The sequence below is a fragment of the Pseudomonas sp. 1 genome (genome assembly GCF_056626735.1).
Genome location: NZ_JBWXMQ010000029.1, coordinates 1 through 44,838 on the forward strand (window position 1 = coordinate 1; position 44,838 = coordinate 44,838).

Here is a 44,838-nt window from a genome sequence, read left to right on the forward strand (position 1 = left end):
CTGAACCTGGGCCTGAACCGCGTGCTGGAAGGCTTCGACCTCTCGGCCGAAAAAATCCCCGACCTCGATGAACTGTTCCAGCGCCTGCCCAAAGCACTGCGCCTGCGCCTGTTCGACGCGGCAAAAACCAGCGGCGTGACCTTCACCGTCGCCAGCCCGGCTGAGCAGTCCGCGCTGCAAACGGCGATCAAGGAAGTACTGCGCGAACGCGAATACCTCAAGACCCTCAACCGCGAACGCAACCAGATCACCCACAACAAGAATCGCCAGGGGCACAAGACTCCACGGGCGATGGAGTTGCAGGAAGAAATTGTGCGGGTGCGGGCTCAATTGACGCAGATCGAAGGGCGATTGGCGGCAGCGTTAAGCCCGATTGAAGAACTGCCGGATCGCTCGGCCCGGTTGTACGGCGCGACGCCTGCAAGGGCAGGGGTGACGGTGGTGTTTCCGCCGGCGCAGCAGCAGGAACTGCGCGGGTTGTTGGGGAATATTCGGATGGGGTTGGGTGGGGTGTCGGCGGGGAGTCTGGTGAAGACGGAAGGGATGGGGTTGGTGGTGGTTTTGGTGCAGGTGGTGAATTTGGTGGGGGCAGCAAAGGAGCTGAAACAGCAGTCCAAGAACGAAAGGAGTTGGGGGCCGGTTTTGAATGCCTTGATGGCCACTGGTGCTGCTGGGTTCACGGCGGCACAAAGTCTGGCTGATACGGCATTGAAAGCTCGGGGCACGGCGCTTGTTGCTGGGCTTCAGCATCATGCCTTGCAGCACGTGCATGTGCAGATGGGGAAATTACATATTGGGTTGGGAGGTTTTACATACTTTCTAGGATTTTTAGCTTCGTTCTCCAACCTAAAGAATCAGCTTAAAAGTTGGCAGCAGGCAATTCGTAGTGGAAATGTTGCAGCCGAGAGAAGCGCGGCTTTAGCCACAATCGGTGCAACTGGTATGACAGCGGTTAACTCTTACGGGTTGGGTCATACAGTTCACGCTGGGTACAACGTGCTGGCTGCGGAAAACACTGCGGCACGAAGAGCTGCTTGGGCGGCAGCCGGCACACGCCTTTCTACCGTGTTTTTCCGCTTCAACTTGGCGGGCGCGTTATTCACAGTTTTGGAATTCAGCGGCACTTGGCTGTTCAACCGCTACAACCTTAGCGCCCACGACAAGTGGCTAAAGATCACGCCTTGGAGCCGGGACACGGAAATGCGCGGTGATCACACACTGGATGACTATCAAAGCTATCTGGCCTTTCTGATCCACGCGCCTTATGCGCAACTTGGCCCAAATCCATACGACTCCTGGCTGAAAAAACTGTTGTTCAAAGCCAAACCCAGCGATATCCATCTGGTGCTGCCAAGACTGACGTTGAGTGATCTCTTGCCTCCTTGGGGAGGCAAACCGAAATATCGATTAGGTATTGGCGCGCACCGTATTTCCATTCCCTTGCATAGCCGAGGAGCGCCGCGAGAACGCAAGGACGTGATCAGCGATCAGATTTTAAGTAGCCTGCGCATCGTCAACTCAACGCCCGAGGGACTGGTGCTTTGTCTTCACTACCCGGTGGATCCTGATTCGGAGTTCACTCCCGCGAAAGAAACGTTGGAACTGGCAGTTTGCATTCAAAAAATGGGTGACAAAGGCGAGTGGACGTCGCGGACTCGCGTCATACATCTAGACCCAAAGGGTGAAGGGCATTTCGCTGTTGTCACGGCTCAACTAGTCAAGGGGAACCCGCCCATGCTACTGGTTGAAACACAATTTCTGGAGCAGGCCGATCATGCTGAATTATCTCGATAAGTTAGATATGCCGCCGCCTGAAAAGCCCAGAAGAGCAGGCGATATCGAGCCCTTCCCGAGCGGAAAAATTACCTCTCTCGCTCCACTGCCATTACCAACACTAATGCCACCTTACGGTCCGCATATTGGTGAGCTGAATGATGGGTACATGGACTTTGGATTAGGAACTCCTCAAGTTTTCATGTGGCAAGTGACTGTTGGATTGCCGTTCAGTGGGATGTTCTTGGTCGCATTCTTATTTCCGCTTATTGGCGGTTTCATGTTCCTTTTATTTGGCATGGGCTGGGATGATATTTCTCACGCAATCAAGGGTATTTTCGATGAATCTTTTGGACTCGCTTTGTTAGGCGGCTTTTGGGCTCTTTCCATTTGTATTGGAGTCTGGCACCACAACCACAAAAAACGCGCCTCAATCATCCCAACCCGCTTCAACCGCCAACGCCGCGAAGTCTGCTTCATGCCTGAAGGCGAAACCGAACCTGTCTTCGTCCCCTGGGAATCCCTCTCCGCCTGGATCATCGAAGCCCAGGGCGCTACCCAATACGGCATCCACCGCCAATACGGCATGGGCATCGGCTTCTACGAAGGCGAAACCCTCACCAGCCTCGAATTCCAATGCGCCGGCCTGCCGCTTGCCATCAGCCATTGGGAAGCCATTCGCGGCTACATGGAATACGAAATCCACGACCTCAAATCGATCCAGGACCTGCAAGACCTGCAAGGCCCCGACGACCCGTCTCACGAAGGCCTGCACACCTTCCGCAACGCCCGAGCGCGCATGCATCAGCAGATCCGCGACGGTTCACGTTCTCGGCTGTCGGGTTTCTTCTGGTACCTCTATCACGTCATGACCTTGTGGACGATTCCCAACCGCCTCGTCGAATGGGAAGTGCGCCGCCTCGAAAGGATCGGCAAACAGGCACTGCCCGAGGCCATGCGCCAATGGTCGGAGCCGCTGCCGGAGGATCAATGGGCCAAACCGAGTGAAGAGTTGCTGCGGCTGAGCGAGCAGGTACGTCAACTGCAAAAGCGCCAGCCGCATCGGCCGATCACCGAGATCTTTGCCGAGGTGCAGCGGTAGCCTCGGAGGCAGTGAGAAACAGTTTGGCGAGACGTGCTTCCCACCCTCTCTGCTAGTATTCGCCCCACTGTTTTCCGGAGACTCCCCATGACAGAACCCATCCGTCTGACCCAATACAGCCACGGCGCCGGCTGTGGCTGCAAGATTTCGCCCAAGGTGCTGGAGGTGATTCTGGCCGGCAGCGGGGCGCAGAACCTTGATCCGAAACTGTGGGTCGGCAACGCGTCGCGCGATGATGCGGCGGTGTATGAAATCGATGCCGAGCGCGGGGTGGTTTCGACCACGGATTTCTTCATGCCGATCGTCGATGACCCGTTCGATTTCGGCCGCATCGCTGCCACCAATGCGATCAGTGACATCTACGCCATGGGCGGCGATCCGCTGATGGCGATTGCGATCCTCGGCTGGCCGGTCAACGTGCTGGCGCCGGAAGTCGCGCGAGACGTGATTCGCGGCGGACGCGCGGTGTGCGATGCGGCGGGGATTGCGCTGGCCGGCGGGCATTCGATCGATGCGCCGGAGCCGATTTTCGGGCTGGCCGTCACAGGGCTGGTGGAAAAACGCTTCATGAAACGCAACGACACCGCCACCGCCGGTTGCCTGCTGTACCTGACCAAGCCATTGGGCATCGGCATCCTCACGACCGCCGAAAAGAAAGGCAAGCTGCGCCCCGACGACATCGGCGTGGCCCGGGACTGGATGTGTACGCTGAACAAGCCCGGCAGCCGTTTCGGCAAACTGGCCGGGGTCACCGCCATGACTGACGTCACCGGGTTCGGGCTGCTCGGGCATCTGGTGGAGATGGCCGACGGCAGTCACCTGACAGCGCGGGTTTTTTATGATCGGGTGCCGCGTCTTTCGAGCATCGAGTACTACCTCGAACAGGGCTGCGTGCCCGGCGGCACTCTGCGCAATTTCGACAGTTATTCGAGCCGGGTCGGACGGGTGCAGGAATTGCACAAACGGGTGCTGTGCGATCCGCAGACCAGCGGCGGTCTGCTGGTGGCCGTCACCCCCGAAGGCAATGCAGAATTTCTCGCCGTCGCTGCCGAACTCGGCCTCGCGCTTGAGCCGATCGGTGAATTGATCGGGCGACAGAGCCACGCGGTCGAGGTGAATTGATGGCCGCCGACTTCACCGACTACCGCGACATCTTCCTCAACGACCGGCCACTGATGGATGCCCGTGCGCCGGTCGAGTTTCACAAGGGCGCGTTCCCCGGTGCGGTCAATCTGCCGCTGATGAACGACATCGAGCGGCAGAGAATCGGCACTTGCTACAAGCATCACGGTCAGCAAGCCGCCATCGAGCTGGGCCATCAATTGGTGTCCGGGTCGGTCAAGGCCGAACGTATTCAGGCATGGGCGGATTTTTCCCGGGCGCATCCCGAGGGTTATCTGTATTGCTTTCGTGGCGGCCTGCGTTCGCAGATCGTGCAGCGTTGGCTCAAGGACGAGGCCGGCATTGACTACCCGCGAGTCGGTGGTGGTTACAAGGCGATGCGCGGCTTTCTGATCGACACCCTTGAACAGGCAACGGCCCAGTGTGATTTCGTGTTGCTGGGCGGCATGACCGGCACGGGCAAGACCGAAGTGCTGGTGCAACTGCGCAACGGCATCGATCTTGAAGGGCATGCCAATCATCGTGGCTCCAGCTTTGGCAAACGCGCCACCGGCCAGCCGTCAAACATCGATTTCGAGAACCGGCTGGCCATCGACTTTCTGAAAAAACGTGCCGCCGGCAATGATCAGTTTGTACTTGAGGATGAAAGCCGGGTGGTCGGCAGCTGCGCGTTGCCGTTGCCGCTGTATCAGGGCATGCAGCAATACCCGATGGTCTGGCTGGAGGACAGTTTTGAAAACCGTGTCGAGCGGATCCTGCGTGACTATGTGGTGGATTTGTCCGCCGAGTTCAGCGCTGTGCATGGGGACGAAGGCTTTGCGCTGTTTTCCGAGCGATTGCTGGCCAGCCTGGACAATGTGCAGAAGCGCCTGGGCGGCGAGCGGCATCGGCGGATGTTGCTCCTGATGGAAGAAGCGCTGGCAGAGCAGGGCCGCAGTGGTGCGGTGGATTTGCATCGGGGCTGGATCGAGGGGTTGCTGCGCGAGTATTACGATCCGATGTATGTATTTCAGCGCGAGAAGAAAGGTGGACGTATCGAGTTTGTGGGGGAGCGCGGAGCGGTCGTCGAATATCTGAGTCAGCGGATGAGCCGGAACCCCTGAAGGGCTCCGACCCGGCTGCCCACTGCTCACGTCGGACAGCTTTCCTGGCCGTTATCCAGCCCCTGTTTGTAGCTGTGGCTCTGCAGGCTGGCCTTGCCGTTGTGCCAGGTCAGCGTCAGCACATACAGCGAGTCGTAATCGCTGGATTCCCAGTCATCGGTGATTTTCTGTTTTCCGCCTACCGCGTTGCCGGCAACCTTGTTGATCAATTCAGGAAGGTAGCCGTGTGACCACGCGGTATAGATGGTCGAGTTGTGGTACTTGTCGTTGGTCAACTCGCGGGCGAGGTCACTGGTATCGTTGGCCGAAAATTCGATGTTCACCGGCAGGCCGAGTTTGATCGCGGCGGGGCTGATGGTCATCAGCGGGCGGATGTAGCTGTAGGAGTTGTCCAGTTCGCCTTCCTCGACATTGCGCGTCGGGTTGGCGGCGAACACATAGTCGGCCTTGCCGAATTTTTCCGGCAGCAGGGTCGACAGGTCGATGGCCCGGTTCAGGCCCTGGCAGTTGAGCTGGCCGAGACCACCGGCGGGTTTCTCCGCGTGGCGCAGGAACACCAGGGTCTGGGTGCCGTCCACCGTTTGCGCGCGGCTTTCGCTGGATTCCAGCGACAGGAACAGCGCGCTGACCGCCAGCAGAGTGGGCAGGGCCACATAGGCGCGGTGTTTGAAGCGTTTGGCGAATTTCATCAAGTTCGTCATGGGATATAGGGTTCTTCAGTCTGTTCGGTTAAGGCTGACAAACCTCTGCACCGGGCTCGCACGCCGGAAGTTTTCCCTGTCATCAATGGCTTGCTTGGAGCCCTCTGAGGCCTGTTTGGTTCGATCCGGCTGCGTGCGCCGCACTTTACCTTTCGGCCCCTGCGATTGAAGGGAAGGTTAATCACAGGATGTTGCGGATTTAAGTAAGCGGGCGGGCGAGGGTGTAAAGAACCCGAGCCATAGGGCTGATCGTGGATTATGCTCAGGCCTTTCATTTTGTGACTGGATGCTACACATGACCGATCTGTCCGCGTTCCCGATCACCCAGAAATGGCCGGCGCAGTACCCTGACTGGATTCAGCTCTATTCGTTGCCGACACCTAACGGCGTCAAGGTTTCGATCATGCTCGAAGAGATCGGCCTGCCCTACGAGCCGCACCGCGTGGGCTTCGACACCCATGACCAGATGTCCCCGGAATTCCTGTCGCTGAACCCGAACAATAAGATCCCGGCGATCCTCGACCCCCACGGCCCCGAGGACAAACCGCTGCCGTTGTTCGAGTCCGGCGCGATCCTGATCTATCTCGCCGACAAGAGCGGCCAGTTGCTCGCCCAGGAAGGCGCGCTGCGCTACGAAACCATTCAGTGGCTGATGTTCCAGATGGGCGGCATCGGCCCGATGTTCGGCCAGCTCGGTTTCTTCAACAAATTTGCCGGCAAGGACTACGAAGACAAACGTCCCCGTGACCGTTACGTCGAAGAAAGCCGGCGCCTGCTCAGCGTACTGAACACCCGTCTGGAAGGGCGCGACTGGATCATGGGCGAGCGCTACACCATCGCCGACATCGCCACGTTTCCGTGGGTGCGCAACCTGATCGGTTTCTACGAGGCGGGCGATCTGGTCGGCATCAATAACTTCCCGAACGTCACCCGGGTGCTGGAGCGCTTCCTGGCGCGGCCGGCCGTCGTGCGCGGCCTGACCATCCCTTCCTGATTTCAGGGTTGTACATCTGATCCTGTGGGAGCTGGCAAGCCAGCTCCCACAGGTCATTGGGTTGTTCTGATGATTATTGCGTCCTGGGTAATGCACTGTTGATTGATCCAGGTTTGTACCTCGATCCTCGCAAGGCATAAGCTTCGCCCCCTACGACTTTCGTCTCATCCGCTGTTTTCAGGAAAGGCCCCATGTCCAGTCAGTTCCCCGAAGCACGTCCACGCCGTCTGCGCCGCAATGCGAGCCTGCGCAGCCTGTTCCAGGAAACCGAGTTTTCCCTCAACGATCTGGTGCTGCCGATCTTCGTCGAAGAAGAGATCGACGACTTCGTGCCGATCAAGAGCATGCCCGGCGTGATGCGCATTCCGGAGCGCAAACTGGCCGGTGAAATCGAGCGTTACGCCCGGGCCGGGATCAAGTCGGTGATGACCTTCGGCGTGTCCCACCATCTGGACGCCAACGGCAGCGACACCTGGCGCGAAAACGGGCTGGTGTCGCGCATGTCGCGGATCGCCAAGGACGCCGTGCCGGAGATGATCGTGATGTCCGACACCTGCTTTTGCGAATACACCGACCACGGCCATTGCGGCGTGATGCACAACCATGAAGTCGACAACGACCAGACCCTGATCAACCTCGGCAAACAAGCGGTGGCGGCGGCGCGTGCCGGTGCCGACGTGATCGCGCCGTCGGCGGCGATGGACGGCCAGGTGCGGGCGATTCGCCGGGCGCTGGACGATGCCGGCTTCACGCAGATTCCGATCATGGCCTACTCGACCAAATTCGCCTCGGCGCTCTACGGCCCGTTCCGCGAGGCTGGCGGCAGCGCGCTGAAGGGCGATCGCAAAAGCTATCAGATGAACCCGATGAACCGCCGCGAGGCCCTGCGCGAATCGTTGCTCGACGAGCAGGAAGGCGCCGACGCACTGATGGTCAAACCGGCCGGCGCGTACCTGGACATCATCCGCGACATCCGTGAAGCCTCGAACCTGCCGTTGGCGGCGTATCAGGTCAGCGGCGAGTACGCGATGATCAAGTTCGGCGCCCAGGCCGGGGCCATCGACGAAGACCGCGTGGTGCGCGAAAGCCTCGGCGCGATCAAGCGCGCGGGTGCGGACCTGATCTTCACCTACTTTGCGATGGACCTGGCATTGGCCGGGATTTAAGCAACACCACAAAACCCAATGTGGGAGCGAGCTTGCTCGCGATATCGGCGTATCAGACAACCCTGCATTGACTGACAGACCGCTATCGCGAGCAAGCTCGCTCCCACAGTGGTTTGTGGTGTTCTGAATCAGGTAAAAAACGGACGGATCCCGTGATCACGGAAGTACCGCTCGATCACCTTCGGATCCGCGCTGTTGTCGGCAATCGCCACATAGGTATCCGGGCGCAACAGGTAAAAGCCATTGCGCCCCAGTCCTGCCGTTTCAAACGCCGGACGCCAGTCGAACACGTGCAGCGGCAAGTGATGTTCATTGCACCAGGCGATCATCTCGTCGCTGGTGTCGCCGTACACATGCACCTGCCAGCACGGCTGGCGCAACGGCTCGTAATTATCCCCCTCGCCATCATGGGCCCACGGCAAGCGGTCGCCGCCGTGGACGTGCCCGGCCACGCCTTCGCTCAGCGCCATGCCCCGATAGTTGACGGTGATTTGCGACACCGTGCGAAACAGGAATTCGCGGCTGGACTCGAATGAGGCCATTTTCGGAATCAGGAACGGCGCCAGCCGTGTGCGCAGCAGGTCGGCCATGCGCCCTTCGGCGGTGACGAAGCTGAAGACCTTGTCGGTGGTCGACACCAGCCGTCGGGCGAAGGCGATGCGTTCGGTCTCGTAGCTGTCGAGCAGTTGGGGTGTGGCAGCGCCGCCGAGCACTGCCGCGAGTTTCCATGCCAGATTGATCGCATCGCCGATGCCGGTGTTCATGCCCTGACCGCCGGCGGGGCTGTGTACGTGGGCCGCGTCGCCAAGCAGAAACGCCCGGCCCTGGCGAAAGTGATCCGCCACGCGGTGATGCACGCGGTAGGTGGAGAACCAGTTGACGTCCTCGATGTGCACGTTCAGGTGCTCGATGGCGCGATTGCTGACATCAGAAAACTCCAGGGTTTCGGCGCGATCAGCACGTTCGTCGCGCACGGTGCCGATCAGCCGCGCACGGCCTTCGCCGGCCAGCGGGAACACCGCCAGAAAATCCGCTTCGTCCAGATCCAGATGTAACTCGCCGTTGAGCGCCGGGCCGCTGGCCCGCACATCGGCGACATAGAAAATCTGCTGATAAGTGCCACCGGGAAAACCGGTGTCGAGGGTTTTGCGCACGACCGAGCGGGCGCCGTCACAGCCGGCGAGATAGCAGGCCTGACAGATTTCCTGCTCGCCATCCGGCAGGCGCAAATGCGCGGTGAGGCCGTCGCCGTTTTCCGTGAAGCTCTCCAGCGTCGTGTTGCGCTCGATGGTTACGTCGTAGTCTTCGAGGCGGTCGATCAACAGCCGTTCGTGTTCGTCCTGCGGGTACATTTCCAGAAAGGCATAGGGTGTCAGGCCTTCGCCGATCCGGTTCAGCGGCAGTTGCGCCACGGGTTTGCCCTTGACCCAGAAATTCGCCGCGGCCACCCGATGGCCGTTGCGCACCACTGTGTCGGCCAGATCCAGTTGCCGGTACAGCTCAAGGGTGCGCGCCTGCACCGCCAGCGCCCGCGACGTGGTGCCTGGCGCGGAGGCCTTGTCGATGATGCGCACGCGCACGCCCAGTTTGCTCAGCCACAAGGCCAGCACCAGTCCGGTGGGGCCTGCGCCGATGATCAGAACATCACTGCGGTTCATGGTCTGTCCTCCTCGCGTGTCCTGACCTGCGGCATGCCGCTACGTGTGCAGCAGCAAGTATGGATCAGTCGGCGAGGGCGGCCAGTCGGCCTGCCAAACGGGACGATGGAACAGCGCCGCCGGCCCGCAGTCCTATCCTGCACCCTGCGATTGAGCGTAGGGTTAACCCGGCTCAACGGACTGGATGAAGCGTTATGCACACCCCTCGATTATTCGTCAGCCTCGCCGCGCTGCTGGTGCTGGCCGGTTGCGCCGGTCAACGCAGCATCGAACCGGCGCCGCGCCCGCCCGCCGAGGTCAAGGCGCAGATCGTGCGCCTGCTGCCGGCAAAAACCGTCGACCGCCAGGGCTGGGCCACCGACATCTACGCCGCGTTCGCCGCCCAGGGCATCAGCCCGACCACGCAAAACCTGTGTTCGGTGCTGGCCGTTGCCGAGCAGGAATCGACCTTTCAGGTCGATCCGCCGGTGCCCGGCCTGGGCAAGATCGCACGTGACGAAATCGACCGCCGCGCCGCCAAGGTGCATATCCCGAGCCTGTTGGTCAGTGGTGCCTTGCAGGTGCGCTCGCCCAACGGCAAAACCTACAGCGAACGCCTGAGCGCCGCCCGCAGTGAAAAGGAATTGAGCGCGATTTTCGATGACTTCATCGGCTCGGTGCCGATGGGCCGTACGCTGTTCAGCGGTTTCAACCCGGTGCACACCGGCGGGCCGATGCAGGTCAGCATTGAATTCGCCGAGCAGCACGCCAAGGACTATCCGTACCCGGTGGACGGGACGATTCGTCACGAGGTGTTCACCCGTCGTGGCGGGATGTATTTCGGTATCGCGCATTTGCTGGGGTATCCGGTGAGTTACCGCGAGCCGCTGTACCGCTTTGCCGACTTCAACGCCGGCTGGTACGCCAGTCGCAACGCGGCGTTTCAAAACGCGGTCAGCCGCGCTTCGGGCATTGCGCTGGCGCTGGATGGCGACCTGATCCGCCCGGGCGCGATCATGCCGGGCAGCACGGAACTGGCGGTGCGCACCCTCGGCAAATCGCTGGGCATGCGTAATCCGGTGATCCGCGATCAACTGGAGAAGGGCGATAGCCTGGCCTTCGAGGAAACCAGACTGTATCAGCAGGTGTTCGAGCTGGCGGAGCGTGCGGAAGGCAAGACATTGCCTCGTGCGGTGCTGCCGGGCATCGTGCTGCAAAGCCCGAAGATCACCCGCAAACTGACCACGGCGTGGTTTGCCAAACGGGTCGACGAGCGCTATCGGCGCTGCATGACCAAGGGCTGAGGACGATCAAAAAGGTATAAAAAAACCCGGCTGACGGGAGCCGGGTTTTTTCTGGGTTGTTGCGGTCAAGCCATTCATTCAGGCGACGCGACGTTCAATCAGACGATCCGAACCACCTTCAGCGACGCGGCGTTCGATCAGACGATCCGAACCACCTTCAGCGACGCGGCGTTCGATCAGACGATCCGAGCCACCTTCAGCGACGCGGCGTTCGATCAGACGATACGAGCCACCTTCAGCGACGCGACGTTCAATCAGACGATCCGAGCCACCTTCAGCGACGCGACGTTCAATCAGACGATCCGAGCCACCTTCAGCGACGCGGCGTTCGATCAGACGATCCGAGCCACCTTCGGCAACGCGGCGTTCGATCAGACGATCGGAACCGCCTTCGGCGATCATGGTGTGGGCCGGTTTGGCGGCAAATGCGTTGAAGGCCAGAACCGAAAGGGCAATGCTGAGGATGACTTGGCGTTTCATGATGGTGTGCTCCGGGGGTGTTGTTTGTTTGGTATGGAGCGGATGTTACGCCCGGGATTTTTTAAGAGAACTTCATTGACGTGATGGTGAACATCGACGCCGATGATGGTTCGTCACAACACCTTCACGGCACGGCCAATCGCCTGGATCGGCCCGGTGGGTTTGCCGATCGGCGAGCCGTTGGCGCCTTCAAGCGTCAGCTCGAACAACTGGTTCGGTTGCAGCGGCGGCAGCTTGTCCAGCGGGATCGACAGCGCCTGCCCCGGCTTGACCAGCCCCAGCGACACCGGCCCCTGCCAGCCGTCGGCCTTGGTCCAGAACTCCAGGGCCTTGTCGGCCGGCACCTCGACCACGCCCAGTGGAATCAACTGAATCTCCCGTGGACTGCTGGCCTGGATCACCCAGCCCGGTGCCTTGTCCTGCGGGGCGACCAGCACCACCAGAAAGCTCGGTTTCGGCGTGGTCTGGGTCAACAGGATCGACCCCAGCAGCAAGCTTGCGGCCAGCCCCGCAGCGCTCAAGCCGCGCCACAGTGACAGGCGGTTCCACCAGGAAATCTCTGGTGCCGGTTTATGGGTGAGTTGCCCGACAGTGCGTTCAATGCGTTGCCACAGTTGCGACGAGGGCTGATGCGCCGGGACGAGGTCGGTCAGTTCCAGCAGACGCCGCTCCCAGGCGTCCACGGCCGCTTGCAGCTCGGGCTCGTTGGGCAAGCGTCGTTGCACTTCGGCGCGCGCTTCGGCTGAGAGGGTGCCGAGCACGTATTCGCTGGCCAGTTCATCGCGTTCCTGCGCCGATTCGGTGGTCATCCCATGCACTCCCGCAACGCATTGAGGCTGCGTTTGATCCAGGCTTTGACGGTGCCCAGCGGCGTGTCGAGGCGCTGGGCGATCTGCGCGTGGCTGTAACCGTCGACATAGGCGTGAAGGATGCAGCGGCGACGTTGCGGTTCCAGTTGATGCAGGCAGCGATGGATGCGGGTCGATTGCGCCAGCGCGTCGAAGCCGTCATCAATCGCCGGAGATTCGTTGTTGTCGTTCAGCGGTGTTTCCCGGTCGTGATTGCGCAACACATTCAGCGCCAGATGGCGGGTCACGCTGAACATCCAGCCCCGGGCCGAACCGCGCGCCGGGTCGAAACCCGCCGCGCCGGCCCAGATCTTGATGAAGGCGTCGTGAACGATGTCTTCGGCCAGCGCCGCGTCACGCACCAGACGCCGGGCCACACCCAGCAGGCGCGGGCTTTCCTGCACATACAATTCGTGCAGGGCCCCGCGCTCGCCGCGGGCACAGGCGGCGAGGCGGGCTTCGTAATCGAACGCGGTTTCGGGCAATGGCATGTCCTGCAATCTAGCAAGCATCGAGCAAACGTCCAGTCAGGCTCAGTTCGCCGCCCAGAAAATGTAATCGGCCTGGTACTTCACCACTTCCTTCTGACCCTTGTTCGCCGCCGTGCATTCACTGCCCGGCGCCACGCCACCCTTGAGCGCGACGCGCTGGATGTAGCTCACGCCGCTCATGGCGCCTTTGCCTTCGGCGGGGTTGGCCTTGACCAGTTGATAGGGCAGGTTGCCCGGGCTCGATGGTGCAACGGCCAGTTGCGTGCCGGTGACTTTCGAGCCGTCCTGCGCCTGCCAGGTGGCGGGCGGGCCGAAGTAGGTGCCGACCTGCTTGCCGCTGCGATCGTTGAGCACCGCTTTCGGGCCGACGAACACCCACTCGGTCTGGCCGGCGACATTGGCCTTGTCCCGGCATTCGTAGGTGATCTCGCCGACCCCGGTGGTTTCCATCGCGATCCTGTGGCCGTCCGGCACCTTGATCGCATCGGGATAACTGCTTTGGGCAAAGCTTGTCGAGGCAACGGCGAGCAAACCGGTGAGGCCAATCAGTTGGGTGATGTTCATCAGTGTTTCTCCGAAAAGGGTAGACCGCTGACAGCCGAAAATGGGCTGTTACAGGGACTACCCGCGACGGAGCGGTTTGGATGCAGTGGCCGGAAAATAAACTTCAAACCCCATCGATTACCCCTGTGGGAGCGAGCTTGCTCGCGAATACGGTGTGTCAGCCACATAAATGCTGACTGATCCGACGCCTTCGCGAGCAAGCTCGCTCCCACAGGGATCTTTGTCAGGCTTCAGGCCGGAGGCTTTCAGCAACGCCTGGGTATACGCATGCTGCGGCGCCGCAAAAATCTGGCGCGACGCTCCCTGTTCCACCACCTTGCCGTCCTTGATCACCATCAAGTCGTGCGCCAGCGCATGCACCACCGCCAGGTCATGGCTGATGAACAGGTACGTCAAGCCGTGACGGATCTGCAATTGCCGCAACAATTCCACCACCTGTTTCTGCACCGTGCGATCCAGCGCCGAGGTCGGTTCGTCGAGCAGAATCAGCGCCGGTTCCAGCACCAGTGCCCGAGCGATGGAAATGCGCTGGCGCTGGCCGCCGGAGAATTCGTGGGGATAGCGATGGCGGCTCTGCGGGTCGAGGCCGACTTCCTCCAGCACGCGGATCACCGCCGCCTCACGTTCCTCCGCCGTGCCGATGCCGTGGGTCAGCAGGCCTTCGGCGATGATCTGCTGCACCGACATCCGTGGGCTGAGGCTGCCGAACGGGTCCTGGAACACCACCTGGATCTGTCGCCGCAACGGGCGCATCAAGCGCTGATTGAACAGGCTCAATTGCTTGTTGCCGAACCGAATGTCGCCCTCGGATTCCACCAGCCGCAGAATCGCCTGGCCCAGCGTCGACTTGCCCGAGCCGGACTCGCCGACAATGCCCAGGGTCTTGCCCCGTTGCAGCCGGAAACTCACGCCGTCCACGGCCTTGATGTATTCCTGGGTGCGGCTGAACAACGTCTTGGGCAGCGGGAACCAGACTTTCAGATCGTCCACTTCCAGCAGGTTGTGATCGTAGCGACTCTGCACCGGCGCGCCGGACGGTTCCGCCTCGATCAGCAGGCGGCTGTAAGGATGCTGCGGGGCGCGGAACAGCGTTGCGCAATCGGCCTGTTCGACGATTTCCCCGTGGCGCATCACGCACACCCGCTGGGCGATGCGCCGCACCAGATTGAGGTCGTGACTGATCAGCAGCAGCGACATGCCGAGGCGTTGCTGCAACTCGATCAGCAGCTCGAGAATCTTCTGCTGCACGGTTACGTCCAGTGCCGTGGTCGGTTCGTCGGCGATCAGCAATTCAGGCTCGTTGGCCAGGGCCATGGCGATCATCACCCGTTGCCGCTGGCCGCCGGAGAGCTGGTGCGGGTAAGCCTTCAAGCGCTGCAACGGCTGGCGAATGCCGACCAGTTCCAGCAGCTCCAGCGTGCGCTGGCGCGCGGCGCGGCCCTTGAGCCCCTTGTGGATCTCCAGCACTTCGCTGATCTGTTTTTCCACCGTGTGCAACGGGTTCAGCGAAGTCATCGGCTCCTGGAAAATCATCGCGATGCGGTTGCCACGCAAGCCGCGCAGCTGCTGTTCGCTGGCGTGCAGCAAGTCCACGCCGTTGTAGCGGATGCTGCCCGTGCTGCTGACGGTTTTGCCTGGCAGCAGACGCAGGATCGAGTGCGCCGTCACCGACTTGCCCGAGCCGGATTCGCCGACCAGTGCCAGGCACTCGCCACGGCGGATGTCGAGATTCACACCGTGCACTACTTCGTGCCCGGCGAAGGCGACGCGCAGGTCGCGGATTTCAATCAGGTTGTCGGTCATTTCAGCTCCGGGGATCAGGATCGCGGATCGAACGCGTCACGGCAGGCTTCGCCGATGAACACCAGCAGGGACAGAATCAGCGCCAGGGCAAAAAACGCCGTCAGCCCCAGCCACGGCGCTTGCAGATTGCGCTTGGCCTGGCCGATCAGTTCACCCAGCGACGCGGTGCCGGCGGGCATGCCGAAACCGAGAAAGTCCAGCGCGGTGAGGGTGGCGATGGCGCCGGTCAGAATGAACGGCAGGTAGGTGAGGGTTGAGGTCATGGCGTTGGGCAGAATGTGCCGGTGCATCAGCTCGCTGTCCGTCAGGCCCAGCGCCCGCGCGGCCTTGACGTATTCCAGGCTGCGCCCGCGCAGGAACTCGGCGCGCACCACATCCACCAGTGCCAGCCAGGAAAACAGCGCCATGATCCCCAGCAGCCACCAGAAACTCGGCGAGACGAAACCCGACAAAATGATCAGCAGGTACAGCACCGGCAGCCCTGACCAGATCTCCAGCACCCGCTGCCCGAGCAAGTCGACCCAGCCGCCGTAGTAACCCTGCAACGCCCCGGCGACGATGCCGACCAGCGCACTGACGGCGGTGAGGATCAGCGCAAACAGAATCGAAATCCGCGTGCCGAAAATCACCCGCGCCAACACGTCCCGCGCCTGATCGTCGGTGCCCAGCCAGTTGCTGGAGGACGGCGGGCTCGGCGCCGGTTCCGTGAGGTCGTAATTGACCGTGTCGTAGCTGAACGGAATCGGCGGGAACAGCATCCAGCCGCCCTGATCCTCGATCAGTTTGTGCACGTAATTGCTGGCGTAATCCGGCTGGAAGGGCAATTCGCCGCCGAAATCGGTTTCCTGATAATCGCTGAGGATCGGGAAGTAAAAAGCGTCGTGGTAGCGGATCACCAGCGGTTTGTCGTTGGCGATCAGTTCGCCGCCGAGGCAGATCAGGCACAGCCCGACGAACAGCCACAGCGACCAGCGCCCGCGACGGTTGGCCTTGAATTGCGCGAGGCGCCGCCGGCCCAGAGGGGAGAGTGTGAACATCAGGCAGTCCTCGCCGAGAAGTCGATGCGCGGGTCAAGCAGGGTGTAGCAGAGGTCGCCGATCAGCTTGATCAACAGGCCGAACAGGGTGAACAGGAACAGCGTGCCGAACACCACCGGGTAGTCCCGTGACACCGCCGCTTCGTAGCTCATGCGCCCGAGGCCATCGAGGTTGAAGATGGTTTCGATCAGCAGGGAGCCGGCGAAAAACACCTCGATCAATGCCGACGGCACACCGGCCACCACCAGCAGCATCGCGTTGCGAAACACATGGCCGTAGAGCACGCGTCGTTCGGTCAGGCCCTTGGCGCGTGCGGTGATCACGTACTGACGGCTGATCTCGTTGAGGAAGCTGTTTTTGGTCAGGATCGTCAGCGTCGCAAAACCGCCGATCACCAGCGCCGTCACCGGTAACACCAGGTGCCACAGGTAGTCGCCGACCTTGGCCCACAGGCTCAGGCTGTCGAATTTGTCCGAGACCAGCCCCTGCACCGGAAACCAGTTGACGTAGCTGCCCCCGGCGAACACCACGATCAACAGGATCGCGAACAGAAACGCCGGCATCGCGTAACCGACGATGATCGCCGTGCTGCTCCAGACATCGAACGCGCTGCCGTTTTTGATCGCTTTACGGATCCCCAGCGGGATCGAAATCAGGTAGGTGATCAAGGTCGCCCACAGGCCGAGGGACAGCGACACCGGCAGCTTCTGCACGATCAGATCGGTCACCTTCGCACCGCGAAAGAAGCTGCTGCCCAGGTCCAGTTGCGCGTAGTTCTTGAGCATCAGCCACAGGCGTTCGTGCATCGGTTTGTCGAAACCGTAGTGCTGCTTGATCTCTTCGATCAGCGCCGGATCCAGGCCACGGCTGCTGCGTCCGGCCCCGCCGATCGCGGTCACTTCGCTGGCGCCGCCCATGCTGTGTCCGCCGAAGCCTTGCAGGCGAGCGATTGCCTGTTCCACCGGGCCGCCGGGCGCCGCCTGCACGATGACGAAGTTGACCACCAGAATGCACAGCAGCGTCGGGATGATCAGCAACAGACGTCGACTCAGATAACGCCACATGTCACTGGCCCCCCGCGAGGTGGTGCAGGGCACTCATCTGCTGGTTGGTCAGCGGCTTGGCCGAGACCTCCCACCAGGTGTCGAGGCCTTCGCTGTAAATCGGTTGCACCGACGGCCTGCCGAAGCGGTTCTGATACACCGTCGGCGTGCCTTTGGAGTAGTAGTTGGGAATCATGTAGTCACCCCATTGCAGCACCCGGTCGAGGGCGCGGGCGTAACGCACCATGGCGTCGCGGGTATTGGCCTGGACCAGGCCGTCGATCAGCCGGTCTACCGCCGGGTCCGCCAGCACCATCGAATTGGAGCTGCCGACTTGTGTGGCGCTCTGCGAGGCATACAGGCTGTACAGCTCGCGGCCCGGCGAGACGATCGGATCGCCGCTGCGGGGGAAACTGGTGACGATCATGTCGTAATCCCGGGCGTTGAGCCGGTTGATGTACTGCGCCGAATCGATGCGCCGCAGATTCAGGGTGATGCCGATCTGCGCCAGGGTGCGTTTGTAGGGCAGCAGCATGCGGTCGAAGCCGCCCTGGCCGTCGAGGAAGGTGAATTCGAAGGGCTCGCCGGCGGCGTTTACCAGGCGGTTGTTTTTCGGCATCCATCCGGCCTCCGCCAGCAGTTTCAGCGCCTGCAACTGCTTGTCGCGGATGTAGCCGCTGCCATCGGTTTTCGGCGCCTGATAGACCCGGCTGAAAACCTCGTCCGGAATCTGTCCGCGCAGCGGTTCGAGGATCGCCAGTTCGCCAGCGTCGGGCAGGGCGGTGGCGGCCATTTCACTCTTCGGCCAGTAGCTGTTCTGGCGCACGTAGAAGCCGCGCATCATTTGCTTGTTGGTCCACTCGAAATCCCACAGCAGGCTCAGCGCCTTGCGCACCCGGTGATCCTTGAACAACGGGTTCTGCAGGTTGAACACAAACCCCTGGGCGCTGGTCGGTTTGTCCGGGGCGAGAATCGCCTGTTGCAGGCGTCCGTCACGCAGGGCCGGGCTGTCGTAGCCGACCACGTAGCCGGATGAAGAAAACTCGCGGTTGTAGTCGAACGCCCCGGCCTGCAGCAGTTGCCGGGCGACGTCGGTGTCGCCGTAGAAGTTCACGGTCAGGCTGTCGAAGTTGTACATCCCGCGACTGACCGGCAAGTCCTTGCCCCACCAATCCGGATCGCGCTGGAAACCGATGCTGCGCCCCGCATCGACCTTGCTCACCCGGTACGGGCCGCTGCCCAGTGGTGGTTCGAAGCCGCCGCCGTTGGCGAAATCGCGGGTTTTCCACCAGTGCTCGGGCACCGGTCGCAGCGACGCCAGATCCAGCGCCAGGGTGCGGTTGAGGTTGTTCTTGAAGGTGAAGCGAATCTGTCGCGGGCCTTCGATCAGTACGTCCTGCACATCGGCGTATTGCTGGCGATAACTCAGGCTGCCCTTGGTCATCAGCAGCTCGAAGGTGTAGCGCACGTCCTCGGCGGTGATCGGCGTGCCGTCGGCGAAACGCGCCTCGGGATTCAGGTTGAAGCGCACCCACAGACCGCCGGGATCGCGCTCCATGGATTGCGCCACCAGGCCGTAGACGGTGTAGGGCTCGTCCAGCGAACGGAACGCCAGCGGCGAGTACACCCAGTCGTTGACCTGCACCACGGAAATGCCCTGATCGGCATACGGGGTGATGTAGTTGTACTGACCGATCTCCATTGAAGCGCGGCTGAGCGAGCCGCCCTTCGGGGCGTCGGGATTGACGAAGTCGAAGTGCTGGAAACCGGCGGGGTATTTCGGCGCCTCGCCGTACACCGTCATCGCGTAGCTGCCGGCGGCCAGCGCAGATGTCGCGTTGCACAGCAGCGCACTGCCGAGCAGCAGGCCGGCCATGTTGCGCAAAAAGTTCATGAGATCACTCCTCAAACCTCTGAAAGAACAAGGAACCCCTGTGGGAGCTGGCAAGTCGGCTCCCACAGGGTTATGCAGTGCTCGATCCTTAGAAGTGGTACGTCATGCGCGCAAACAGCGTGCGACCCAGCGGATCGGTGTAGCGCGGGTCATAACCGCTCTGGAAGTTGTAGGCCTGGTTGGAGAACGGTGGATCGCGGTCGAACAGGTTCTTCACTCCCGCATCCACGTCCAGCACCTTGTCGAAGGTGTAGCCGGCCGACAGGTCCCACACCGAGTACGACGCGACCCGCGCGTTGGTCTCGCGGTCGTAGTCGTTATAGCCGGTGGTGAAGCGGTTGGTCAGCGCCGCGCGGGCGGCGCCGAAGGTCCAGGAGCCGGTCAGGTTGTGTTTCCAGCGGGCAATCACCCCGTCACCCCGGAAGTCGCCGACCTTGTCGGTGAACGGGCCCTTGATGGTGCTCTGGAAGTCGTACTCGTCGACGTAAGTGCCTTGCAGGCCCAGACCGAACTGACCGTACGGCGTGTTCGGGAAGCGATAGTCCAGCGACACATCGACGCCATTGGTTTCGACGATGCCGAGGTTGGCGTTGCCGGTGACGATGTAGTTGAGCGTGCCGTCGGCGTTGCGCACGAAGCGGTCAGGGTAGCTGCCGGCCTGATCGAACACGGTGGATTCCGGGAACGGCTGGATCTGGTTGGAGATGTGAATCCACCAGAAATCCAGGCCTACGGACAGATTGTTGACCGGCTGATAGACAAAGCCCAGCGTCACGTTGCGAGCTTTCTCGGGTGCCAGGTCTTCGTTGCCGCCGATCTGGTTGAGGAACTGCTGACCGCAATCGCGCCCGCCGTTGCCGCCCGGTTGCACCACGCCGCCGGTACACAGCACCGGGTCGTTGTAGTAGCCCTGGGTGTAGGTGATGCTGCGCGGCGAATACAACTCATACAGCGACGGCGCGCGGAAGCCTTCGCTGTAGGCGCCGCGCACCACCAGTTCCTTGAGCGGCTGATAACGGAACGAATATTTCGGGTTGGTGGTGCTGCCGAAGTCGCTGTATTTGTCGTGACGCACCGCGGCGGACAATTCCAGGCTGTCGAGCACCGGCACGTTGATTTCCGCGTAGGCGGCTTTCACGCTGCGGTCGCCCTCGACACTGCCGGCCGGGTCGATGCCCAGGCTCTGGATGTCGCCGGCAAAGGCTTCGAAATCCTGGTGGAATTTCTCTTTGCGGTACTCGCCGCCCAGCGCCAGACCCGACGGGCCGGCACCGAACCAGTCACCGATCTCGCGGCTGATCCGCCCGTCGAAACCGGCGACCCGACCGACCGCCGTGGAATAGGCGCCGTGGTAAGCGGCCTGATCGATGTATTGCTGACCGGCGCTGGTCTGCGGGCCGAACGGGTTGAGCAGGCCGCTGGCCAGACCGTCGATCATCGCCTGATCGCTGACGTAGCCGCTGGTGACGCTGGAGACGATCTTGTTCTGGTTGTACGAGGCGCCGACGTTGTAGTCCCAGCCGCCGACCAGGCCGTCGAAGCTCAGCAAAAAGCGCTGGCTGGTGTTCTGGTCTTTCGATTCGCGCGGGCCGGCGGCGGTTTCGCGCCAGTTCACGTCCACCGGTTGCGTCGGGTCGAGGGCGAAACCGGTGGGTGCCGGGGTGATGCCGTTGCCAGGGTAGTAGGGCGAGGACGAATCCAGGCTCAGGCCGGTCAATGGTGCAGGTCCCACGGCGGTGGCGTTGTTGTTGCGCGACCAGAAGTATTCGAGGTTGACGTTGTGGTCGTCGGCCAGTTTGCCGGTGGTCTTGCCGAAGAACGAAGTCTTCTCGGTCTCTGGCACCAGGTCGATGTACTCGCGGGTGCTGAAGCGGCAGAGGCCATCGCGGGCCACCAGGTTGGGGCCGTTGCAATTGCTGTTGGCCAGCGGGTTGGTGGCGTTGCCGTTCTGGCTGTAGTTGCCGGGGAACGCGGTGCCGGAGGTCTGGTCCAGGCCACGGCCGGGCACGTAGTCGCGGGCGAACGAACGGTCGTTGGCGTCGAGGTTCTGCTGCTTGTTGTAGTTGAACACGCCGAGCACGTTGAAGCGGTCCTGCTCCAGGTCGCCGTAGCCCCAGCTGGCGCTCATGTCCTTGGTCGCACCGCCGCCGCTGTGGGTCGGGGTTTCGCCGCCGAGGGTGAGCTGGCCGTCGGTCATGGATTTTTTGGTGATGAAGTTGATCACGCCACCGATGGCGTCGGTGCCGTACAGGGCCGAGGCGCCGTCGCGCAACACTTCCACGCGCTCGATCGCGGCAAACGGGATCATGTTCAGATCCACCGCGCCGCCGGCCGAGTTGGTGCCCGACAGGGCGTTGTTGGCCAGCCGGCGACCGTTGAGCAGCACCAGTGTCTTGTTCGCGCCGATGCCGCGCATGTCGGCGAACGAGGCGCCGCCGGTGGCCGAGCCGACCGAGCCAGCGCTGTTGTTGATCGACTGGCTGCCGGTGATGCGCTGCACCAGTTCGGCGGTGGTGGTCACGCCCTGTTTGCGCAGCTCATCGGCCTTGAGCACGGTGATCGGCACCGCCGTTTCCGCGTCGACCCGACGGATCGCCGAACCGGTGACTTCGACCCGTTGCAGTTGCGTGGTCGGTGCGACCACCGCAGCGGCGGCCGGGGCGTTGTTGTCGTCCTCGGCCGCCTGAACCCCGGCGCCCATCCCCATGGCCACCAGGTACAACGGAACGAAACGGTGGCGGGAAATCGTCGCCACCAGAGGTTTGAGCGTGAAGCGTGGAGTGTTCATCAGCATGGTTGTTTCCGACTTTGTTAGACGTTTATCGAAATGGCCTTGTGAGCCCTCTTTGCGCGGAGCACGGTGGTGCCGCGCCGCGAAAACCACTTTCTTCAAGCAAGCCGATCCCCTCCGAAGACGCGCTGCGTTTTTCGGTCGGCCGATTGCGACGGGATTCAACGAGCGGTGCCGGGCGCGTCCCTCACTGCGCGCCCGGCACCGCCGTCAGCGGGTGGTCATCACCGATATCTTGGTGATGCCCGAGCGCTCGATGGACGCCATGGCTTTGGCCACCTGGCCGTAATTCACGGCGGAGTCGGCCTGCAGCTGCACGCGCACTTCGGCGTCCTTGGCCTTGACCTCCTTGAGGCTGGCCTCCAGTGATTCCGGCGCCAGCTCGGTCTTGGCCAGGAAGAACTTGCCGTCCTGATCCACGCTGACCACCACCGGATCTTTCTTTTCGGCGGGGGCGACGGCGTCGGTTTTCGGCAGGTTGACCTTGATCGCGTTGGTCATCAGCGGAGCGGTGACGATGAACACCACCAGCAGCACGAGCATCACGTCCACCAGCGGCGTGACGTTCATTTCGCTGAGCACTTCATCGCTGTCTTGAGTGGAAAAGGACATCAGCTGGCCTCCCGCACGGCGGCCGTGGATTTGGCGATTGCCTGGCGGCTGATGGAAAACGCGCTGCGCGAGGCGAGGGCGTCGAAGTCGTGGGCGAAGTCATCCATGTCTGCCGAGGCCAGCTTCAGGCGTCGCAGGAAGAAGTTGTAAATCAGCACCGCCGGCACCGCGACGGCAATCCCCACACCGGTGGCGATCAGCGCGTGGCCGATGGGCCCGGCCACGGTTTCCAGACTGGCCGAACCGCTGGCGCCGATGCTTTGCAGGGCTTCCATGATTCCCCACACGGTGCCGAACAGGCCAATGAACGGCGCGGTGCTGCCGATACTGGCGAGGATCGCCTGGCCGTTTTCCAGCGAGCGGCGTTCCTTCTGGATCTGTTGGCGCAGATTGCGTTCCAGTCGGTCGGAACGGTTGATGGTGTGCGCCAGTTGCTGGGTGGTGCGCGGGGATTCTTCTACCAGCAGGGCTTCGAACCCGCTGCTGGCGATCCGCGCGAGCGAGCCCGGATATTGGCTGGCGTGTTCGGCGGCGGTGAGCAAATCCGGCGCGCCCCAGAAGGCTTTGCTGAACTGCCGGTTCTGGGTTTTCTGGCGCAGGTATTGCGCCGACTTGACCAGCAGGATCGCCCAGCTGACCACGGAAAACAGCACCAGCCCCCATAGCACGCCGGGGACAATCATCGAAGACAGAGAATCGTTCATGGCTACACCTCGCTTGCGTTAATCGGTTGTGAGTTCGGTTGTCGCGCCGTCATTGCGGCAATTTGAAATCGATGGTCTGGGTGGCGAAGCCGTCGATCGGTGTGTCGCCGCGTTTGGCCGGAATGAACTTCCAGGCCTTCACCGCCGCGACCGCCGCGTCATCCAGTTGCGGCTTGCCGCTGGACTTGGTCACCGTCACCGAGCCTGCGCGACCGTTCGCCAGCACCTGAATCCGCAGCACCACGCTGCCTTCCCAGTTGCGCCGCAGGGCCAGCGACGGGTATTCCGGCGGCGGGTTGCCGAGGCTGGCGAGGCCGGATATCGCCGCCGTCTCTTTCACCGGGCCCGGTGCCGCCGCAGGTGCCGGTGGCGCGATCGGAGTGGCCGGGGCGGCAGGCGCAGCCGGTTGTGCAGGGGCGGGCGGCGCTTTCGGCGGCTCGACCTTTTTCACCGGTTTGGGTTTCTCGACCGGTTTCGGTTTTTCGACCGGCTTGGGTTTCTCCACCGGTTTGGGCGGCGGCTTGACCGCGTCCTCGTCTTCCACCGGTTGTTCCGGCTCGGGCGGGGGCGGTGGTGGGGGCGGCGGCTCCGGTGTCGGCGGGGCCGGAGGTGTCGGGCTGGTCAGCTCGACGGTCATTTCCGGAATTTCCGGTGGCGTGGGCAGCGGCTCGGCCCTGGCCTGCTGGAAAAACCACCAGGCGCCGCCGTGTATCAACGCCGACACCGCTACCAGCAACAGCATCTGCTGTTTGTTCAGGCCGCCGGGCTGTGAAGTGTTGGCCTGATAGACGGGCCGATCCGCCACCGACGCAAGCGCTGCGTTCGGTAATGGCCCCGGCGGCGTTCTGTGCTTTACCGCATCGTTCATTAAAGCTCCCTCGGGTGGATGAAGGGCAATAAGGTGCCGTTCGAACAACACAGGGTTGTTCGAGTGAGTGGTCGCAACTTTCATACAGGTGTGCAGAAGCCGATAGTTGAACTATCTATTGAACAGGGCTTGTGCAGCTTGTTGCTTCAGTAATGCCGACTTCGATGGTTCATTGATCCGGTCCGTGGCTGTTCTTTTATAAGTGAGTGTGCAATTGAGTGGCGAACATCATTCTTGCCCTCATGGTTGATGCAATAGCAACCGCTGTGCCAAAGAGTGACCGATTGTGTAGCGGTTATTTTACGGATGATACCTGTGTCGCATTTATATAAGTTTCATTGAGTGCGCCGGTTTTCATGGGCGCATAACCTCCCGACGGCCCGGTTTGCAGGGCTTTTTTCGGGGCGAGACAGGCTTGGCGCGGTATCGCGCTGTTCAGCGAGATAGAGCGGCTGTTCTCGTGTCGGCCAGGACGCTTGATGGTGCGTGGCGGACTGATTTGGTGCGGGTCAGTGTTTTAGCGGGTCACAGGCGGTATTCCTTGTTCTTGTCTAAATAAAGTAAGGCTCGGGGTAATGATTGAAAGTGCAGTTTTGGTGCGCTTTGAACATTAAAGCCGAACGATGAAAGTTGTATCGATGTGCTGTCTGGAAGTTATTGTCGAACAATGTGTTGTTGCATTCATTAATGCAGCGCGCACGCAATGACTTCTTGCGTACTATTTAAAAAATAAATAGTGCAGGCGTTCAGGTAATAAAAGGAATGCACGGACTGTTCGCAGGACGAACACGGCGCAGGTACACGGGGACGCAGAGAAGAGTGTGGCGCAGCAGATGAAGATTCACGCGGTGAACTCCTTGTTGCCAGCTCGGATACGCGAACTTTTGGTTCGGTATCGCACCTTACAAGAACGCGGATAGCGTTCGCTGATTGCTCTTGGTGCGGGATGGGCACCGCCAGCGCTGTTTTGCGAGATCAGGGATTCGCAAGCTGCCGATCAATGCGCAATCCGTGCCAAATTCGATACAACAGCTATAAATAGGCCCAGGCAGGATGCCTTTCGCAGTGGAGGAGGGGTTATGTATCAGCTCTACGGACATCGCAATTCAGGGGCGGCGGCCATCGAGGCGGCGCTCGAGCTGTGCCAGGTGGCTTACCGCTTCATCGATATCGAGGCCAGCGCGGAAGCGGCGCAGGAGCTGGCGCGGCTCAACCCGCTCAAACAGATCCCGACCCTGCAACTGCCGGACGGCAGTGTCATCACCGAAAGTGCGGCAATCCTGATTCATCTGGGGTTGAGTTTCCCGCAATCCGGTCTGCTGCCCGCCACAGGCGCTGATCGGGATCAGGCGATTCGCGGTTTGGTGTACATCGTCAGCAATTGTTACGCGGCCATCGGCGTCATTGATTACCCCGAGCGCTGGCTGGTGATGCCGGACGAGGCCTCGCGGCAGAATCTGATGGCGGGTGCGCGGGAGCGACTGCACTGGACCTGGGAGGTGTTTGCCGACCAGTTCTCCGCCGAGCTGTACCTGGACGATGAAACGCCAGGGGCGCTGGATGTGCTGGCAGCGGTGGTCACGCGCTGGGCCGGTGCCCGCGAACACCTGCGCCAGGCCCGCCCCGGTTTCCATGCGTGGCTGCAGCGCATCGACCGGCACCCGGTACTGGCGCCGGTCTTTGCGCGGCATTGGCCCGCTTAAGAAATCGAATCAGATGATGATCGTTCCCACGCTCTGCGTGGGAATGCAGCCCGGGACGCTCCGCGTCCCAAAGCGTGACGCAGAGCGTCACAAGAGGCATTCCCACGCGGAGCGTGGGAACGAACATCAGGAGCGTGGGAACGATCAGGGTGGCGGCATCACTCGCCGCGAATGTACTGCTCCAGCTGTTTGATCAGCTCGGCCTGTTCGGCGATCGCTTCCTTGACCAGGTCGCCGATCGACAGCAGGCCGATCAGTTTGCCGTCCTCCACCACGGGCAAGTGACGCAGGCGTTTGTCGGACATGATGCCCAGGCAGGTGTCGACGGTCTGGTGAGTGTCCACCGTGATCACGTTCGCCACCATGATGTCGCGCACCGGCGTGCCCACCGACGAGCGCCCGTGCAGCACCAGTTTGCGCGCGTAGTCGCGCTCGCTGATGATACCCACCACTTTTTCGTCTTCCACCACGAGCAAGGCGCCGACGTTCTTCTCGGCCATTTTCATCAGCGCTTCGAGCACCATGTGATCGGGCTTGATCTGGTGCACTTCCTGATTTTTCTGATCTTTGAGCTTGAGCAGTTGGGCGACGGTTTTCATGGCGGTTACTCAGGTGTTGTCGTTGTTCTTCAAGCATCGTAGACCGTGGCGCACAGAGCAAGGTCGCAAAACGGCAGATAACACGCAAAAAACGTCATTTGACCGGGTTTTTCATGGCGAGGCCTTTGTCACCGGTTACGGCAATGCCGCGTAGAATGCCCGTCTGAATCAATTCTTGAGGTCGCAGTGGTGGATTTACAGCAGGGTTTTGTCCTGACCCGGCATTGGCGCGACACCCCGGCCGGCACTGAAGTCGAGTTCTGGCTGGCGACTGACGCCGGCCCGCGCCGTGTGCGTCTTGCGCATCAGTCGTCGGTGGCGTTCATCCCGGCGGCGCAGCGTGAGCAGGCCGAGCGGGTGCTGGCGGACGAAAAGAACGTCGAACTGCGCCCCCTCGCTTTGCAGGATTTCGAGCATCGCCCGGTGCTTGGGCTGTATTGCCAGCAGCACGGTCAGTTGATGCGCCTGGAGACCGCGCTCAACCGCCACGGTATCGACGTCTACGAAGCCGATGTGCGACCGCCCGAGCGTTACCTGATGGAGCGTTTCATCACCGCGCCGGTGTGGTTCGGCGGCACGCCCGATGCCGACGGTATGTTGCTCGACGCCCACCTCAAGCCTGCGCCCGACTATCGTCCGCAATTGCGCCTGGTCTCGCTGGACATCGAAACCACCGAGCAGGGCGAGTTGTATTCCATCGCGCTGGAGGGCTGCGGTGAACGCCAGGTGTACATGCTCGGCGCACCGAACGGCGATGACAGCATCGTCGATTTCGACCTTGAGTATTGCGAATCGCGCACCCTGATCCTCAAGAAACTCAACGACTGGTTCGCCCGTCACGACCCCGACGCGATCATCGGCTGGAACCTCGTGCAGTTCGACTTGCGCATTCTCCATGAACACGCCCGACGCCTCGGTGTGCCGCTCAAGCTCGGGCGCGACGGTGAGGAAATGCAGTGGCGCGAACACGGCAGCCGTAATCATTACTTCGCAGCGGCGGCGGGGCGGTTGATCATCGATGGCATCGAATCCCTGCGTTCGGCGACCTGGAGTTTCCCCTCGTTCAGCCTGGAAAACGTCGCCCAGACTCTGCTCGGCGAGGGCAAGTCGATCGACAACCCGTACCAGCGCATGGACGAGATCAACCGCATGTTCGCCGAGGACAAACCGGCGCTGGCCAAGTACAACCTCAAGGACTGTGAACTGGTCACGCGGATATTTGCCAGGACCGAGCTGCTGAAGTTTTTGCTCGAGCGCGCGAGCGTCACCGGTTTGCCGGCGGATCGCAGCGGCGGCTCGGTGGCAGCGTTCACGCACTTGTATATGCCGTTGATGCACCGTCAGGGTTTTGTGGCGCCGAACCTTGGTACCAATCCGCCGCAGGCCAGCCCCGGCGGATTTGTCATGGACTCGCAACCGGGGCTGTACGAATCGGTGCTGGTGCTCGACTACAAGAGCCTTTATCCGTCGATCATCCGCACCTTTCTGATTGACCCGGTGGGCTTGATCGAAGGCTTGCAGCATCCGGATGACGCCGATTCGGTGCCGGGTTTTCGCGGTGCGCGGTTCTCTCGCACCCGGCATTGCCTGCCGTCCATCGTCGCCCGGGTCGCCGAGGGCCGCGAGACCGCCAAACGCGAGCACAACGCGCCGTTGTCCCAGGCGCTGAAGATCATCATGAACGCCTTCTACGGCGTGCTCGGCTCCAGCGGTTGCCGGTTTTTCGATACGCGACTGGCGTCCTCGATCACCCTGCGCGGCCACGAAATCATGCTGCGTACCCGGCAGTTGATCGAGGCGCAGGGCCACGCGGTGATTTATGGCGATACCGATTCGACCTTCGTCTGGCTGCGTCGCCCCCACGGTCAGGAAGAGGCGGCGAACATTGGCCGGGCGCTGGTGCAGCACGTCAACGACTGGTGGCGCGAGCATGTGCGTGAGCAGTACGGGCTGGAAAGCGCCCTCGAATTGCAGTTCGAAACCCACTACAAACGGTTCCTGATGCCGACCATTCGTGGCGCGGAAGAGGGCAGCAAAAAGCGTTACGCCGGCCTGGTGACCCGCGCCGACGGCAGTGAGGAAATGGTCTACAAAGGCCTGGAGACCGTGCGCACCGACTGGTCGCTGCTGGCCCGGCAGTTTCAGCAGGAGCTTTACGAGCGGATTTTCCAGCGCAGGCCGTATCAGGATTACGTGCGCGAGTACGTGCGCAAGACCCTGGCCGGTGAGTTCGACGAGCGACTGGTCTACCGCAAGCGCCTGCGCCGCACCCTCGACGACTACGAACGCAACGTACCGCCGCATGTTCGTGCCGCGCGGCTGGCCGACGATTACAACGCGCAACACGGTCGCCCACGGCAATACCAGAACGGTGGCTGGATCAGCTACGTCATCACCCTGGCCGGCCCCGAGCCGCTGGAAGTGCGCCGCGCGGCCATCGACTACGACCACTACATCACCCGCCAGCTGCAACCGGTGGCGGATGCGATCCTGCCGTTTGTCGACGACGATTTCTCAACCCTGATCGGCGGGCAACTGGGCCTGTTTTGAGTCCAGCAGTTGCAGGGTCCATTCGTCCTGGATGCCGTGGAAATAACGCTCGAGCGCCTGATGCCAGAGACTGTCGTCGTCCGCGAACTGGGCGAACAACGTCATCGATGAGTGGAATTTCAGATCGTCCGGGTGGCCGAAGATGTCGGCAATCGAGCGTTGCTGCACATTCAGTACAAGCTGCGTGCAGGTCCGCAGCCGGGCGCCGAGCAGTTCATGAGCCAGATAGGCTCGGGCTTCCCCGGCGGAGCTGATGGCGAACCGCCGCGACATCTCGCTGCCCCCGAGCCCGGCGAACTGCGGGAACACGAACCACATCCAGTGGCTGCGTTTGCGGCCCTCGTCGAGCTCGCGCTGGACCCGTTCGAACACCGGGTCCTGGGCGAGCACGAAGCGTTGCAGGTTGAATGGATCGTCCTGATCAGTGCTTCTCATGGCGAAGCCCTCTGTCAGTCGGCGGTGGCTCAGACCATGGCCAGCCGCTGCTTGCGTTGTGGCGCGTGAAACGCCTGGTCCAGCGCCGCCAGATCCCCTGCATCAAGTTGCAGCTGCGCCGCCTGTGCATTGAGCTGCACGTGTTCCGGGCGCACGGCCTTGGGAATCGCAATCACGCCATCCTGACGCAGAATCCACGCCAGCGAAACCTGTGCCGGGGTCACGCCGTGACGAGTGGCAATCTGTTTCAGCACCGGCTCGGCCAGCATCGCACCGCCCTGGCCGATCGGGCAGTACGCCATCAACGGCATGCGCGCTTGCTGGCACCACGGCAGCAGGTCGAATTCGATGCCGCGTTCCTCCAGGTTGTACAGCACCTGATTGGTGGCACAGACCGAACTCGACAGTTCCTCAAGATCGTCGACATCTAAGTTCGAGACGCCCCAACGGCCGATCTTGCCGTCTTCGCGCAAACGCTCGAAGGCCTCGACGGTTTCGTCCAGCGGATACTGGCCGCGCCAATGCAGCAGATAGAGATCGATGTAATCGGTGTCGAGCCGGCGCAGACTGCGCTCGCAGGCCTGGGGAATGCCTTTGCGGCTGGCGTTGTGCGGGTAGACCTTGCTCACCAGGAACACTTGATCGCGCAGGCCGGCAATGGCCTCGCCGACCACGCTTTCGGCACCGCCCTCGGCGTACATTTCGGCGGTGTCGATCAGGGTCATGCCCAGTTCGATACCGCTGCGCAGGGCGGCCACTTCACGCTTGTGCGCCGAGCGGTCTTCGCCCATGCGCCAGGTGCCCTGGCCAATCACCGGAACCTGCACGCCAGCCAATTCGAGGGTACGCATTCAAACCTCCTTTCTGAAACGGTCGATACCTTGAGTGGGCAGCAGGATAGCCCACGGGTTCCGTCCGGTTCCAGAAAGGAGGCGGGAGTGGTTACCTGGCGGAGAACTTCAACACCACGCTTTGGGTATAGGTCTGGCCGGGATCGAGGCGGGTACTCGGGAAGTTCGGCTGGTTCGGCGAATCCGGGTAGTGCTGGGTTTCCAGGGTGAACGCACCCCAGTGCGGATAGACCTTGCCACCCTTGCCCTTGACCGTGCCGTCGAGGAAGTTGCTGGTGTAGAACTGCACGCCAGGTTCGGTGGTGAACAGTTGCAAGTGGCGGCCCGATTGCGGGTCGCTGACTTCGGCGGCGAGTTTGCTGACGTCACCCTTGGTGTCCAGCGCCCAGTTGAAATCGAAGCCACCCTGTTTCTCTTCGGCGAATTTCAGTTGCGGATGATCGGCCTTGATGTGCTGGCCGATGGCGGTGGGTTTGGTGAAGTCCATCGGCGTGCCGGCCACGGGGGCCAGTTCGCCGGTCGGGATCAGTTTGGCGGTGACCGGGGTATAATGGCTGGCGTGCAGGGTGGCGACTTGCTTGAGGATGTCGCCATTGCCGGCGCCGGCGAGGTTGAAGTAGCTGTGGTTGGTCAGGTTGAGCACCGTGGGTTTGTCGGTGCTGGCCTTGTAGTCGATGCGCAGCTCGTTGGAGTCGGTGAGGCGGTAGGTCACTTCGGTGGTGAGATTGCCGGGGAACCCCATTTCACCATCCGCCGACAGGTAGGTCAGGGTCACGCCCACCGAATCCTTGTCTTTGGTTTGCGTTGCCTTCCAGACCTTTTTGTCGAAACCCTGAGTGCCGCCGTGCAAGGCGTTGGTCTTGTCGTTCTGTGGCACTTGATAGCGTTTGCCGTCGAGTTCGAAGGCACCATCGGCAAGACGATTGCCGAAGCGGCCGATGGTGGCGCCGAAGTACGCGGTGCCTTTCTGGTAACCCTGCACATCGTCGAAGCCGAGGACGATGTCGTCGAGCTTGCCGTGTTTGTCCGGCACTTGCAGCGCCTGCAAGGTGGCGCCGTAGGTGATGACCGTGGCCTGCATGCCGTGGCTGTTGCGCAGGATGTATTGCTCGACGGGCGTGCCGTCATTGGTCTTGCCGAAGGCTTTGTGTTCGCTGGACAGGCCGGCGGCCTGGGCGGAGAGAGTGGCGATCATCAGGGACAGTCCGAGGCCGCAAAGTGAGTGTCGGGATTGAAGCATGGTTGACCTTCCTTTTTGTTGTTGTTTTAAAAATCTCTAAATAGTCATGCTAATTGATGTTCGAGTGAAGATTTATAGCGGATTAAACGGTTAATGCAAAAATAAAGTCGGACTAAATTCCTTGGGCAGTGTGAACCGAAGATCGGGAATCCACGCCGGCACTGCACTTTTGCGAAATCCCCGGCTCTATCCATGGCCAGGGTGCGGTGACTTCCGCCGCACAGGAACGTGTCCGTCAAAGAATTCATGCCGAGAGTTTTGCACCCCATCGCTGCATTCATTCATCGCCCGTGCCTGCTGCTGGCCTGCCTGTCGACGCTGTTGCTCGGCGGTTGCAGCCATCAGGACGGCAACAACTTCATCACCCAGATGCGCGAGGGCAGGCCGCAGGAGTTTCTTCAGACCAGCGTCGATCGCATGGCCACGCTGGCGATGCGCGACAACCTCGACAGCCTCTATCGCTTGATGGGCAAGTTGTACCTGCGCAACCCGGACGAGTTGCGCAAATCCGGTTTTCTCGACATTCGTACCGCGGTCAAACAAGTGCGGCTGGCCGTCGAACAGCAACAACCGTTGCCGACCCTCGGCGGCAAAAAAGACCTGGCCGCGCTGAGCTATGCCATGAGCCCTGAATTTCTCGGCGACCGGGTCGGCGCGTTCATCTATGCGATCGGCAGCATGCTGGTCACCGCCCACGGCAACCGCACCGAGTTCTACATGACCGATGCGATCAACCCGACCTTCGTCAACAACGCCGCGCGCAACATCGAGAAAGCCACGTGGATCCTCGCCCAGCGGCAGAACAAGGAAGGCCAGCCGCTGCTGTTCTCCAACGAGATTTCCGAGGAGGGCAGCAATCTGAGCTTCGCCACGGAGTTCGGCAAAATCGTGGCGCGTCTGGATCTGCTGACCCAGATGCTCGACGAGCGCTACCGGCGCATCGGCCTGAATTACGCCCAGAGCCTGCTGTTTTTGAATTTCTTGCCCGTGCAGTGAGCTTGGTCGGGTAGAGTGGCGGACGATTGTTTTTGTATACAATTTTCTGTCCGATTTGACTCAAAGGGAGCTGCACCCGTCATGACCGACCCCGCAAGCGCCGAATACTCGAACCTGGAACGAGCCGCCCGCACGGACAAACTGCCTTACGCCGCGCTGCTGGCGTTTGCCATGACCGGCTTCATCGCCATCCTCACCGAAACCCTGCCCGCCGGCCTGTTGCCGCAGATCGGCGCCGGCCTGGGCGTCAGCGAAGTGCTGGCCGGGCAACTGGTGACGCTGTATGCGCTGGGCTCGATTGTCGCGGCGATTCCGCTGACGGTCGCCACCCGCGGCTGGGGGCGCAAGCGGGTGCTGCTGATGACAGTCGGCGGGTTTCTGCTGTTCAACACCATAACCACCTTTTCCAGCTATTACGGTTTGACCCTGGCCTCGCGGTTTCTGGCCGGGATGGCGGCGGGGCTGTCGTGGGGGATCATGGCCGGTTACGCGCGCGGAATCGTGCCGGTGCATCAGCAAGGTCGGGCGCTGGCGATTGCCATGCTCGGCACCCCGGTGGCCCTGTCGCTGGGCACGCCGGCCGGCACCTGGCTGGGCAATGTCATCGGCTGGCGCGCCTCGTTCGGGATCATGTCGGCACTGGCGCTGGTACTGGCGGCCTGGATCGTCATTGCCGTGCCGGATCGTCCCGGCCAGGCCCGTGCCGAACGGTTGCCGTTGATGCAGTCGCTGCGTTTGCCCGGTGTACGCCCGGTGTTGTTCGTGGTGCTGACCTGGATGCTCGGCCACAACATTCTCTACACCTACATCGCGCCGTTTCTGACGCAGGCCGGTCTTGGCGAGCGGGTTGACCTGGTACTGCTGGTCTTCGGCCTGTGTTCGTTGCTGGGGATCTGGATCATCGGCCTGCTGGTGGATCGCTGGTTGCGCGGACTGGCGCTGATCAGTCTCGCGGTGTTTGCCGTGACCGCGCTGGTGCTGGCACTGGTCGCCCCATCGCCCTGGCTGATGTATGCGTGCATGGCGGTATGGGGCCTGTCGTTCGGCGGCTCGGCGACGTTGCTGCTGACGGCCGCAGCGGACGCTGCCGGGGAACATGTGGATGTGGTGCAGGCAATGCTCACCACCTCGTGGAACGTGGCGATCGCCGGCGGCGGCTTGTTTGGCGGCTTGCTGCTGGACCGGGCAGGGGCGATGTCGTTTCCGTGGGCGTTGCTGATCCTGTCGCTGATCGCACTGGCTACCGTCTGGCTCAACAGCACCCACAGTTTCAAACCGGGCCGGCGGCGGCACTGACAATCAAGAAATGGCATAACGATAGATCGGATCGATATAGGTGGTTATAAGAAAAATCGCTATGCTGCGGGCCAGATTTTTCCTGTTGTCTTCTGGATGTCTTCATGGAATTGGCAAATTTCGGCCTGGTGATTGCCGGGCTGGTGGTGGGGTTCATCGTTGGCATGACCGGTGTTGGCGGCGGTTCGTTGATGACGCCGATCCTGCTCTGGTTCGGCATCAATCCGGCCACGGCGGTGGGCACGGATCTGCTGTACGCGGCCATCACCAAATCCAGCGGCGTGCTGGTGCACAGGAAAAACAAGAATATCGACTGGGCCATTACCGGCTGGCTGACCCTGGGCAGTGTCCCGGCGGTGGCGATGACTTTGTGGTTCCTCAGCACCCTGCACACCGCGCCGGACGCGATGAACGCCATCATCAAGCAGGCACTCGGCTTCGTGCTGTTCGCCACCGCGCTGGCGATTCTGTTCAAGAAGCGCCTGCTGGAATTCGCCCACAAACGTGCCGGCGGTAACTACAACCCCAGCGGCGCGCGCCTGAATGTCATGACCGTGATCACCGGTCTGATCCTCGGCACCATGGTCGCCCTGACCTCCATCGGCGCCGGCGCCCTCGGCACCGTCGCGCTGTTCATCCTTTATCCTCTGCTGCCGACCCGCCGCCTGGTCGGCACCGAAATCGCCCACGCCGTACCGCTGACCCTGGTCGCCGGCCTCGGCCACGCGAGCATGGGCAACATGGACTGGGGCGTGCTGGGTTTCCTGCTGGTGGGCTCGTTGCCGGGCATCTGGCTCGGCAGCCACCTGACCGGCCGCGTCTCCGATGAGCTGCTGCGCCCGTGCCTGGCGACGATGCTGGTGTTGATCGGTTACAAGCTGGCGTTCTGATCGGCGAGCATCTATGACCCCGAAGGCTCAAGCATCCGGCTGACGCGGTCATAAAAGGTAAACAAACGGGCGACAGGATCGCGCCCGTCCGGTTGCGCAAAACCGGTGCTGACCTAAGCTTTGGGCAAGGCGAAACACTTTTGCCGGGCACCACCCGGAACAATCGCCGCGATGCGCAATCATTAGAGCGTGGATATCAAAAGGAGATGCGCATGCTCATCAGGTCACTGACCCTGACACTCTTGCTGGCGATTGCCGGCCCCCTGTTCGCCGCCGACGGCGATTCCCCTCTGGACGTCGACAAGGGCATTAACCGCCCGGTGATCGTGATCGCTTCCAGTACGGTCGATTCTTATTGGGTCAGCCTGAAAAAAGCGCTGGACGACCCGGCCAACAAACAAGGCATCGCCGACCGCAAGATCAAGGTCTACACCATCCTGAGCATGAGCGGTCAGGTCGATGGCAAAAGCATGGAGCAGCAGCAGACCATGGCGTTGCTGCGCTCGCTGAAGCTGGGCGCCGGGGCGTATCCGAAAGTGTTTCTGGTGGGCAAGGATGGTGAGACCAAACTGTCGGCTTCGGGGGAGGAAGCCGCGACGGTCGACCTGAAGAAAATTTTCGACACCATCGATGCGCTGCCTGCCGCCGAGAAAGAAACCACTTCCACCGTGGTGACGGCGCCGGCTGCTGCAGAACCGGCCCCGGCCAAAGGCGCGAAAGGGACAAAACCGACGAAGCCGACCAAACCGGCCAAGCCACCGGAAATGCCGGATGATTGAAGGCCTGATTCAGGCGGGAACAGAAAGGAAAAATGGGCGACCTTCTCAGGTCGCCCGTTTTTTATGGCGTGATTACCGGGTCAATTCCCCGAGAATCCTGTGCGCAATCTTCACCCGCTCTCCATTCGGATAATTGCGGTTCGCCAGAATCACGATCCCGACTTTTTTCGATGGCACGAACGCGACATACGCGCCGTAGCCAGCGGTGGAACCCGTCTTGTTCAGCAGTACGTTCGCCGGTTCAGGCTGTGGCGGATTCAGCCATTTGACCTTGTGCGGTTCCATGGCCATTGGCGTCGAGTTGCCGTCCAGCAGGCGGTCGAGGCTGATCGGGTAGGTGTAGCGTTCCCAGCCCAGGCCCTGGGTCATGTCACCAACGGTGTAGTAGCCGGTGTGGGTGAGGGCGATGGCTTTTTGCAGCGGTGTTTCGAGTTTGGCGCTGTCGAGGTTGGCCTGGACGAATTGCAGCAAGTCGGCGGCGCTGGTTTTCACGCCATAGGCTTCGGAGTCGAGGGCGCCGGGGCTGACTCGAATCGGTTTGTTGTTCTTGTCATAGCCCTGGGCATAGAGCTTTTGTTCAGACGCCGGCACCGACAGGTAGGTGTGCTTGAGCCCGAGTTTCGGCAGCAGGGTTTCAGTCATGACTTGATTGAATGGCTGGCCCAGGCTTTTCGCCGCCAGGTAACCGAACAAGCCAATGCTCGGGTTGGAATACAGACGCTGGCTACCGGCCGGAAACGTCGGTTTCCAGTGTTGGTAATAGCCGAGCATCTTGTCGGCAGAATCCGCGGCATCCGGAAATTGCAGTGGCAGGCCACCGGCGCTGTAGGTGCCCAGTTGCAGCAGGCTGATGTGGTCGAAGGCGCTGCCTTTCAGCTCGGGCCAGTGCTGGCTGGCCTTGTCGGAGAATTGCAGTTTGCCGCTGGCCTGGGCGTAGGCGGCGAGGGTTGCGGTGAAGGTTTTGCTCACCGAGCCGATTTCGAAAAGGGTGTTTTCATTCACCGCTTGCCCGGTGCTCTTGTCGGCGACCCCGTAGTTAAAGTAATGCGCCTTGCCATCGACGGTCACGGCCACGGCCAGCCCCGCGATGTCCTGTTGCTGCATGACTGGCGTCACAGTGGCCTTGACCAGCGCTTGCAACTGGTCGTCGGTTTGCGGGGCGGCCAGGCAAGTGGCTGCACCGAAGAGGAGTCCAAAAGCGCTGAAGGACTTGAGTTTGTTCAGGTTGATGGAAGACATGCTTGAACCACTCTCCATGAGTGTTGATGGTGTTATCCCGCTACACTGCGAGCGTTTTTTCATCGGGTTGCTGATCAGCGCCGCAAATCTAGGCAGTCCCGCGTCTTTCGACAAACGATGAAATCTCGGACGAGCCATTAGAAAAATTTGGGATTTGGCATGATTCGACCTCAATTGCCATTAAATGCATTACGCGCTTTTGAAGCTTCCGCGCGCCACCTCAGTTTCACCCGTGCCGCCGTGGAGTTGTGTGTGACTCAGGCGGCCGTCAGCCATCAGGTCAAAAGCCTGGAGGCGCAACTCGGCGTGATCCTGTTCAAACGCCTGCCCCGTGGGCTGATGCTGACCGGTGAGGGCGAAACCCTGTTGCCGGTGCTGACCACATCGTTCGATCATATTGCGCAAATGCTCGAGCGTCTGGCGGGCGGGCAATATCGGGAAATGCTTACGGTCGGTGCGGTGGGCACCTTCGCGGTGGGCTGGTTGTTGCCGAGGCTGGCGGACTTTCAGGCGAAACATCCGCTCATAGATTTGCGGCTGTCGACCAACAACAATCGGGTGGACGTCGCCGCCGAAGGCCTGGATTACGCGATCCGGTTCGGCGCCGGGGCGTGGCACGGCATCGAGGCGACCCGTTTGCTTGAGGCGCCATTGTCGGTGCTCTGCGTGCCGGAAATTGCCCGACAGTTGCACACGCCGGGGGACCTTTTGCAGCAACGTTTGTTGCGTTCTTATCGCACCGATGAGTGGCCGGAATGGTTTCAAGCGGCGGGTCTGGCGACGCATGCCGCGCCGCCCCAGAGCATTGTGTTCGACTCGTCGCTGGCGATGATGGAAGCGGCGCTGCAGGGCGGCGGGGTAGCGTTGGCGCCGCCGTTGATGTTTGCCCGGCAACTGGCGGCGGATTTGATCCGCCAACCCTTTGCCATCGAAATCACCACCGGCAGCTATTGGCTGACGCGCTTGCAGTCACGGCCGGAGACTTCGGCGATGGCAGCGTTCAAGCATTGGTTGCTGGAAATTTCAGACTAGTGAACGTCCTTGTGGGAGCGAGCTTGCTCGCGAAGACGGCCTCAAATTCGAAAAATTTATCGACTGACACTCCGCCATCGTCGGATCGCCGCCCGGAGCAAGCTCGACCCCACAGGGTATTGCGGTGAATCCGGCTTAGCGCACCAGACACGGCTTCTTGTTATCGAACGTCCAGCCCGGAATCAGAAACTGCATCGCCACGCTGTCATCCCGCGCACCCAGCCCCATGCCTTTATAGAGCTCGTGGGCCTTGGCCACCTGATCCATGTCCAGTTCCACGCCCAGCCCCGGTTTCTTCGGCACCTGTACGCAGCCGTCAACGATTTGCAGCGGCGCCTTGGTCAGGCGCTGGCCGTCCTGCCAGATCCAGTGGGTGTCGATGGCGGTGATGTCACCCGGTGCGGCGGCCGCGACGTGGGTGAACATCGCCAGGGAAATGTCGAAGTGGTTGTTGGAGTGCGAGCCCCAGGTCAGGCCCCACTCGTGGCACATCTGCGCCACGCGCACCGAACCCTGCATGGTCCAGAAGTGTGGGTCGGCCAGCGGGATGTCCACCGACTGCAACTGAATCGCATGGCCCATCTCGCGCCAGTCGGTGGCGATCATGTTGGTGGCGGTTTTCAGGCCGGTGGCGCGGCGAAATTCGGCCATCACTTCACGGCCCGAATAGCCGTTTTCCGCACCACACGGATCTTCGGCATACGCCAGCACATGATGCTGGTCGCGACACAGACGAATCGCTTCTTTCAGTGACCACGCGCCGTTTGGATCAAGCGTAATTCGCGCATCGGGGAAGCGCTCGGCCAGTGCTGTCACCGCTTCAATTTCGGCATCGCCGCTGAGCACACCGCCCTTGAGCTTGAAGTCCTTGAAGCCATAGCGCGCATGAGCAGCTTCGGCCAGGCGCACCACGGCGTCAGCGGTCATGGCTTGCTCGTGACGCACGCGGAACCAGTCGTTGTCGGCATCCGGTTCGCTGCGGTAAGCGAGGTCGGTTGCCCGGCGATCGCCCACGTAGAACAGATAGCCGAGCATCTTCACTTCATCACGCTGCTGGCCTTCGCCAAGCAGTGCGGCGACCGGCACATCGAGGTGCTGGCCGAGCAGGTCGAGCAGGGCGGCTTCGAGCCCGGTGACCGCGTGAATGGTGATGCGCAGGTCGAAGGTTTGCAGGCCACGGCCGCCGGCATCGCGGTCGGCGAAGGTCTGGCGCACCTGGTTGAGGATCTTCTGATACGTGCCGATCGGGTTGCCGACCACCAGGCTGCGGGCGTCTTCGAGAGTCTGGCGAATGCGTTCGCCGCCGGGCACTTCACCGACGCCGGTGTGGCCGGCGTTGTCCTTGAGGATGACGATGTTGCGGGTGAAAAACGGCCCGTGGGCACCGCTCAGATTGAGCAGCATGCCGTCGTGGCCAGCCACCGGAATGACTTGCATCTCGGTGATGATCGGAGCTTTGGCGATGTCGTGTGCGGTCATGTCGGGTTGTCCTTTCAAGCGTGTTTCGGCGCGGTATCGGCCACGGAGACGTCAGGTGCGGATTTGGGTGTCATGCGGGCGGCGAACACGATGATGGCGGCGATGATCGAGGTCGCGGCCAGGCCATAGAGGCCGCCCTGGATCGAGCCGGTGTGTTGTTCCAGCAAGCCGAAAGTGGTGGGGGCGACGAAGCCGCCGAGATTGCCCACCGAGTTGATCAGCGCGATCACGGCGGCGGCAATCCGCGCATCGAGATAGGCCTGCGGAATCGGCCAGAACAGCGACGATGCGGATTTGAAACCCAGCGCGGCAAAGCAGATCGCAACGAAGGCAAAAATCGGCCCGCCGGTGGTGGACATGAACATCCCCGCAGCGGCGATCAGCAACGCCGTGGCGACCCACGCCTGCTGGTGTTTCCACTTCGCCGAGAACGAGGCGAACGCGTACATGCCGATGATCGACAGCAACCACGGAATCGAGTTGAACAGGCCGACCTGGAAGTCACTCATCTCGCCCATTTTCTTGATGATGCTCGGCAGCCAGAAGGTCGCCGCGTAGATGGTCAATTGAATGAAGAAGTAGATCAGGCAGAACAGGATGATCTGGCGATCCTTGAGCAGTTTGCCCAGCGACGGCCGGATTGGCGTCGCGGCTTCGCGGGCCTTCTGTTCATCGTCGATGGCCTTGACCAGGGCGTCCTGTTCGGCGCGGGTCAGCCACTTGGCGTCGTGGGGTTTGGCGTCGAGCCAGAACCACACGAATACGCACAGGCAGACCGAGAACATCCCTTCAATGAAGTACATCCACTGCCAGCCGTGCATGCCCAGACCTTCGATCTGTAACAGCAAGCCGGACAACGGGCCGGAAATCAGCGAGGCCACCGCCGAACCGCTCAAGAAAATCGCAATTGCCTTGCCGCGCTCGGCTCCCGGCAACCAACGAGTGAAGTAGTAGATCACTCCGGGAAAGAATCCGGCCTCGGCCACGCCGAGCAGAAATCGCAGGATGTAGAAGTGGGTTTCGTTCTGGATGAACGCCATGCCGGCGGCCACCAGGCCCCAGGTGAGCATGATGCGGGTCAGCCAGATTCGTGCGCCGACCTTTTGCAGCAGCATGTTGGAAGGGACTTCGAACAGCGCGTAACCGATGAAGAACAGACCGGCACCGAAACCATAGGCCGCGGCACCGATGCCGAGGTCGTGTTCCATGTGGGTGCGGACGAAGCCGATGTTCACCCGGTCAATGTAATTGACGATGAACATGATGACGAACAGCGGCAGGACGTGGCGTTTGACTTTGGCAATGGCGGAGGACAGCGCGGAATTGGCGCCCTCGTTCATCCCGGCAATGGATGATTTCACTTGGTTTTCTCCCACTCGTTATTTTTATGCGGGGTTTGGCTGGATGTTGCGTTGTTGATAGACATCATACAACTGCGTTTTTTTGTCCTACAAGTGGGGGCGCTCAATCAAATTTATCTACGACGAAGGTTTTTTATTCTTTTCTGGATTCGAAGTGCCGTATTTATTGGGCTTTAAAGGGTGGTTGCGGGGTTGAACTGTGGAGTGCCAACCCAGTAAATGTGGAGTGGTGGCGTGAAAGGATTGAAAGTTCTCAAACGAAAAACGTTTGTTGTCATACAAGTTGAGCGCTTGAAATCATAGAGCTCATACAAGTCCTCGCCTGCAGTGCTACGATCGGAATGCCCCGTTCACCGGATCCGACCATGCAAGAAGACCTCGACGCCCCCGCCCGTAAACGCGCTCACAACCTGGCCCATGACCTGGTGGAGAAACTGACCCAGAGCATCCTGCTCGGCCAGATGCTGCCCGGTGACAAGTTGCCGTCGGAGAACTCGATCGTTCAGGAGCACGGCGTCAGCCGCACCGTGGTGCGTGAGGCGATTTCCAAATTGCAGGCGTCGGGGTTGGTGGAGACGCGGCACGGCATCGGCACCTTCGTGATCGAACGCGTGCCGGAGCAGGGGTTGCGGCTGAACGTCGACACCGCGCTGGGGGTGCGCAGTATTCTTGAATTGCGCATGGGGCTGGAGACGCAAGCAGCAGCGCTGGCCGCGCAGCGTCGTTCCGAACAGCAACTGTTGCAGATGCGTCAGGCGCTGGACGACTACCAGCGTCTATTGGCCAACAACGACAGTTGCGTCGAGGCCGATCGGCGCTTCCACCTGTTGATTGCCGAAGCCACCGGCAATGTCTGCTTCACCGAAATCATGCAGCATCTGGGCAGCGCGATGATCCCGCGCACTCGGGTCAATGCGGCCGAGCGAGGGGCGGTGGATTTGAGCAAGCTCGGGCAACTGGCGAATCTCGAACATGAAGCGATCCTCAACGCGATCAAGCGTCAGGACCCCGACGCGGCGCGCGCGGCGATGTGGCTGCACCTGACCAACAGTCGTGATCGGTTTTCAGCCACGAATTGAAGCCGCCGGTTCGATAGCTGCGACTAAACAGCGCCGAGATCGCGCATCAACAAGCCGAAGCGCAGATCCACCGCATCCGGAATCGGCAGATACACGGTGTGCCCATCCCCCGGGGCTACGTCGATGGTTTCGCCCTTGAGGTTCTGCAACTCATGCAGATCAAAATGGAAATTGCCCTTGGGTGTCATCAGTTCCAGGTGATCGCCCAGTGCAAAGCGGTTCTTCACTTTGACCTCGGCCAGACGATCCCGGCGCTCGCCGGTCAGTTCGCCGACAAACTGCTGACGCTCCGACACTGAGCTGCCGTTCTGGTAGTTCTGGTATTCGTCATGCACATGGCGGCGCAGGAAACCTTCGGTGTAGCCGCGCTGGGCGAGGGATTCAAGATCGGTCATCAGGCTGCGGTCGAACTCGCGGCCGGCCACCGCGTCGTCGATGGCCCGGCGATAGACCTGGGTGGTGCGTGCGCAATAGAAGTGCGATTTGGTCCGGCCTTCGATCTTCAGTGAGTGCACGCCCATGCGGGTCAGGCGCTCGACGTGCTGCACCGCGCGCAGGTCCTTGGCGTTCATGATGTAGGTGCCGTGCTCGTCTTCGAATGCCGGCATCAGCTCGCCGGGGCGGTTGGCTTCCTGCAACAGGAATACCTGATCGGTGGGGGCGCCGAGGCCGAGGGTCGGTTGCGGTTCGAAGGTCTGCACGATTTCGCCGAGCTGGTTTTCCGTGGCTTCCTGCGCCGAATATTTCCAGCGGCAGGCGTTGGTGCAGGTGCCCTGATTGGCGTCACGCTTGTTCATGTAGCCCGAGAGCAGGCAGCGGCCGGAATAGGCCATGCACAGTGCGCCGTGCACGAACACTTCCAGCTCCATGCCCGGCACCTGTTCGCGGATTTCGCCGATCTCTTCCAGCGACAGTTCACGGGACAGGATGATCCGGCTCAGCCCCTGTTGCTGCCAGAACTCGACGCTCGCCCAGTTCACCGTGTTGGCCTGCACCGACAGGTGGATCGGCATCTGCGGAAAGTGTCGGCGCACCAGCATGATCAGGCCGGGGTCGGACATGATCAGCGCGTCCGGCGCCATCTCGATCACTGGCGCCAGATCCTTGAGGAAGGTCTTCAGTTTGGCGTTGTGCGGCGCGATATTGACCACCACGTAGAAGCGTTTGCCCTGGGTCTGGGCTTCGCGAATGCCGAGCCCCAGATTGGCGTGATCGAACTCGTTGTTGCGCACCCGCAGGCTGTAGCGCGGCTGGCCGGCATACACCGCATCAGCCCCATAGGCGAAGGCGTAACGCATGGTTTTCAGGGTGCCGGCGGGGGCGAGCAGTTCGGGGGTGAAAGAGGTCGTCATGGCGGCGTCGGTCGCAAAAGCGCGGCAGGGTAGAGCAGTTGCACCGAGGGTTTATTGATCTGGATCTATGCTCCATGAAGAAACAGGGCACTCGCGCCGACGCTGGTTGACTAAACGGGACGGGCGCGGGTGGCGCCTGACTGACCTGGACCGGACATGAACCAAAAGAGTCTGCAATTCAAATCCCTCACCGTGCTGCTATTGCTGGTGACGGTCGCCTTTATCTGGATCCTGTTGCCGTTCTACGGCGCGGTGTTCTGGGCGGTGATACTTGGCATCCTGTTTGCGCCGATGCAACGCCGGTTGCAATTGAAATTCGGCTGGCAACGCAACCTGACGTCGCTGTGTACTTTGAGCATCTGCCTGGTGATCGCGATCCTGCCGGTGATCGTCATCGGCGTACTGCTGGTGCAGGAAGGGGCGACGCTCTACGACAACATCGAAAGCGGCAAGCTCGATATCGGCGCGTATCTGGCGCAGTTCAAGCACAGTCTGCCGCCGTACTTTCAGCACCTTCTCGACCGCTTCGGATTGGGCGAACTCAATGCCTTGCGCGAGAAGATCGTCAAGGCTTCGATGCAGGGCAGCCAGGTACTGGCAACTCAGGCATTCAGTTTCGGCCAGGGCACTTTCGAGTTCGTGGTGAGTTTCTTCATCATGCTGTACCTGTTGTTTTTCTTTCTGCGCGATGGTGCCGATCTGGCGCGCAAGGTGCGCATGGCGATACCGCTGGAAGAACATCACAAGCGTCGTTTGCAGCTGAAGTTCAACCGCGTGGTGCGCGCGACGGTAAAGGGCAACCTCGTGGTCGCGATTACTCAAGGGGCTTTGGGCGGGGCGATATTCTGGTTTCTCGACATTCCCAGTGCGTTGCTCTGGGCGGTGCTGATGGCATTTCTGTCGCTGTTGCCGGCAGTGGGTGCGGGGATCGTCTGGGCGCCGGTGGCCGTTTACTTCCTGCTCAGCGGGATGATCTGGCAGGGCGTGGTGCTGGGATTGTTCGGGGTGTTCGTGATCGGTCTGGTGGATAACCTGCTGCGCCCGATCCTGGTGGGCAAGGATACCCGGATGCCGGACTACATGATCCTGATTTCGACGTTGGGCGGAATGGCGGTGTTTGGCCTCAATGGTTTCGTGATCGGGCCGCTGATCGCTGCATTGTTCATGTCGAGTTGGGCGCTGTTCATCGAAACCAGACCAAAAGTGCAGTTGCCTTAAGCCTTGAACGGGTCGTTGAGCAGTTGTTGCGACAGCGCCTGCGCCGCTGGCAAGGACGTGAGCGGGCCGCTGACGGGCTCGCCGTCGCGCACCAGATACCAGCAGGCGAGCAGGCCCAACTCTCTGAGCGATGCGGGAACGGCGCTACCGATAACGGACATGATTTGAACCTGAGCCATGAAAAGTACCTCCATCAATCTGTGGAGCTACCTTAGGGAATTGGCCGTTTCAGGGACAATCAACGCTTTCGATAGTGGTCATTGATGCCAGTGAGGGCTGGCTCAATCCACCACTTGATCGAGCATGTGCATGATCTCGTGTTCGTTGAGAAAGCCCTTGCGTACCAGGTTTTCCGCCAGCAGCGAGAGAAATTTCGCCGTGCGGTGGCCTTCCAGGTGCTTGAGTTCGGTCAGGGTGTTGTAGACCTTGCTCGAAGTGCATAAGCCGACGATACGGTGAGGATTCTGTGTAGGCATTCAAGTCGTCCTTGTTGTTATCAACCTGTTGTATGCGGACGGATTCAGAGTGCAGTTCCGTCATGACAAATAGATGACCGTTGTGTTTTGCCCCTTACGGTCGAGTCCATCATGCCGACTTTAGCGGTTCAAACTGTCCCCACAACGACCTTGGCGAATTTTTTTCAGACCTTGGCCGACGGACGGTCAGCTTTCCCGGAGGCAATAAAAAGCCCCGCTATCAAGC

39 protein-coding genes and 1 pseudogene are annotated in these 44,838 nt (G+C 61.2%); 16 read left to right on the forward strand and 24 right to left on the reverse strand.

Annotation, left to right across the window (positions count from 1 at the left end):
* The 4 genes and pseudogenes from AC1MDC_RS27680 to mnmH all read left to right on the forward strand — a co-directional run.
* Window positions 1-1,794 (forward strand): annotated as a pseudogene (locus AC1MDC_RS27680) (toxin VasX); the annotation flags it as partial.
* On the forward strand, window positions 1,775-2,875 hold the full coding sequence (locus AC1MDC_RS27685) for a hypothetical protein (protein WP_480394111.1): 1,101 nt from the start codon (window positions 1,775-1,777) through the stop codon (window positions 2,873-2,875). The pseudogene AC1MDC_RS27680 and the gene AC1MDC_RS27685, both read left to right, overlap by 20 nt.
* 87 nt (window positions 2,876-2,962) lie before the next feature.
* Window positions 2,963-3,997: a selenide, water dikinase SelD gene (selD, locus tag AC1MDC_RS27690; protein WP_085698919.1), complete on the forward strand. Its 1,035-nt coding sequence runs from the start codon at window positions 2,963-2,965 to the stop codon at window positions 3,995-3,997.
* Window positions 3,997-5,100 carry a tRNA 2-selenouridine(34) synthase MnmH gene (mnmH, locus tag AC1MDC_RS27695; protein ID WP_480394112.1) on the forward strand — a complete coding sequence of 368 codons (1,104 nt, stop codon included), beginning with the start codon at window positions 3,997-3,999 and terminating at the stop codon, window positions 5,098-5,100. The genes selD and mnmH overlap by 1 nt, the downstream gene beginning before the upstream one ends.
* Window positions 5,101-5,126: 26 nt before the next feature.
* On the opposite strand, the gene AC1MDC_RS27700 is transcribed toward mnmH, so the two are convergent.
* Window positions 5,127-5,801, reverse strand: a complete 675-nt coding sequence (locus AC1MDC_RS27700) for a histidine phosphatase family protein (RefSeq protein ID WP_085698923.1) — start codon at window positions 5,799-5,801, stop codon at window positions 5,127-5,129.
* 295 nt (window positions 5,802-6,096) lie between these two features.
* Between AC1MDC_RS27700 and AC1MDC_RS27705 the strand changes: the two genes are divergently transcribed.
* Together AC1MDC_RS27705 and hemB are read left to right on the forward strand one after the other, a co-directional pair.
* Window positions 6,097-6,795 carry a glutathione S-transferase family protein gene (locus tag AC1MDC_RS27705; protein WP_085698925.1) on the forward strand — a complete coding sequence of 233 codons (699 nt, stop codon included), beginning with the start codon at window positions 6,097-6,099 and terminating at the stop codon, window positions 6,793-6,795.
* Between the two features lie 191 nt (window positions 6,796-6,986).
* The gene (hemB, locus tag AC1MDC_RS27710) at window positions 6,987-7,961 is read left to right on the forward strand and encodes a porphobilinogen synthase (protein WP_085648205.1); all 975 of its coding nucleotides are present in this window, start codon (window positions 6,987-6,989) and stop codon (window positions 7,959-7,961) included.
* A gap of 128 nt (window positions 7,962-8,089) precedes the next feature.
* On the opposite strand, the gene AC1MDC_RS27715 is transcribed toward hemB, so the two are convergent.
* Complete coding sequence (locus AC1MDC_RS27715) at window positions 8,090-9,619, reverse strand: FAD-dependent oxidoreductase (protein ID WP_480394113.1); 1,530 nt, start codon at window positions 9,617-9,619, stop codon at window positions 8,090-8,092.
* Window positions 9,620-9,813: 194 nt separating this feature from the next.
* On the opposite strand from AC1MDC_RS27715, the gene AC1MDC_RS27720 reads away from it, so the two are divergent.
* Complete coding sequence (locus tag AC1MDC_RS27720) at window positions 9,814-10,902, forward strand: DUF1615 domain-containing protein (protein WP_480394114.1); 1,089 nt, start codon at window positions 9,814-9,816, stop codon at window positions 10,900-10,902.
* Window positions 10,903-10,980: 78 nt separating this feature from the next.
* Here the strand turns inward: AC1MDC_RS27720 and AC1MDC_RS27725 are convergent, their stop codons facing one another.
* The 12 genes from AC1MDC_RS27725 to AC1MDC_RS27780 form a co-directional block, all read right to left on the reverse strand.
* A complete protein-coding gene (locus AC1MDC_RS27725) occupies window positions 10,981-11,382 on the reverse strand; it encodes a phage infection protein (protein WP_480394115.1) in 402 nt (133 codons plus the stop codon).
* 113 nt (window positions 11,383-11,495) lie between these two features.
* Window positions 11,496-12,191, reverse strand: a complete 696-nt coding sequence (locus tag AC1MDC_RS27730) for an anti-sigma factor (RefSeq protein WP_480394116.1) — start codon at window positions 12,189-12,191, stop codon at window positions 11,496-11,498.
* A complete protein-coding gene (locus tag AC1MDC_RS27735; protein ID WP_480394130.1) occupies window positions 12,188-12,721 on the reverse strand; it encodes a sigma-70 family RNA polymerase sigma factor in 534 nt (177 codons plus the stop codon). The genes AC1MDC_RS27730 and AC1MDC_RS27735 overlap by 4 nt, the downstream gene beginning before the upstream one ends.
* 42 nt (window positions 12,722-12,763) lie before the next feature.
* On the reverse strand, window positions 12,764-13,285 hold the full coding sequence (locus AC1MDC_RS27740) for a DUF3455 domain-containing protein (RefSeq protein ID WP_085703299.1): 522 nt from the start codon (window positions 13,283-13,285) through the stop codon (window positions 12,764-12,766).
* 117 nt (window positions 13,286-13,402) lie between these two features.
* Entirely contained in the window at window positions 13,403-15,088 is a 1,686-nt protein-coding gene (locus AC1MDC_RS27745; RefSeq protein WP_480394117.1) for an ABC transporter ATP-binding protein, read from the reverse strand.
* Window positions 15,089-15,102: 14 nt separating this feature from the next.
* Window positions 15,103-16,125 (reverse strand): ABC transporter permease, encoded by a 1,023-nt coding sequence (locus AC1MDC_RS27750; protein WP_480394118.1) that lies wholly within the window; start codon window positions 16,123-16,125, stop codon window positions 15,103-15,105.
* Window positions 16,125-17,189: a microcin C ABC transporter permease YejB gene (locus AC1MDC_RS27755; RefSeq protein ID WP_480394119.1), complete on the reverse strand. Its 1,065-nt coding sequence runs from the start codon at window positions 17,187-17,189 to the stop codon at window positions 16,125-16,127. Before AC1MDC_RS27755 ends, AC1MDC_RS27750 begins: the two co-directional genes overlap by 1 nt.
* Window position 17,190: 1 nt before the next feature.
* Complete coding sequence (locus tag AC1MDC_RS27760) at window positions 17,191-19,062, reverse strand: extracellular solute-binding protein (RefSeq protein WP_480394120.1); 1,872 nt, start codon at window positions 19,060-19,062, stop codon at window positions 17,191-17,193.
* Between the two features lie 88 nt (window positions 19,063-19,150).
* Complete coding sequence (locus AC1MDC_RS27765) at window positions 19,151-21,856, reverse strand: TonB-dependent receptor (RefSeq protein WP_085703294.1); 2,706 nt, start codon at window positions 21,854-21,856, stop codon at window positions 19,151-19,153.
* 207 nt (window positions 21,857-22,063) lie between these two features.
* Complete coding sequence (locus tag AC1MDC_RS27770) at window positions 22,064-22,465, reverse strand: ExbD/TolR family protein (RefSeq protein ID WP_007959059.1); 402 nt, start codon at window positions 22,463-22,465, stop codon at window positions 22,064-22,066.
* Window positions 22,465-23,169, reverse strand: a complete 705-nt coding sequence (locus AC1MDC_RS27775; protein ID WP_007959058.1) for a MotA/TolQ/ExbB proton channel family protein — start codon at window positions 23,167-23,169, stop codon at window positions 22,465-22,467. The genes AC1MDC_RS27770 and AC1MDC_RS27775 overlap by 1 nt, the downstream gene beginning before the upstream one ends.
* A 49-nt stretch (window positions 23,170-23,218) precedes the next feature.
* Window positions 23,219-24,037 carry an energy transducer TonB gene (locus AC1MDC_RS27780; protein WP_480394121.1) on the reverse strand — a complete coding sequence of 273 codons (819 nt, stop codon included), beginning with the start codon at window positions 24,035-24,037 and terminating at the stop codon, window positions 23,219-23,221.
* A gap of 1,079 nt (window positions 24,038-25,116) precedes the next feature.
* Between AC1MDC_RS27780 and AC1MDC_RS27785 the strand changes: the two genes are divergently transcribed.
* Complete coding sequence (locus AC1MDC_RS27785; protein ID WP_480394122.1) at window positions 25,117-25,740, forward strand: glutathione S-transferase; 624 nt, start codon at window positions 25,117-25,119, stop codon at window positions 25,738-25,740.
* A gap of 158 nt (window positions 25,741-25,898) precedes the next feature.
* Here AC1MDC_RS27785 and AC1MDC_RS27790 read toward each other — a convergent pair whose 3' ends face one another.
* Window positions 25,899-26,339 carry a CBS domain-containing protein gene (locus AC1MDC_RS27790; RefSeq protein ID WP_085698951.1) on the reverse strand — a complete coding sequence of 147 codons (441 nt, stop codon included), beginning with the start codon at window positions 26,337-26,339 and terminating at the stop codon, window positions 25,899-25,901.
* 189 nt (window positions 26,340-26,528) lie between these two features.
* Between AC1MDC_RS27790 and AC1MDC_RS27795 the strand changes: the two genes are divergently transcribed.
* A complete protein-coding gene (locus tag AC1MDC_RS27795) occupies window positions 26,529-28,889 on the forward strand; it encodes a DNA polymerase II (protein ID WP_480394131.1) in 2,361 nt (786 codons plus the stop codon).
* Here AC1MDC_RS27795 and AC1MDC_RS27800 read toward each other — a convergent pair.
* The 3 genes from AC1MDC_RS27800 to AC1MDC_RS27810 form a co-directional block, all read right to left on the reverse strand.
* The gene (locus AC1MDC_RS27800) at window positions 28,854-29,324 is read right to left on the reverse strand and encodes a DUF1810 domain-containing protein (protein WP_480394123.1); all 471 of its coding nucleotides are present in this window, start codon (window positions 29,322-29,324) and stop codon (window positions 28,854-28,856) included. The genes AC1MDC_RS27795 and AC1MDC_RS27800 overlap by 36 nt on opposite strands.
* A gap of 29 nt (window positions 29,325-29,353) precedes the next feature.
* Window positions 29,354-30,175 (reverse strand): aldo/keto reductase, encoded by an 822-nt coding sequence (locus tag AC1MDC_RS27805; protein ID WP_480394124.1) that lies wholly within the window; start codon window positions 30,173-30,175, stop codon window positions 29,354-29,356.
* Window positions 30,176-30,266: 91 nt separating this feature from the next.
* A complete protein-coding gene (locus AC1MDC_RS27810) occupies window positions 30,267-31,415 on the reverse strand; it encodes an aldose epimerase family protein (protein WP_085703290.1) in 1,149 nt (382 codons plus the stop codon).
* A 246-nt stretch (window positions 31,416-31,661) separates the two neighbouring features.
* Here AC1MDC_RS27810 and AC1MDC_RS27815 point away from each other — a divergent pair, with 246 nt between their 5' ends.
* The 4 genes from AC1MDC_RS27815 to AC1MDC_RS27830 all read left to right on the forward strand — a co-directional run bounded on the left by AC1MDC_RS27815 (window position 31,662) and on the right by AC1MDC_RS27830 (window position 35,376).
* The gene (locus AC1MDC_RS27815) at window positions 31,662-32,411 is read left to right on the forward strand and encodes a hypothetical protein (protein WP_085686885.1); all 750 of its coding nucleotides are present in this window, start codon (window positions 31,662-31,664) and stop codon (window positions 32,409-32,411) included.
* An 81-nt stretch (window positions 32,412-32,492) separates the two neighbouring features.
* Window positions 32,493-33,707 (forward strand): MFS transporter, encoded by a 1,215-nt coding sequence (locus AC1MDC_RS27820; RefSeq protein ID WP_480394125.1) that lies wholly within the window; start codon window positions 32,493-32,495, stop codon window positions 33,705-33,707.
* Between the two features lie 104 nt (window positions 33,708-33,811).
* The gene (locus tag AC1MDC_RS27825) at window positions 33,812-34,597 is read left to right on the forward strand and encodes a sulfite exporter TauE/SafE family protein (RefSeq protein WP_011335062.1); all 786 of its coding nucleotides are present in this window, start codon (window positions 33,812-33,814) and stop codon (window positions 34,595-34,597) included.
* A gap of 212 nt (window positions 34,598-34,809) precedes the next feature.
* Complete coding sequence (locus AC1MDC_RS27830) at window positions 34,810-35,376, forward strand: DUF4174 domain-containing protein (protein WP_085698964.1); 567 nt, start codon at window positions 34,810-34,812, stop codon at window positions 35,374-35,376.
* A 72-nt stretch (window positions 35,377-35,448) separates the two neighbouring features.
* On the opposite strand, the gene ampC is transcribed toward AC1MDC_RS27830, so the two are convergent.
* Window positions 35,449-36,615 carry a class C beta-lactamase gene (gene ampC, locus AC1MDC_RS27835; RefSeq protein ID WP_480394126.1) on the reverse strand — a complete coding sequence of 389 codons (1,167 nt, stop codon included), beginning with the start codon at window positions 36,613-36,615 and terminating at the stop codon, window positions 35,449-35,451.
* A 159-nt stretch (window positions 36,616-36,774) separates the two neighbouring features.
* On the opposite strand from ampC, the gene AC1MDC_RS27840 reads away from it, so the two are divergent.
* On the forward strand, window positions 36,775-37,647 hold the full coding sequence (locus AC1MDC_RS27840; RefSeq protein WP_227232954.1) for a LysR family transcriptional regulator: 873 nt from the start codon (window positions 36,775-36,777) through the stop codon (window positions 37,645-37,647).
* 135 nt (window positions 37,648-37,782) lie between these two features.
* Here AC1MDC_RS27840 and gudD read toward each other — a convergent pair whose 3' ends face one another.
* Entirely contained in the window at window positions 37,783-39,126 is a 1,344-nt protein-coding gene (gene gudD, locus AC1MDC_RS27845) for a glucarate dehydratase (protein ID WP_085698970.1), read from the reverse strand.
* A gap of 14 nt (window positions 39,127-39,140) precedes the next feature.
* On the reverse strand, window positions 39,141-40,487 hold the full coding sequence (locus AC1MDC_RS27850; RefSeq protein ID WP_227232953.1) for an MFS transporter: 1,347 nt from the start codon (window positions 40,485-40,487) through the stop codon (window positions 39,141-39,143).
* Window positions 40,488-40,852: 365 nt separating this feature from the next.
* Between AC1MDC_RS27850 and AC1MDC_RS27855 the strand changes: the two genes are divergently transcribed.
* Window positions 40,853-41,566, forward strand: coding sequence for a FadR/GntR family transcriptional regulator (locus AC1MDC_RS27855; protein WP_085703283.1), 714 nt, complete (start codon window positions 40,853-40,855; stop codon window positions 41,564-41,566).
* 23 nt (window positions 41,567-41,589) lie between these two features.
* Here the strand turns inward: AC1MDC_RS27855 and trhP are convergent, their stop codons facing one another.
* Window positions 41,590-42,918 carry a prephenate-dependent tRNA uridine(34) hydroxylase TrhP gene (gene trhP / locus AC1MDC_RS27860; RefSeq protein ID WP_480394127.1) on the reverse strand — a complete coding sequence of 443 codons (1,329 nt, stop codon included), beginning with the start codon at window positions 42,916-42,918 and terminating at the stop codon, window positions 41,590-41,592.
* A 156-nt stretch (window positions 42,919-43,074) separates the two neighbouring features.
* Here trhP and AC1MDC_RS27865 point away from each other — a divergent pair, with 156 nt between their 5' ends.
* The gene (locus AC1MDC_RS27865) at window positions 43,075-44,136 is read left to right on the forward strand and encodes an AI-2E family transporter (RefSeq protein ID WP_480394128.1); all 1,062 of its coding nucleotides are present in this window, start codon (window positions 43,075-43,077) and stop codon (window positions 44,134-44,136) included.
* On the opposite strand, the gene AC1MDC_RS27870 is transcribed toward AC1MDC_RS27865, so the two are convergent.
* Together AC1MDC_RS27870 and AC1MDC_RS27875 are read right to left on the reverse strand one after the other, a co-directional pair.
* A complete protein-coding gene (locus tag AC1MDC_RS27870; RefSeq protein ID WP_085686588.1) occupies window positions 44,133-44,315 on the reverse strand; it encodes a hypothetical protein in 183 nt (60 codons plus the stop codon). The genes AC1MDC_RS27865 and AC1MDC_RS27870 overlap by 4 nt on opposite strands.
* Window positions 44,316-44,417: 102 nt before the next feature.
* Complete coding sequence (locus AC1MDC_RS27875) at window positions 44,418-44,612, reverse strand: hypothetical protein (RefSeq protein ID WP_480394129.1); 195 nt, start codon at window positions 44,610-44,612, stop codon at window positions 44,418-44,420.
* Between the last annotated feature and the right edge of the window lie 226 nt (window positions 44,613-44,838).

Coding starts and splice junctions, on each gene's coding strand:
- AC1MDC_RS27685 (WP_480394111.1), top strand. CDS start 1,775: ATGCTGAATTATCTCGATAAGTTAGATATGCCGCCGCCTGAAAAGCCC.
- selD (WP_085698919.1), top strand. CDS start 2,963: ATGACAGAACCCATCCGTCTGACCCAATACAGCCACGGCGCCGGCTGT.
- mnmH (WP_480394112.1), top strand. CDS start 3,997: ATGGCCGCCGACTTCACCGACTACCGCGACATCTTCCTCAACGACCGG.
- AC1MDC_RS27700 (WP_085698923.1), bottom strand. CDS start 5,801: ATGACGAACTTGATGAAATTCGCCAAACGCTTCAAACACCGCGCCTAT.
- AC1MDC_RS27705 (WP_085698925.1), top strand. CDS start 6,097: ATGACCGATCTGTCCGCGTTCCCGATCACCCAGAAATGGCCGGCGCAG.
- hemB (WP_085648205.1), top strand. CDS start 6,987: ATGTCCAGTCAGTTCCCCGAAGCACGTCCACGCCGTCTGCGCCGCAAT.
- AC1MDC_RS27715 (WP_480394113.1), bottom strand. CDS start 9,619: ATGAACCGCAGTGATGTTCTGATCATCGGCGCAGGCCCCACCGGACTG.
- AC1MDC_RS27720 (WP_480394114.1), top strand. CDS start 9,814: ATGCACACCCCTCGATTATTCGTCAGCCTCGCCGCGCTGCTGGTGCTG.
- AC1MDC_RS27725 (WP_480394115.1), bottom strand. CDS start 11,382: ATGAAACGCCAAGTCATCCTCAGCATTGCCCTTTCGGTTCTGGCCTTC.
- AC1MDC_RS27730 (WP_480394116.1), bottom strand. CDS start 12,191: ATGACCACCGAATCGGCGCAGGAACGCGATGAACTGGCCAGCGAATAC.
- AC1MDC_RS27735 (WP_480394130.1), bottom strand. CDS start 12,721: ATGCCATTGCCCGAAACCGCGTTCGATTACGAAGCCCGCCTCGCCGCC.
- AC1MDC_RS27740 (WP_085703299.1), bottom strand. CDS start 13,285: ATGAACATCACCCAACTGATTGGCCTCACCGGTTTGCTCGCCGTTGCC.
- AC1MDC_RS27745 (WP_480394117.1), bottom strand. CDS start 15,088: ATGACCGACAACCTGATTGAAATCCGCGACCTGCGCGTCGCCTTCGCC.
- AC1MDC_RS27750 (WP_480394118.1), bottom strand. CDS start 16,125: ATGTTCACACTCTCCCCTCTGGGCCGGCGGCGCCTCGCGCAATTCAAG.
- AC1MDC_RS27755 (WP_480394119.1), bottom strand. CDS start 17,189: ATGTGGCGTTATCTGAGTCGACGTCTGTTGCTGATCATCCCGACGCTG.
- AC1MDC_RS27760 (WP_480394120.1), bottom strand. CDS start 19,062: ATGAACTTTTTGCGCAACATGGCCGGCCTGCTGCTCGGCAGTGCGCTG.
- AC1MDC_RS27765 (WP_085703294.1), bottom strand. CDS start 21,856: ATGCTGATGAACACTCCACGCTTCACGCTCAAACCTCTGGTGGCGACG.
- AC1MDC_RS27770 (WP_007959059.1), bottom strand. CDS start 22,465: ATGTCCTTTTCCACTCAAGACAGCGATGAAGTGCTCAGCGAAATGAAC.
- AC1MDC_RS27775 (WP_007959058.1), bottom strand. CDS start 23,169: ATGAACGATTCTCTGTCTTCGATGATTGTCCCCGGCGTGCTATGGGGG.
- AC1MDC_RS27780 (WP_480394121.1), bottom strand. CDS start 24,037: ATGAACGATGCGGTAAAGCACAGAACGCCGCCGGGGCCATTACCGAAC.
- AC1MDC_RS27785 (WP_480394122.1), top strand. CDS start 25,117: ATGTATCAGCTCTACGGACATCGCAATTCAGGGGCGGCGGCCATCGAG.
- AC1MDC_RS27790 (WP_085698951.1), bottom strand. CDS start 26,339: ATGAAAACCGTCGCCCAACTGCTCAAGCTCAAAGATCAGAAAAATCAG.
- AC1MDC_RS27800 (WP_480394123.1), bottom strand. CDS start 29,324: ATGAGAAGCACTGATCAGGACGATCCATTCAACCTGCAACGCTTCGTG.
- AC1MDC_RS27805 (WP_480394124.1), bottom strand. CDS start 30,175: ATGCGTACCCTCGAATTGGCTGGCGTGCAGGTTCCGGTGATTGGCCAG.
- AC1MDC_RS27810 (WP_085703290.1), bottom strand. CDS start 31,415: ATGCTTCAATCCCGACACTCACTTTGCGGCCTCGGACTGTCCCTGATG.
- AC1MDC_RS27815 (WP_085686885.1), top strand. CDS start 31,662: ATGCCGAGAGTTTTGCACCCCATCGCTGCATTCATTCATCGCCCGTGC.
- AC1MDC_RS27820 (WP_480394125.1), top strand. CDS start 32,493: ATGACCGACCCCGCAAGCGCCGAATACTCGAACCTGGAACGAGCCGCC.
- AC1MDC_RS27825 (WP_011335062.1), top strand. CDS start 33,812: ATGGAATTGGCAAATTTCGGCCTGGTGATTGCCGGGCTGGTGGTGGGG.
- AC1MDC_RS27830 (WP_085698964.1), top strand. CDS start 34,810: ATGCTCATCAGGTCACTGACCCTGACACTCTTGCTGGCGATTGCCGGC.
- ampC (WP_480394126.1), bottom strand. CDS start 36,615: ATGTCTTCCATCAACCTGAACAAACTCAAGTCCTTCAGCGCTTTTGGA.
- AC1MDC_RS27840 (WP_227232954.1), top strand. CDS start 36,775: ATGATTCGACCTCAATTGCCATTAAATGCATTACGCGCTTTTGAAGCT.
- gudD (WP_085698970.1), bottom strand. CDS start 39,126: ATGACCGCACACGACATCGCCAAAGCTCCGATCATCACCGAGATGCAA.
- AC1MDC_RS27855 (WP_085703283.1), top strand. CDS start 40,853: ATGCAAGAAGACCTCGACGCCCCCGCCCGTAAACGCGCTCACAACCTG.
- trhP (WP_480394127.1), bottom strand. CDS start 42,918: ATGACGACCTCTTTCACCCCCGAACTGCTCGCCCCCGCCGGCACCCTG.
- AC1MDC_RS27865 (WP_480394128.1), top strand. CDS start 43,075: ATGAACCAAAAGAGTCTGCAATTCAAATCCCTCACCGTGCTGCTATTG.
- AC1MDC_RS27870 (WP_085686588.1), bottom strand. CDS start 44,315: ATGGCTCAGGTTCAAATCATGTCCGTTATCGGTAGCGCCGTTCCCGCA.
- AC1MDC_RS27875 (WP_480394129.1), bottom strand. CDS start 44,612: ATGCCTACACAGAATCCTCACCGTATCGTCGGCTTATGCACTTCGAGC.